Source organism: Aeromonas aquatilis, from assembly GCF_054052405.1.
On the sequence record NZ_JBSTYP010000019.1, the window covers coordinates 1 to 56155 of the forward strand.

Genomic DNA, 56155 nt, shown 5'->3' on the forward strand with positions numbered 1-56155 from the left:
ATCACCATCGGTTGAAAGAGTGGATGGAGCGTTTCCATGGCGTGGCGACGCACTACCTGAAGAATTACCTGGGTTGGCGCAGGATGCTGGAACGTTACGGGAGGGGCGTGAATATCAAAGCATGTTTGCATGAGGCGCTGGGGCACCCCATGCAACACGTAATTGGGACATAGCCATAAAAAAGGGAGCCTATAAGGCTCCCTCTCGACAAAACAAAACCGATTACTCGGCTGCAGCATCATCTTTCTTGTACTTGGCAGCAGTCTCTTTGATCAGAGCCTGCAACTCGCCAGCCTGGAACATCTCGATCATGATGTCACAGCCACCGATCAGCTCACCTTCAACCCACAGCTGGGGGAAGGTCGGCCAGTTGGCGAATTTTGGCAATTCGGCGCGGATATCCGGATTCTGCAGGATATCAACATAGGCAAACGGCTCGCCGCAGGACATCAGAGCCTGGGAGGCCTGGGCAGAGAAGCCACAGCTGGGTAGCTTGGGGGAGCCCTTCATGTAGATGATGATGGGGTTGTCAGCCAGCTGCTGCTTGATCTTTTCAATAGTTTCCATAGGTGCCTCACTAGAGCGATTTCGGCGGCCATTCTACTGCAATCTTGCCCGAGCACAAACTGACAAAGGGGTGACCCGGCTCGAATTGCGCAAAGAACCCACACAGGATTGATCGCGATCATGGCGCCAATCAAGAGTTGTTAGGCCATCTTTGATACTGCTACAATCCCTTGGCTTTGGGCTACCCAGCCCCATAATTTTAAAAACAACTCTTTTCACATATAGAAAAGAGTACGCAATGTCTTGCAACCGTCGCCTTCGCACGGTCCAGCCAATGGAGAGTAGAAAATGGCATTCGAACTTCCCGCTCTGCCCTATGCAATCAACGCTCTGGAACCGCACATCTCCCAGGAAACTCTGGAATATCACCACGGCAAGCACCACAACACCTACGTGGTCAACCTGAACAATCTGGTGCCGGGTACCGAGTTTGAAGGCAAGTCTCTGGAAGAGATCATCAAGACCTCCAACGGCGGCATCTTCAACAACGCCGCCCAGATCTGGAACCACACCTTCTACTGGCACTGCCTCTCCCCGAATGGCGGTGGCGAGCCGACTGGCGCCCTGGCTGATGCCATCAACAAGGCATTCGGCTCCTTCGCCGAGTTCAAAGATGCCTTCACCAAATCAGCCATCGGCAACTTCGGTTCCAGCTGGACTTGGCTGGTGAAGAAAGCTGACGGCACTCTGGCTATCGTCAACACCTCCAACGCTGGCTGCCCGCTGACTGAAGCCGGTACCACCCCGCTGCTGACCGTTGACCTGTGGGAGCACGCCTACTACATCGACTTCCGCAACCTGCGTCCGAAGTACATGGAAACCTTCTGGGCTCTGGTTAACTGGGAATTCGTGGCCAAGAATCTGGCTGCCTAATCAGCCTCGCTTGCCAAAACGCCCCGCACTGCGGGGCGTTTTTTTATCTCGATATGGCTGCGTAAATGAATAAGGCGCCCGCAGGCGCCTTTTACATATCGAGATAGCCCGTTTACTGGTCCAACTCGTCCATATATTCATCCAGATTGGCATCGTCGGCCTGCTCTTGCTGAGACGCTTTCAGCTCGGTCTGCTTGCCCGTCACCTTGCCCTGGTTATATTGCAGGTAGAAGTCCTTGGTCAGCGCATAAGGATCGAGGGAGTTGTCGATGATCCGCTCCTGATCGATCAGCTTGGCACGTGTGCCCAAGCCATCCAGAGCCCAGTGTGCAACCTTCATCGGGAAGGTTAACAGGGCATAGGGGAAGTAGAAGCTGTCAATCGCATCGCCAACCAGCTCACGGGTGGTGGTCGGGCCGTAAACAGGCACCATGATGTAGGCACCATTACCGATATCGGCCCTGCCCAGCACTGTGTCCATTTCCAGCTTGTTGCGCTCGAGGCCGGCATGTTTGGCCACATCGAAGATACCCAGCAGACCGACCGTGGTGTTGAGGGTAAAGCGCCCCAGGTTGGTGCCCGCCCCCTTCAAATCACCGGTGATCAGATGGTTCACCATGCTGCTTGGCTCATCAAAGTTGGCAACAAAGTTGGCAATGCCATCCTTCACCCCTACCGGAATGTAGCGGGCATAGGCATGTACCACAGGACGTGCCACATAGGGCTCCAGCACATCATAGTTGACCGCCCACATGGCCCGGTTGGCCCCCTGGAAGGGATCGCGCGGATCGGCCGCCGTACTGGTTGCACCCGGATTATTCATGCCGGGATTGAGATCCAGACTCTCTGGGCCAGGCTTGGGTGGGCCACCGGCACAGCCAGCCAGCAAGAGGGCTGCCAGTATGGCCCCTGAACGAAGATACATATGATTGTCCTGACGTTTTATTTTGATTTATCAGAAGTATAGATAACCCGGCCCCTATCCAGGGGCCGGGTTATCCAAAGGCATATTAGAGGGCGTGATCGATGCGGATGTCAATCGGAGCAGCAGGGATCTCGGCCGTCTTGACCGGCACGGATACCCCTTCGAAGGCTCCTTCCTTGTTCATCACATTGCCACCGCGCGAGAGACGTGCCTTGAACTGCAGCTCCGGATAGGCCGCCAGTTTGCTGCCTTCCATCATGGCATCGCCATCCCCGAGTGACAGGGTAACAGGCAGGGTTGGCCCTGCGATACGCTTCACGGCGATGGGCATGGGCGGCCCGTTGGGCACCACGGCAAAGACGAAGAGATGGGCATCTTCCGGCATCTGAATGCCCGCCGCCAACGTGACGTGGATGGGGAATTCCCCCTCCTTCACCGCCAGCGGTTGTCCCTCAACTGCGCCCGCTTTGGCTGCGCCTGAATTCGTCACCTCGATGCCGCGCTGCTTGAGCTGCGCGCGGGCGTACTCCATGGAGCGCTCGACCATCACGTAACGGGGAGTGCCTTTCTCCATCAGTGGCAACATCGCCTGCCAGCGAGCCAGCGCGGTCTGGAAGTCCTCTTTTTGCAGCGCCATAAAGGCATAGACGGAACGCGCTTCAATATTGTCCGGATCCTGCGCGATAGCAGCCTGCAACAGGGCATCCGCTTGCGCCTCATCCCCCGTCATCATCAGCGCCTGCGCGTAGGGTACCGCCACCAGCGATTTCTGGGGAGCCAGCGTGTAGGCCCGCTCCAGCGCCTCGCTGGCCATCTCGGGATCATTGCCATCCAGCGCCAAGCGTCCCAGCAGCAGCCAGCCGCGGTAGTCGTTCGGTTCATCCTTGAGGCGGGTACGCAGTGCCAGCGTGAAATCCAGCAGATCCTGCTCGGTCACCTGGGCATCGCGTTCCACCAGAATGCGGTTGCTCAGCTCGCCAAGACGGCTGCTGGCATCTTGCCAGCGACTCACCTCTTGCCAGGAGCCCAACTTGTAGTAGAGCCCCAGACTCACCACCAACAGCACCAGTACACCCGGGATCCAGATCAAACTCTTGCCACTGCGGGCAGTCTGCTCCACATCAGGGATATCATCCAAGAGACTTCGTTGCAGCTCGACCAGCGAGTCGGACTCCTCAGCCAGGACACCCTGCTCGCGCTCTTCGCCAATCTCCAGCAGCCGCTGGCGATAGAGCTGTTTGTTGAGCGCCGAGCGACTGATGCTCTGTTTGCCTTCACCACGCCACAGCGGCACAACGAGCGCCAGACTCACCAGCACCAGCAAGCCCGCAATCACTATCCAAAAAGCGGTCATTGTTTCTCTTCCTCTTTGAGCAGCTCGGCCAGTCGGCGCTGCTCCTCCTCGCTCAGGGCGTTATCCAGTTGTATTTTCACCGCAGGGGGCCGGCGGCTGCGCATCACGACCACGGCGCCACCGATCAGGATCACCAGCAGCGGGCCGAGCCAGAGGATCAGGGTGGAGGCCATCAGGGGCGGGTTATAGAGGATAAAGTTGCCGTAGCGGGCCACCATGTAATCCACGATCTCCTCTTTATCCTTACCCTCGCGCACCATCTGGTAGGTCTTGTCGCGCAAGTCCTTGGCCAGCCCCGCATTGGAGTCGGCGATATCCTGGTTCTGACACTTGGGGCAACGCAGCTCCTTGGTCAGTTCGCGAAAGACCTGCTCCTGATTGTCGTTGTCGAAGGTGTAGACATCGATAGCGGCCATGGCGGGTGCTTGCACTATCCATCCCAGCAACAGCAGCAGGGAAGCAATAAATACTCTCATCAAGACTCCCCTCACTTCATGGCATCAAAGATGGGTTTGAGGGTCGACGCCCAGTTCTCGGGGTTGATATCCCCCACGTGGCGATACCGGATGATCCCCTTGCTGTCGATAAAGAAGGTCTCCGGCGCGCCATATACCCCGAGATCCAGCCCCAGCATGCCGTCCGGATCATAGAGGTTGACCTGATAGGGGTTGCCCAGCTCAGCCAGCCACTTGATCGCCTTGTCGCGTTCATCCTTGTAGTTCATACCGATGATGGGAATGCCCTGCCCTGCCAGCTGTTTGAGGTAGGTGTGCTCGCCGTAGCAGGTGGGGCACCAGGTGGCCCAGACGTTGAGCAGCATGGGGCGACCGGTCAGGATACTGCGATCGTGCTGCTTTTTCAGATCGTAAATGTCCTGCAGGGTGAACACCGGCACCTCTTTGCCCACCATCACGGACTCAAGCTTGGTGGGATCGGAGTAGAGCCCTTTGAACAGGAACACAGCCCCCAGCAAAAAGACGATAAAGGGGATTAAAAACAACCAGGTCTTTTTGTTCATGCCTTGGCCTCCTCCTCACGACGGCCGAAACGGTAACGCTTGTCCAGCATCGCCAGCACGCCACCAATGGCCATAAAGACGCCGCCGAACCAGATCCAGCGCACGAACGGCTTGTAGTAGATCCGCACCGCCCAGGCACCGTTGTCGAGCTGTTCCCCCAGCGCCGCATAGAGATCACGGGTGATACCGGCATCGATGGCCGCTTCGGTCATCGGCATCCGGGTCACCTTGTACATCCGCTTCTCGGGCTTGAGCAGGGCGACCTGCTTGCCATTCTTGTGCACTTCCAGCACGCCCTTGAAGCCATCGTAGTTGGGGCCGTTCTTCTCCTTGATCCCGGCAAAGACGAACTCGTAATCGGCAAAGTGCACCCGATCACCCGCCTGCATCCGCAGATCCTTCTCGATGCTGTAATTCTGGGTGCAGGCGATACCAATGATGCTGACTGCCAGCCCCACGTGGCCGAGGATCATGGCCCAGTGGCTGTTGCCAAGCTTGCGCACACCGACTGCAAAGCTGTGCTTGTGGGTCGCTCGCGCCCAGGTCTCCTGCACGCTGGTGACGATGATCCAGGCCCCCAGACCAATCCCTACCGCCGCCCACGGTTTGAATATTTCGGCCAAGAGCAGCGGCAACAGCAAGGCAGCGGCCAGACTCAGCACCAGTGCCACAACCACCTTGCTTTTGAGTTCCCCCAGCTCCTGACGACGCCAGCGAAACAGCGGGCCAATCCCCAGCAGCAGGGCAAACGGGATGATCAGCCAGCTGTAGATGTGGTTGAAGAAGGGAGTACCGATGGAAATGCTCCCCAGCCCCAGCTCCTTGTGCACCAGCGGCAGCAAGGTACCGAGCAGCACGGTCAGCAGACCCGCCACCAGCATGATGTTGTTGCAAAGCAGCAGGGTCTCGCGGCTCCACAGCTCGTGTTTGCCGTGGCTCTTCACCTGCGAGCCTTTGAAGGCAAACAGCAGCAAGGATGAGCCGATCACCGCCAGCAGGAAGCCGAGAATAAACAGACCGCGGGTCGGGTCGGAGGCAAACGCATGGACCGACACCAGCACGCCGGAGCGCACCAGGAAGGTACCCAGCAGGCTCAACGAGAAGGCTGACAGGGCCAGCAGCACGGTCCACGCCTTGAAGGTGGCGCGCTTCTCGCTCACCGCCAGCGAGTGCAGCAGAGCGGTACCCGCCAGCCAAGGCATAAACGAGGCGTTTTCTACCGGATCCCAGAACCACCAGCCGCCCCAACCGAGCTCGTAGTAGGCCCACCAGGAGCCGAGCACGATGCCGAGGGTCAGGAATACCCAGGCAGCCATGGTCCAGGGGCGCGACCAGCGAGCCCAGGTCGCATCGAGACGGCCGGTCATCAGCGAAGCAATGGCAAAAGCAAACGCCACCGAGAAGCCCACATAACCCATGTAGAGCATCGGCGGATGGAAGATAAGACCCGGATCCTGCAGCAGTGGATTGAGGTCACGACCATCTACCGGGAAATAGGGCAAGGTGCGGGTGAAGGGATCGGAGGTGAACAGCACGAAGGCAGTGAAGCCGACCGAGATCAGCCCCAACACGCCGAGTACCCGCGCGACAGCATCGAGCGGCAGACGGCGACTGAACATGGCCACCGCCGCAGTCCAGCCCCCTAAGGTCAGAACCCACAGCAGCAGGGAGCCTTCGTGGGCGCCCCATACGGCGGAAATGCGATAGGCGAGCGGCAGCAGGCTGTTGGAGTTAGTGGCCACATACTGCACGGTGAAATCGTTATCGATAAAAGCCCAGGTCAGGCAGAGAAACGACAGTAGCAGCAGCAAGAACTGGGCATAGGCGAGCGGACGGGCCGCCGACATCATGCCAAGACGCCCCCAACTGGCGCCCAGCAGCGGGTAGCTACCCAGCAGCAGGGCGGTGGCAAAGGCCAGGATCAGCGCAAACTGACCTAATTCCGGGATCATGAAGGCATTCCTTTCAATTGAACGGTGACAACAGCCGCACCACGCACGGCAAGCAAAGCGGAAAAGGCAAACACCACAGGGATCACTGCTTGGCTCCCTTCAACTGCGCCTCGGTATACTCCGGCTTGAAGTGCATACCGTTGGTGGCATCGGCCACTTCCGGCGGCATGTAGTTCTCATCGTGCTTGGCCAGCACCTCGAACGCCTCTACGGTCGTGGCATCCTTGAGGGTGCCCTGGGCAACAATCCCCTGCCCTTCACGGAAGAGATCCGGCAGGATGCCGTCAAACTCGACCGTCACCAGATGACCGCCGTTATCCACCAGCTTGAAGGCAACCTTGAGGCTCTGGGGATCCCGCTGTACCGATCCCGGCACGACCAATCCACCGATGCGCAGGCGCTGTCCCTCTTCCGGCTTGATCTTGTCCGGCCCCTTCCCCTCCACCAGCTCGCTCGGGGTGTAGAAGAGGTCGATATTCTGACTGAGTGCGTAGAGCACCAGCCCGCTGACGGTTGCCAGACCCAGAGTAATGGCCAGAATGATGGTGAGGCGTTTTTTGCGTCTCGGGTTCATAGGGTGTTCTCCATCTGCTGGGCCGCCTTGCGACGGGCCTCACGCGCCTGTTTGCTGCGCAACTCGGCGAGCAGGCTGCGGGTTTTCATGCGGGTAGAAATGATGATGCCGACCAGACACACCAGCGTCAGGCCAAATGAGAGCCAGACATAGAAGGCGTAACCGCCCATCGCCATAAAATCACTGAAAGAGGCAAAGTGCATGCTTACTTCTCCTGCTCTGCAATCTCTTTGACCCAGGGGCGATGCCACTCCCGCATCAGGAGTTCATTACGAAAACGCATCAGGGTCAGGGCCCCGAGAAACGCGGCAAACGCCAGGATCATGATCAACAGCGGCCAGAGCATCTCGGGTGAAATGGAGGGTTTGTCAAATTTGGTGATGGTGGCCCCCTGATGCAAGGTGTTCCACCACTCCACCGAGTAGTGGATGATCGGCAGGTTGATCACCCCAACCAGAGCTAGAATGCCAGCGGCACGGCCAGCGACCACCTTGTCGCTGAAGGCGTTGTAGAGAGCAATCACGCCGAGGTAGAGAAACAGCAGGATCAGCTCAGAGGTGAGCCGCGCATCCCACACCCACCAGGTTCCCCACATGGGTTTGCCCCAGGCGGCACCGGTAAAGAGGGCAATAAAGGTAAATACGGCGCCGACCGGCGCAATGGCTGCAACCGTCATATCCGCCATCCGCAGTTGCCACACCAGGCCGATAAAGGCGGCCACCGCCATGGTGGAGTAGGCCCCCATGGAGAGAATGGCGGAAGGCACGTGGATATAGATGATCCGGAACGAATCTCCCTGCTGGTAATCTGCCGGAGCAAACGCGAGACCCCAGACAGTACCGATCACAAACGAGAGCAGACTAATCACCGCAAACCAGGGCAACAGCGTGCCTGCCAGCTGATAGGCCCGCTCCGGTTTGGCATAAGGGTGCAACCATTTCCACATAGCTCACAAAACCTTTTTGTTATTAATCGTTTGGCGAGGCCTACCATACCGACCACGGGGCAGCATCAAATACCCCGAAAGCAATAAGCGGCACTCTCCTTGATCCATCGCAACATTATTTTTTGCAAAAAGACTCCGTTCGGAGCCAAATCCGGTTCAGCTCACGGCCATCAGTTGAGGCTGACCCGCAACGCCGCCGACACAGCCAGCGGCGTCAGTGTCAAAGCCCCCACCAGCATGGCGGCCAGAATGGCAAGCTGCCCGCCATAGGGCAAGCTCATCCCCGCGGCATCGATGGCTGAGGTGGCAAAAATCAGTACCGGAATATAGAGCGGCAGGATCAGCAGACTAAGCAGCACCCCGCCTTTGCGCAATCCCACCGTCAACGCGACCCCGACCGCGCCGAGCAGGCTCAATACCGGAGTGCCCAGTGCTAGCGTCGCGACGACAGCCAGATAGGTGTTCATATCCAGCGACAGCAAAATCGCCAACAAGGGAGAGATCAGCAGCAGCGGCAAGCCGGTCAGCAGCCAGTGAGCGACTACTTTCGCCAGCGCCAGCAAGCCCAGCGGGTGCGGCATCAGCATCATCTGCTCCAGCGCGCCATCGACAAAGTCGTCGCGAAACAGCCGCTCCAACGACAACATGGCCGCCAATAGCGCCGCCACCCAGATAATCCCCGGGGCAATACGGGCCAGCAGTTTGGGCTCCGGGCCAATGCCTAACGGAAACAGGGTGATGACGATGAGGAAAAACCAGAGCGGATTGAGAATATCGGAACGCTGGCGCAGAGCCATCAGCAGTTCACGGTGAATAAGGTGCATAACAGCGCGCAACATGGCGTTACTCCTGCAATGTCGAGGCGAAGGGGGTCAACGAGATAGTCTTCAGCCGTCCCTGCATCAGGGTCAGATCCTGATGGGTGGTGAGGATCACCATGCCGCCCCGCTCGGCGTGTTCCAGAAAGAGCTGCTCGAGCACCTTGACCCCTTGCTTGTCGATGGCGGTAAAGGGCTCATCGAGGATCCAGAGTGCCGGTTTCTGTGACAGCCAGAGTCTGGCCAGGGCCACCCGGCGTTGCTGACCGGCAGAGAGTTGCCCGGTCGGGTTCTCTTCAAATCCGGCCAGCCCAACCCGGGCCAATATCTGCCACAAGTCAGTCTCTGTTTGCTGCGGGTGATGTAACTGCTGGTAGAATTTCAGGTTTTCAAAAGGGGTCAGCGCCGCTTTGACACCGGGCTGATGGCCGAGATAGAGCAGATTGGCATGATACTCATCACGACAGTGACGAATATTCTCCCCATTCCAGCACACCTCACCGGCAAACGGCTGCGACAGCCCGGTCAACAACCGCAACAGGCTTGTCTTGCCAACCCCGTTGGGCCCTTCAATTTGCACCAGATCGCCAGGCGCAACAGAGAAAGAGAGGTGTTCAAACAGAGTGCGATCTTCGCGCACGCAGCTCAGATTGTTAACTTGAAGCAGCATGGGGATTTTTTCAGAGAAAATGAAGCGGTCTGCATCTTAACACAGTATTGGAATACGTCTTTTCAAAGATGCAACAATTGAACTGACTGGCGACCGGGATCACAAAGAAAATACGGTAGAAACCGCCTGCTCAACGCAGCTGGGAGACAAGCGGCTGCACGCCATAAAATTCAGGAAGGCAATTGCCTTCCTGAATCATCAAGAGCGACCTTTTCGCAAAGATATCAAGAGCTCTGCCTCTGCCTTTGGCAACTCGCACTCACTCATGACTTCATCAAGATCGGCGCCCAGTTCGACCATCTTGGCCGCTCGGCTGTAGAGCCTGCGTTCGGGATCCTGCATGGTCAGTTCTTGCTGGCGTTCATTGACCTGCTGCATCGCCCCTTCCACCGACTGCAGACGCTGCCCCATGCCAATGGCGCCGGTATGGAGTTCCATCATCTGCTTGCGCAAGCTTTCCAACTGACCTTGCAGGGTTGCCACACTGTCCTCGGACTCCTGCTTGCTGCGCTTGCTCTTGAACCAGATATAAGAGGCAAACGCCAAGGCAATCAGGGACACCCCCAAGGCAACCATCTCGATTATCAAAACATCACCTTACTTATCAGAGGGAACCGATATCTTCCCACTCTTCATCGGAGAGCAGCTTGTTCAAGTCAACCAGGATCAGCAGTTGCCCATCGCGGTTGCTCACCCCCTGAATAAACTTGGCGCTCTCTTCAGTACCGACCGCAGGTGCCGCATCGATTTCGGAAGAGCGCAGATAAACCACTTCTGCCACGCTGTCGACCATGATGCCAATCACCTGTTTCTCGGCCTCGATGATCACGATCCGGGAGTTTTCACTCACATCACCGGAAGGCAGACCGAAACGGGAACGGGTATCGATGACAGTCACCACATTGCCACGCAGGTTGATGATCCCCAGAACGTACTCAGGCGCACCCGGCACCGGTGCAATTTCGGTGTAGCGCAACACCTCCTGAACCTGCATCACATTGATGCCGTAGGTTTCGTTTTCCAGTTGGAAGGTTACCCATTGCAGCACTTCATCTTCGGCCAGATTCTGTGCAATATTGCGCTTTTCTGTCATGTTTTTATTCCTTTTATGAAAACGTCTACTGCTAAAACTAGCAATAAAACAGCTCGATTGCAGAAGTTATCAGCGACCTTCTATGTTAACCCCACGCTCCAGCAACAGGAGCAGTTCGCGGACGTGTAACAGGGCACACATTTTTTCTTTGACCATACCAGCCAACCAGGGGCGCTTGCCCTCCTGATGGCGCCATTTCACCTGGTCACGGTGTAACAATTCAGTCCCTTTGAGATGATGGCAGGCTAATCCCCACGGCGATTCACCAAGCATAATCAGATACTTGTAATCATCGATCTCGAGATGCTGACCCGGCATGACCCACTGGGCAGTATCGACCACATTCATCTTCTGCTCGCGGGAGGTCATGATCCCCTTGTACCAACCCGGTTGGCCAAACAGGGAGGTGATCTCGCCCAGCTGATGAATACCACCCAGCTCGGTCAACGGCACCGCAAACGTCACGCCTGCGACTTCAAAGAAAAGGGCCTGAAACTCTTTACCGGTATCGATATTTTCCCAGGTAACAGGTTCACTGGCCTCTACCGGAGCAACCTCCAGCACCGTTTCGGTCAGGATAGTAGTATGGGGCTCTGCAACCTCGGGAAGCAGAACCTCCTCAGGCCATTCAGGCTCCACCGGCAGCAGTGATTCCTCTGCCACAATCTCCAGCGGAGTGGTGAGTGTTATCTCCTGGGTGAAGGCATCATTTTCGAACTGGACTTGTCCCACCTGAGCCAATAGCTCACCAAGTTGGGCAAGCCGTGGATCGCTTTCGAGGTAAGGTGCGGCGACTACCTCAGGGACGCTTTGGGGCTGACGTTGCAACTGTAAAACAGGGGCGGATTGAGCCTCTTCCACCTCATCCAGCACCAGTGGCTCATCGAGCAGCAGGGAATGGAAATAGTCATCCATCGCCCGAACTTGAATGGTATCTCTCATGCCGTCACCTCATGAACCCGTTGCCGCTCAAGGGCATCAAGATGATTGAGCAGCGTTTCATATGCATAGGTTCCACGACTCCCGGGAGAATAGATAGACGGGGGGATATGCAGCAAGCTGGCATCCCGAAACTTGGTATCAATAGGGATCACCGCATTCCACACTGAATCTCCATATTGATCCTTGATCGACTTCAAGGTCATCAGAGAGGCACGGGTGCGCTTGTCGAACATGGTCGGGATCACGGTATAACGGAACTTGTCACGCTTGGAACGCTGCATGATCTCGAATGTTTTCATCATCCGCTCCAACCCCTTGAGGGCCAGAAATTCTGTCTGGACAGGCACCAGAATGCGATCGCAGGCAGCCAGCGCGTTGACCATCATCACCCCCAGTACTGGCGGGCAATCGATCAGCACGTAATCATATTGCTCCTGAATGCGCAGCAGTGCCCGCTTCAGTACCAGTCCCATCCCCTCACGATTGCCCATCACCCGATCAAGGGTCGCCAAGGTAATAGATGCTGGCAGTAAGTTGATATTTTCGAACTTGGTCTTGAGCGTCAGTTTATTGACAAGCTCGGCTGTCGGTTTGACAGCTTGAAACAACTCATAGAGGGTTCCATCCAGGCGATCTGAATCAAAATCAAGATATGCAGTCAGCGAAGCATGGGGGTCGGTATCAATCAACAGCACCCGCTGGCCACGCTGGGCCAGGATCCCCGCAAGCGAGACCACTGTGGTGGTTTTACCCACACCACCTTTCTGGTTGGCAACCGTCCAAACAATCACTGTATCAATCCTGCCTTGTTGTTATGCGTATGCCACCACCGGGCAAGGTGATCACCTTTATCTCTCCTGCATCCACCGCCTGCTGTACAGCAGGAACCGGTTCAGCAACTACCGTCGGTGTTGCAACCACAGGTGCCGGCGGCACCCAGGCAAATTTGGAGATAGCGACCACAACCTTGCGATTCTGCAGTCTGCCCTGCTCGCTGCCGTTGTCAGCAAAAGGGGAAAACTCGCCATATGCCTCGAACGCCAGACGCTGGGGGGCGATCCCATCTGCAATCAAACCATTGAGTACCGCTTCGGCCCGAGCAGCAGAAAGCGCCCAGTTAGAACGATAAATTTCATTATTTATCTGTTGGTTATCGGTATAACCCCGAACCCTTACATAGTTATCGACCGGTTTGAGAATACTTGAAAGAGTATTAATGACCGGTGCAGCGTTTGGTCCCAAAAAGGCACTGCCGCAGCCAAACAACAAGCCGGAACTGAGTTCAACCGTCAGCCAGTTCTCATCTTGCGTCAGTTTGACGATACCGGCATCCACCAGCGAGCCCATGCTCTGTTGCAACTGCATATCGAGTTTTGCAAGTGTCGCGCCATCTTGCAGCACTGGCACACCAGAAATAGGAGCAAGTGAAGGAGAGGGGGGTGCTGGGCTTTCCAGCAACGATGGAGAGGCAGATACCGGGTTATCCAGCAGGGAATTACCCTGCCCTTCAAGCAAGCCATTGCCTCCAGACTGCATGACACTGAACGCCTGGCTCATACCATCAATCACCGCGCGATACTTGTCCTTGTTCACCAGCGCAACAGAGTAAAGCACCACGAACAAGGCAAAGATCAGCGTCATATAATCGGCATAGGAGACCAGCCAGCGGTCAAGATGCTCGCGACCCTGCAAGTGCAACCGATAGCGCTTGCGCATGGCTACTCTCCTTTCAAATAGGCCCTGAGCCGGCGTTCAACCTGCAAGCCGTTTTCACCATGGGCGATAGCCAGCAGCCCTTCAAGGGTCATCTCCTGAAAGAGTGCATAGTGATAGTGAAATGCGCGTAGCCGGTTGGCGATAGGCAGGTAGATGAGGTTGGCAAACCCCACTCCATAGATGGTTGCCACAAATGCCACTGCGATACCCGCCCCCAGCGCTGACGGGTCTTCGAGATGAAACATGGCCTGGATCAGGCCCAGCACGGCACCGATGATCCCGATGGTCGGACTGTACCCCCCCATAGCTTCAAATACCCTGGCGGCATGTTCATTACGCTCCTGCTCGATATCGATATCGGCTTCGAGCAACATGCGAATATCCTCCGTGGATACCCCATCGACAATCATGCCAAGCCCTTGACGGGTAAAGTTGTCTTCCTCCTGCTCAGCCTGATTTTCAAGAGCCAGCAGCCCTTGCTGGCGCGCAAAGACGGCCCATGACTGCAACCGTTCGGCCTGCGTCGCGAGATCCTGGCGGGGAGGGGTAAAAATCCATAACAGCTGGCGCAACGCCAGCAGGATGTACTTGGCTGGAGTCTGCAACGTGACGGCACCAACGGTACCACCCAGCACGATCAAAAAAGCGGGGCCGTCCACCAACGTCAACAGGGAGCCGCCATGCCACAGTTGGGCAATGGCAATAGCCCCCAATGCCAGGAGCAGACCGAGCAAGCCCATGATTAGCGCCCCAACTCAACCAGAATACGCTGGGCCACCTTGTCCAGAGGGAGTGATTCGCTGGCAATCCCCGCTTTGGCTACCGCTTGCGGCATACCATATACCACGCAGGAAGCCTCATCCTGAGCCCAGATGGTTGATCCCTGCTCTTTCAGCAGTCTGGCGCCATCACGGCCATCTGCGCCCATACCGGTCAGCACAATCGCCAGTACCTTGTCGGCATAGGTTTTGGCCGCAGAGGCAAAAGTGATGTCCACACAAGGCTTGTAATTGACCTTGTCGTTGCCATCCACAATGCGAATGCGGGCCCCTGTACCACGACCTTCCAGCAGCATCTGTTTGCCACCGGGAGCAAGGTAGGCATGCCCTGGTTTAAGCACATCGCCATCTTCCGCTTCCTTGACGCCAATCTGACATAACCCGTTGAGACGGGCAGCAAATGCGGCAGTAAACGTGGCTGGCATATGCTGGATAAGCAGGATTGGATGGGGAAAATCCCCCGGCAACTTGGTCAGCACATTTTGCAAAGCAACAGGTCCGCCGGTAGAAGTACCGATCGCCACCAACTGATAACTCTTGCCACTGCGCTTGAATGAGGCACTTGGCACAGTGCGTTGCAGGTCAGGCTGACGATCTGAAGATCTGGGCGCAGGGCTACCCAACGGAGCACGAGCAACCGGTTCAGGTGCTTTGGGGCGAGCAGCTGATGTCATCAGGAAGCGCTTGCGAGAGATCTCCTTTACCCGCTGTTGCAACAGTCTGACCGCTTCATCTTTGTCTCTGGCAATGTCCTCAAACTTCTTGGGCAAGAAGTCGAGGGCACCGGCGTCCAGCGCATCCAGCGTAGCCTTGGCCCCTTCATGGGTCAGGGAGGAGAACATCAGAATGGGGGTTGGGCACTTGGCCATGATCTCCCGCACCGCACTGATGCCATCCATCACGGGCATTTCGATGTCCATGGTGATCACATCAGGGCGCAGCGACATCGCCTTGTCCACCGCCTCACGTCCATTCTGGGCCGTATCAATCACCGTCAGCATGGGATCCTGATTGATGATCTCGCTCACCCGACGGCGAAAGAAGCTCGAATCGTCGACAACTAATACCTTGACTGCCATTGTTGTTTTTCTAACTCCTTGGGCCTGAGCTATTAATGTCTACGCGCATATGCTTTGAGCAGACTCGGCACATCCAAAATAAGAGCAATTCCGCCATCACTGGTAATGGTCGCACCGGCCATGCCAGGGGTGCCTTGCAGCAGGTTATCGAGTGGCTTGATCACCACCTCTTCCTGACCAATCAAGCTGTCTACCACAAACCCGATTTGCTGGGTGCCAATCTGTACGATCACCACATGTCCGGTATCCTGACGTGAACGTTTGTTGGCGCCACGAATCAACCATTTGTGCAGATAGAAGAGCGGTATCGCCTTCTCGCGCACAATGATGGTGAGCTGGCCATCAACCATGTTGGCCTTTTTCAGGTCCAGATGGAAAATCTCATTCACACAACCAAGGGGAAGTGCGAAGGTCTGCTCACCCACTTCCACCATCAGAGTCGGCAGAATGGCTAGCGTCAACGGAACCTTGATTTCGAGACGGGTACCTTTCCCCCAAGTGGAGTCGATGTGCACCGACCCATTGAGGCTGACAATGCTGGTTTTAACCACATCCATTCCGACACCACGGCCAGAGATATCGGAGATCTCGGCCTTGGTTGAAAAGCCCGGGGCAAAGATCAGGTTATAGGCATCGTTGTCGCTCATGCGAGCGGCAGTATCTGCATCCAGAACACCGCGACTGATTGCGATGGACTTGAGTCTCTCAGGATCCATCCCGGCCCCATCATCCTCGATGCAAAGCAGAATATGGTCACCTTGCTGGGAGGCGCTAAGGGTGATCGTCCCTTGCCGCGGCTTGCCCGCTTTCTCCCGCACATCCGGCATTTCAACCCCGTGATCGCATGAGTTGCGAACAAGGTGAACCAGAGGATCGGCGAGCGCCTCTACCAGGTTTTTATCCAGATCGGTCTCTTCCCCCACCATCACCAGCTCAATCTCTTTTTTGAGGGTTCTGGCAAGATCACGCACCACGCGAGGGAAACGACCAAACACTTTCTTGATGGGCTGCATGCGGGTTTTCATCACCGCACCTTGCAGGTCAGCCGTTACCACATCCAGATTGGCAACCGCCTTTGACATCTCTTCATCATTGCTGGCAATACCCAGGCTCACCAGCCGGTTACGAACCAGTACCAACTCACCTACCATGTTCATGATGACATCGAGGGTCTTGGTATCCACCCGCACCGTCGTATCGCTTTGCACGGCACTATTTTCTGCTGGCGCAGGCGCAGCCTTGGCGGCAGGCGCTGGTGCCTTGGCTGCTTCGGCAGGTTTTGCGGGGGCAGCCGGTGCTGGTTTGGCTACAGGAGTGGCCGATTTGGGCGGAGTCACCGCGGCAGGTGCGGCAGGTGCGGCAGGTGCGGCAGGTGCGGCAGGTGCGGCAGGTGCGGCAGGTGCGGCAGGTGCCAGAGTACTCTGAGGCCCTTGGCCACGACCATGCAATTCATCAAGCAGACGCTCAAACTCATCATCATCGATAAGCTCGTCCACCTCTTTTTGCACCGACTTCAAGGGGTTAACCTCTGGCGCACCCATGTGCTGGCCCTGACCATGAAGCTGATCCAGCAAGGCCTCAAACTCATCATCGGTGATATCGCCAGAGCCACCCGCTATCGGGGCTGCTGCAGCCGTCTTGGTCGGTGCCCCACCCACACCGTGGAGCTCGTCCAGCAGACGCTCGAATTCATCCGCAGAAATCTCGTCGATCGACCCACCACCATTGACAGGGGCTGGCTCACTGCTGAGGATGACAGGCTCGACAATTTCGGGGGCAACCTCGACGAGCGGCGCAACAGGTTCCGGCTCGGGGGCAGCAGCAGAGCTGGTAGCAGTACGCAACTGCTCTTGCCCTTCAGGTTTGCACAGCTCATGGAGATCATGAAGCAAATCATCTGACGCAGGGCTGGGTGCTTCGCGATTTTGAACCTGGGCGAACATGACATTGATGGCATCCAGCGCTTGCAGGATCACATCCATCAGCTCCGCAGTAACGGTTCGCTTGCCATTACGCAAGATATCGAACACGTTTTCCGCACCGTGGCATACATCAACCAGTTCACCGAGCGACAGAAAACCTGCTCCCCCCTTCACAGTATGGAAACCGCGAAAGATGGCGTTCAACAGGTTCTTGTCATCGGGCCGCTTTTCCAAGTCGACCAGTTGTTCAGACAACTGTTCCAATATTTCGGATGCTTCGACCAGAAAGTCTTGCAGTATGTCTTCATCAACTTCGAAGGCCATGCGTCACTCCATTAGAATCCCAAGCTAGACAGCAGATCGTCCACATCATCCTGACCATTGACCACATCGGCACGAGCCTCGGGGTTCATGATAGGGCCCTCTGCTTCAATCCCGTTGACAGGAATACTACGAGTTGAATGCTCAGCAGAAGCCTCACCAAACATGGTCAGCATTTCTATTAATTTTGTTTCAACTTCCTGAACAAGCTTGATGACCTTGCGGATCATCTGACCTGTCAAATCCTGAAAATCTTGTGCCATCAGGATTTCTGTCAGCAGTTGCCGTAATTTATCGGCATCAGACTCTGAAGCCTTAATAAAATCATCAAGTTGGTGACATAAGGATTTGAACTGCCCCACGCTCATGTCACGAGACATCAGGGCATTCCAGTTCGGCATCACCAACTGGATATTGTCATTCAGGCGATCCGCTATCGGCAAACTGGCTTCCACCGCATCCATTGTGCGATTGGCCGCTTTGTCGGTCATATCGATAACGTAGCTCAAGCGCTCCCGAGCATCGGGAATATCATGAGTAGCCAAATCGGGAATACGGGGGTCGAGGCGAAATTCTTGAAGTGAATCATGCAGTTGTCGGGTCAGCTGACCTACTTTTTCAAACAGATCGGCTGCGTTGGGGGCACATACTTCGGCAAGCAGTTCATCGGCCAGCTCAAATTCGCCTTGCTCCAGATGAGCAACAAGCATCCTTGCCTGGTCGAGCGAAATCATTGCTCTCGTTTTGGCCATCATCCCTGCAGCTCCTTAGCCAATTCGTTCGAAAATTTTGTCGAGTTTTTCTTTGAGCGTTGCTGCGGTGAAGGGCTTGACGATGTAACCGTTGACGCCAGCTTGGGCGGCTTCAATGATCTGCTCACGTTTGGCTTCAGCGGTTACCATCAGTACCGGCAGATGCTTGAGCTTCTCATCGACACGGATGGCTTTAAGCAGGTCAATACCTTGCATGCCAGGCATGTTCCAGTCGGTAACTACAAACTGAAAATCACCATTTTTCAGCATCGGCAGCGCTGTATTGCCGTCATCCGCCTCATGGGTGTTGTTAAATCCCAAGTCGCGCAGCAAGTTCTTGATAATCCGGCGCATCGTTGAAAAATCGTCAACAATGAGGATTTTCATGTTCTTGTCCAAAATTCCCTCCTAAATAGCCACCAGAGTGGCTCACTTACATGATGCTAAAAACGGGTTGTGTCGTGCGGATTATGCCTTAGAGTTTCATCTCAGTGTAGCCAGTACAAACACTTATAGATGCCAATCTCTCAAACGAGCACGCAATCTGTGCATTGCCTGACTGTGGATCTGGCTCACACGCGACTCGCTGACATTCAAAACCTCGCCAATTTCACGCAAATTCAGCTCTTCATCGTAGTAAAGAGAGAGAACCAAAGCTTCTCTCTCTGGTAGACGAACAATTTGCTCGGATAATTGAATCTGAAATCGCTCGGCAGCCAATTCATCGAATCCGGAGCCTGAAGGGGCATCATCGGGGTTGCCAATCACATCCTCGCTGACCCCCAGATCTTCGATGCCGATAATTTTGCCGCAGGAGACGTCTTGCAGCATCGCATGGTAATCAGCGATGGAGACCCCCATCTCGGCAGCAACCTCGGTATCTCGCGCGTCACGCCCGTGAGTCTGCTCGACATTCTCGATCGCTTCTGCAATAGCCCGACTGTTGCGATGCACAGAGCGGGGTACCCAGTCACCACGCCGGATCTCATCCAGCATGGCGCCGCGGATGCGAATCCCGGCATACGTCTCGAAGCTGGCCCCCTTGCTACCGTCAAAGTTGCGGGAGGCTTCAAGCAGCCCAATCATACCTGCCTGGATCAGGTCATCCAGCAAGACACTGCTGGGCAGGCGAGCCAACAAATGCTGGGCAATTCGCTTGACCAAGGGAGCATGACGCTCCACAAGCACATAGGAATCCTGATGACGCAAGTACGCTTGGGCTTTATTCACGGGAACCTTCCTGTGTTGTGGCCGGTTTCTGCAACAAATTTTCCAGGAAAAACTCCAGATGGCCGCCCGGCTGGTTTGGAACCGGCCAGCTCGCCGCCTTGTTGGCAAGGGCACGGAACGCCAGTGCGGCCGGCGACTTGGGAAACGCCTCGACAATCAGCTTCTGCTTGCGCACGGCGGCACGCAGATTGGTGTCATAGGGTACACAGGCGACCAGTTCCAGCGAGGTGTCGAGGAAACGATCCGTTACCCGGGTCAGTTTGGCAAAGAGCTCCTGCCCTTCGCGCAGACTGCGCACCATATTGGCCACTACCTTGAAACGAAACACACCGTGATCCTTGGAGAGGATCTTGATGAGGGCGTAGGCATCGGTGATGGAGGTCGGCTCATCGCAGACCACCACCATGATGTCTTGAGCGGCACGGGTGAAGCTCAGCACCATGTCGGAGATCCCCGCAGCCGTATCCACCAGCAGGATGTCGACCTGGGTTTTCATCTCGCTGAAGGCACGGATAAGCTCGGCATGCTGCACCGGAGAAAGCTCGACCATGGACTGGGTGCCCGAGGTCGCAGGCACGATCATCATGCCGTAAGGGCCTTCGACGATGATGTCGTCGATGGTGCATTCACCCGCCAGGACATGAGAGAGGTTGCGATGAACCCGCAGCCCCAGCATGACGTCGACGTTGGCCAGACCCAGGTCGGCATCCAGCACCATCACCCGCTTGCCTTGGGCGGCCATGGCTCCGGCCACGTTCAGGGTCACGTTGGTCTTGCCCACGCCACCTTTACCACCGGAAACGGCGATTACTTTTACTCGATTGTTTTGACGCATTTTGCGCAGACCACTCGCCTGATCCATATACATGTTACTCATAAAACTCCGAATCTTCGGCCTCGCCAAAGCCTGCGCCCCAGAAATAGGGCTCCTCTGTTTCTCGCTCCAGCGAGCCCATGGCAGCCCCAACGAGCTGCGCCGCATTGGCAACCTGAATATCTTCCGGAACCCTTTGTCCGTCAGTGATATAGCTGATGGGCAATGAATTCTGGATACACACGTTAATCACTTCGCCCAGATTCAGACTTTCATCCAATTTGGTAAGTATGCAGCCGCTTAATGGAATACGCCGGAAATGGTCCACCGCCTCCTGCATCACCCGACGCTGGGAAGTTGCCGACATCACCAGATAACTGCGGATCCGTACCTTGGCATTCTTGACCAGGGTATCGAGCTGCTCGGTCAACCGGATGTCCCGCTGACCCACCCCGGCCGTATCGATAAGTACCAGCCGACGGTGGCGGAACTGATAAAGGGCATTGGCCAGCTCTTCGGCATCACGCACCTGCCGCACCGGACACCCCATGATGCGACCATATGTCTGCAGCTGTTCATGGGCACCAATCCGGTAGTTGTCGGTGGTGATCAGCGCCACCTGCTCGGCGCCATACTTCATGGCGAAACGAGCAGCCAGCTTGGCGATGGTAGTGGTTTTGCCCACCCCGGTCGGGCCAAGCAGTGCAACCGCGCCGCCCTGACGCATGATCTCGTCCTCACTGATCTTGAGCTGGGCCGTCAGCACTTCGGCCAACTGGGCCATCGCCTGATGGATGGACATATCTTCGGGGATCAGTCCCGCCAGTTGATCGGCAAACGCATCGTCAAAGCCCAGTTTCTTGAGCTCCTTGATCAGCAGGGCCCGCATCGGTTCGCGGCGCTCCACCTCTTGCCACATCAGCCCGGAGATCTGGTGCTCCAGCAATTTGCGGATGCTGGCCATCTCCTTGCGCATCCCCTCCATCTCATGATCCCGCTGGGCAGGTTGAGGAGCACGCTGGCCGGACGCAACCCGGGCCTTGGGCTTGGCAGGTTCGGGGGCTGCGCCCCACTGCCCCTGCTCGGCCAATGTTCTGGGCGCTGCATTGGCAGCGGCCAGACCGGCCGATTGGGTATTACCCATTGGCGCCCCATTGCCCGGCTTGAGCTTCTGCTGGCGCGCCAGCAAGGCGGCCAGGGTATCGGCATAATGTTCGTTCTGCTCCTTCGCCGGCGACGGCTCGGGGCGGATCATCTGCCGTGCAGCAGACGAAATATTGACGCTCTCATCGTTCAGCTGACGGCGAACCGGCGCATCTTTGGGCCCCGGGACCTGGGATTGATAATCGACTGCGGCGACTATCTCTACCCCTCCGGTGACCTTCTTGTTGGACATGATGACGGCGTCAGGCCCGAGAGTCTCCTTGACCTCGGCCAGAGCCGTTCGCATATCCTTGGCAAAAAACCGCTTAATCTTCACCCGTCGTCTCCGCTAACTAGTTCTGCCCTACCGCACTGACGATGCGGATCTGCTTGTCGTCGGGCACTTCCTGATAAGACAGAACGCGCAATCCAGGAATGGCATTCTTGACAAATTTCGCCAGGGTATTGCGCAAGATCCCCGATGTCAGAAGCACGGCCGGTTGGCCTTCCAATTCTTGTCGTTGAGTGGCTTCCACCAGCGAACGCTGCATCCGCTCTGCCAGACCCGGTTCAATACCGGCACCATCACCGCCACCAGCCTGCAGGGATTGATGCAATATACGTTCCAATTCCGGCGCCAAGGTAATCACCGGCAGCTCGGGATCGGGGCCTGCAATCTCCTGCACAATCAGGCGACGCAGGGCAATCCGGCAAGCGGCTGTGAGCACTTCCGGATCCGGACTGCGCGGCGCGTATTCAACCAGGGTCTGCAGGATAGTGCGCATATCGCGGATTGGCACGCCTTCATTGAGCAAATTCTGCAAGACCTTCACAAGGTTACCCATGCTGATGACTTCCGGCACCAGACCTTCGACCAGCTTGCTCTGATGTTTGCCAATCATGTCGAGCAGTTGTTGTACCTCGTCATGACCCAGCAGCAGAGCCGCATGATTGGTCAGGATCTGGCTCAGATGAGTAGCCACCACCGTCGCGGTATCCACCACCGTATACCCCAGCGTCTGTGCCTGAGAGACCATCTCCTTGGCAACCCAGACTGCTTCCAGTCCGAAGGCGGGATCCCGAGTGGCTATCCCCTGGATCTGGCCGAACACCTGCCCCGGATTGATGGCCATCTCTTTATCATGGTAGACATTGGCCTCGCCGGTACTGACCCCCATCAAAGTGATGCGGTATTGGTTTGGCGCCAGATCCAGGTTGTCGCGAATGTGGACGGCCGGGACCAAAAAGCCCAGCTCTTGCGAGAGTTTCTTGCGCACCCCCTTGATCCGGTTGAGCAGTTCGCCACCCTGATTGCGATCCACCAGCGGGATCAGCTGATAACCCACTTCCAGCCCGATGATATCCACCGGCATCACATCGTCCCAGCTCAGCTCTTTCTGCTCATGGGGTTGTTCGGCAGTGGCAGGCAACAGCTCACCCTTGGCCGCTTTGGCGGCAGCCAGTTTCTCGCGGCGCAGCAACCACCAGGCGCCAGCGGCGGCGAGAGCCCCCAGACTCAGGAAGGCGAAATGCGGCATCCCCGGCACCAGTCCCATCATCAGTAGAATGCCGGCAGAGATGATCAGTGCCTTGGGATTGTCAAACAGCTGGCCCAGTACTGCGGTACCCATGTCCTGATCGGTATTCTGACGGGTCACTATGATGGCGGCGGCGATGGAGAGCAGCAGGGAGGGGATCTGCGCCACCAGACCGTCACCGATGGCCAACAGGGTATAGATCTCGGCAGATTCGCTGAAGGTCAGCTGGTGCTGCATCATCCCGATGATGAAGCCGCCGATGATGTTGATAAAGAGGATCATGATGCCCGCAATGGCATCCCCTTTGACAAACTTGGAGGCACCATCCATGGAGCCGTAGAAGTCCGCTTCCTGGGTCACATCCTGACGACGCTTCTTCGCCTCTTCCTGATTGATAAGGCCGGCGTTCAAATCGGCATCGATAGCCATCTGTTTGCCCGGCATCGCATCAAGGGTAAAACGGGCACTCACTTCCGCGATCCGCCCGGCACCCTTGGTGATCACCACAAAGTTGATGATCATCAGGATGGTAAAAACGATGATGCCGACCGCATAGTTGCCGCCGATCACCACGTTGCCGAACGCCTCGATCACATGGCCCGCAGCGGCAGTACCATTATGACCTTCCAGCAACACCACTCGGGTCGAGGCGACGTTCAACGCCAATCGCAGCAGGGTAGCGAGCAACAGTACGGTCGGGAAGGCAGCAAATTCGAGGGGACGCCGGGTATAGACGGCCACCAGCAGTATCACGATGGAGAGGGCAATGTTGAAGGAGAAGAGCACATCCAGCATCAGCGGCGGAATGGGCAACACCACCATGCCGAGCGCAGCCAATACCAGCAGAGGGGTACCAAGGCCTTTGCTCAATACTCCCCTGTACTCTTTGAACTGGCCCAATACTGCCTTGAATTCCATCGCGCTTCTCAATTTCAACCTGCTGGTGCCAGAATAAAGCAAACATCAAGCCAACAATACAAGACATTGAAATGCAATGGATTTATTTTGACTACGTCAGAACTTTGTCATTTGCGATATTCGGTCGGGATGGGGAGATCCTTGGCCAGCGGCTGGGGACGGCGCCCCTGACCACGACGGAATTTCTTGAGCTGGAAGACATAGGCGAGCACCTGGGCAACCGCAGCAAACAATCCTTCAGGTATTTCACGACCCAGCTCGGTAGAGTGGTAAATCGCCCGAGTCAGATCGGGTGAAGGCATGATGGGGATCTCGTACTCTCTGGCTATCTCCCTGATCTTCATTGCAATTTCATCGGTGCCCTTGGCCACGACCTTGGGTGCAGCACCAGGCTTGCCCGCATCATACTTGAGCGCCACCGAGTAGTGGGTCGGGTTGGTGATCACCACATCGGCCTTGGGCACATCCCCCATCATCCGGCGCATAGCCATCTGCATCTGCAGCTGGCGGATCTTACCCTTTACCTCGGGCTTGCCTTCGCTGTCCCTGAACTCGTCCTTCACCTCCTGCTTGGTCATCTTGAGCTGACGCATGTGGTTCCACTGCTGGAACGGCACGTCGATGGCAACGATGGGAAGCAGGGCGCAGCAGAGGATGATCAGCATCCAGAGAAACAGCTCCAGCGCATCGATAATGCCGCCGGGAAACCCCTCCATGGAGAGGTTGAGCAGGTGATTGAACTGGCTGGATAACATCCACCAGGCAAACAGGGTGATGAACACCACCTTGGCGATGGATTTGACCAGCTCGATCAGCGACTGCACCCCAAACATTCGCTTGAGTCCGTTCAGTGGACTCAGCTTGCTCATCTTGGGCATCATTGCTTCGGTGGAGAAGTTCATCCCCCCCATCAAGGTATTGCCAATAAAGGCAGCAATCGCCACTAGCGCAAACAAAAGCCCCAGTGGCAGCACCAGTTCCCCCAGCAGCGTTGGCACTATAGCGATCATGGCATTGGGTTCGAAAGCCTGCTCCCGCTCCAGGGTAAAGCCCATGGTGACAACCTTGACCATGGCGGCAGCCAGCGAGCCCTTGAGCATTAACAGGCCAAAGACCGCCGAGAGCAGAACGCTGGCGGTCCCCAACTCTTTTGAACGTGCAATCTGCCCTTTTTCACGGGCCTGTTGCAGTCGTTTGCCCGTGGGTTGTTCAGTACGTTCCTGGTCGGTATCAGCCATGAGCGCCCCCGAAGCACTGGGTGTTGATCAGCTCGCAACTGACCTCCTGCACCCGCTCCCACATGATGTCAAAGTGACCGAGGAACCCGCCGATAGTGAGCCAGAGGATGAGCAAGCCCGACATCATGCTGACCGCAAAGCCGATACTGAAGATGTTGAGCTGCGGCGCCGCCCGGGTCATCACACCAAAAGCAAAGTTGATCAGCAACAAGGCAATGATGGCAGAAAGCGCCATCACCAGTGAGGCCTGATACATCACACCGAGAAAACCGCTCAGAGTACGGATGGCAGGTAAAGTGAGTCCGATGTCCGACACCGGCAAGGTCTCAAAACTGAGGATCACCAACTGCAACATCACCAGATGACCATCCAGTGCCAGAAACACCAGGGTTGCCAGCATCAGATAGAACTGTCCCACCACGGGGGCCGACTGGCCGTTCATCGGATCCACCTGGGTGGCAAAGCCGAGACTGGTCTGCATAGCGATGACCTGACCGGCCATCACAAAACTCTCCATCAGAAACTGGGTCATCAGGCCAAGGGCGATGCCGATCAACAACTGCTGGCCCAATACCAGAAAGCTGGCGGCAGAGAAGAGTTCAATGGGGGGCATTTTCGGTAACAGCGGGGCAATCAGAAAAGTGATGGCAAGAGCCAGTCCCATCCGTACCCGTGCAGGGACGAGGCGGCTGCCAAAGACCGTCATCACCATCAGCAGGCTGCTCACCCGCGCCAGCGGCCAGAGGATGGAAGACAACCACTCCATGATCAGAGCGGTTGTGTAAGTCATCCCACCACCTCGGATATTTGACTGACCATCTGTACGAAGAAGTCCATCAGACTCTGCAGACCCCAGTGGGCACCAACCCCCAACGCAAACAGCGTCACAATGAGACGAGGCAGAAAGCTCAAGGTCTGTTCGTTGATGGAGGTGGCGGCCTGAAAGATTGCGACAATCAGGCCAACAATCAGGCCAGGCAAGATCACGGCACACACCATGATATTGACCAGCCAGAGCGCCTCGCGAAAGACATCGACAAAGATTTCAGGACTCATGTTCGGGCTCCTTGCGCTCGACCGGCTAACCGGCGCCCAGTCCGAAACTGTTGGCCAGCGACCCCAGGATGAGATTCCAGCCATCCACCATCACGAACAGCATCAGCTTGAAGGGCAGCGAGACAATCATCGGCGATAGCATCATCATCCCCATCGCCATCAGGATACTGGCGACCACCAGGTCGATGACAAGGAACGGCAAAAACAGCATAAAGCCAATCTGGAAGGCGGTTTTCAGCTCGCTGGTGACAAATGCCGGGATCAGCACCCGCAACGGCACATCTGCAGGTTCCTCCACCTGCACGTTGGCGATCTCCATAAAGGTATTGAGATCCTTGACCCGGGTTTGGGCCAGCATGAACTGGTGGATAGGCAACTCGGCCCGCTCAAGCGCCTCCTTGGCCTGAATGGTCTCCGCCAGATAGGGTTGCAACGCCTCATCATTGATGCGATTCAACACCGGCGACATGATGAAGAATGACATGAACAGGGCGATGCCGATCAACACCTGGTTGGAAGGACTCTGTTGCAGACCGATCGCCTGGCGCAAGATACCCAACACCACAATGATGCGGGTAAACGAGGTCATCATGATCACCATGGCCGGCAAGAAAGAGAGCGCGGTCATCAGCGCCAGCACTTGCAGGGTCAGGCTGTACTCCTGAGAGCCATCCCCCATGGTCTTGACGGTCACCGCCGACATGGCGTCCTGTGCCAGCGCAGGCCAAGAGCAAAACAGTGGTATCAGCAGGCTGACCAGCAGCCCCGTTTTCAGCCATAAGCCGTTAGCTATTTTCATGCTTGCCCATCAATTTGCCAAGCTGCTGGGAAAACGCCTGCGGCTGATTTTCATCGAGCGGCTCCTCCAGCCGGTAGAGAAAGTTGACCTGCTGCGGTGTTACGCCGACCAGCAACTGCTGTTCGCCCACCTTGACCACCATCAGCTTCTCTTTGTAACCCACGGGCAACGAAGCGATGACCCGCATCTGGCCGCCACCCATGGCGGTCGCCAGCTTGCTCTTCTTGAGCAGAAAGCCCAGCACCAAAATGAGGCCAATCACCATCAGACTGGAGAGCAACCAGGAACTCAGTGTGGGCGCAGTGGCGGATGCCGCCGTCTCGGCAAAGGCCGGAACAGGCAGCAATAACAACAGGAGGCGCATCATTTGAGCTTCTTGATCCTTTCAATCTGGCTGATGACATCGGTCAGACGAATACCGAACTTGTCGTTCACCACCACCACCTCGCCGTGGGCGATCAGGGTGCCATTGACCAATACATCCAACGGCTCGCCTGCGACCCGATCCAGCTCCACCACCGAGCCCTGGTTCAGCTGCAACAGGTTGCGAATGCTGATCTGGCTGCGGCCCACCTCCATGGCGATAGTGACCGGAATATCGAGAATGGTGTCGAGCTTGCGCCGCTCCTCGGCACTGATGGGGGCATCATCTTTCAACTCTTCCAGCGGGGCTGGCTTGGCTTCCGCCGTCACCTGCTCCTCCAGAGCCGCAGCCCAAGCATCAGCCATCAGATCCTCTTCCTCAGTTCCGCTCATCTTGTTTCCTTATGCTACTTCGTGACCGTTTACCGTAATAAACTGTCGATTATCGCTGTTGATCTTCGATACTGCGCTCGAGCTCTTCCAGCTCAGCCTCGCCATCAATTCGCACCCCGCCCCGGGTGACCAGATGCATCTCAGTCTTGACCCCATCCGGGCGCTTGAGCTTGTCGATGATCTTGAGCGCCACATTGTCCTTGGTGCGGCCCATCTTGGCGTGGAAGGTGGGCAAGTCCTCGACATAGACCAGCAAATTTTCCGGCATCTCGACAGGGATGATATCACCGGGTCGCAGCTCCATCAGTTCACGCAGGGTGAGTTCGGTCTCAAGCAGCTTGGCCCGCAGTTCCACCTTGACGTCCATGATCTCGTCACGCAGCGCCTTGCTCCAGCGCACATCGGTATCCCCTTTGTCACTCTGCACACCGGCATCCAGCAGCTCACGGATCGGCTCCAGCATGGAGTAGGGCATGGCCACGTGGAAATCGCCGCCGCCACCATCAAGCTCGATGTGGAACGAGCTGACCACGATCACTTCGGTCGGGCTGACGATGTTGGCCATCGCCGGGTTCACTTCGGAGTCGAGATATTCGAAGCCCACGTCCATCACCGGCGCCCAGGCATCCTTGTAATCCTCAAATACCAGCTTGAGCAACATCTGGATGATCCGCCGCTCGGTCGGTGTGAACTCGCGCCCTTCAATCTTGGCGTGATAGCGACCATCGCCGCCGAAGAAGTTCTCCACCAGAATGAAGACCAGCCTAGCCTCCATGGTGATGAGCGCCGTCCCCTTGAGCGGGCGAAAGCGCACCATGTTGAGACTGGTCGGCACAAACAGGGTATGAACATACTCGCCAAACTTGAGCATCTGCACGCCGTTGATGGAGACCTCGGCGGTACGGCGCATCATGTTGAACAGACTGATCCGCATATGGCGGGCGAAGCGTTCGTTCACCAGCTCCAGCGTCGGCATGCGACCACGGACGATGCGGTCCTGGGAAGAGAAATCAAACTGGGCAACACCGGGATCCCCCGCCGAGCCTATCTCCTCCTCTTCGACATCATCGACACCGTGCAAGAGGGCATCAATTTCGTCCTGACTTAACAGATCGCTCACGCTTCACCTACTGCATTACAAAGCCGGTAAACAGCACTTGTTCGATAACGGGGGAAGAGACCAAGTCCTTGAGCACTCGACGGCACTCTTCCAGTGAATCCTTGCGCAGCTTCTCCTTGCCTTCGAAGGTCATCAGCTGTTCGGCACTGGCTGCACTGAAAACCCGCAGCAAGGTGCCTTCAATCAGGGGAATATTCTGTTTGGCCAGCGTTTCGTCGGCAGTACCGCGCACCATCAGCTGGATCTTGATCTGCACCAGTCGATCTCGCTGGGCCCCCGCGACGTTGAAGACAAAGGGGCGCGGCATACCGACATAGAGGGAAGGTTTAGGCGCTTCCTCCTTGGGTGTGGCCTCGGCACCTTCCGCCGCTTCAGCGGGCGGTTTATCGGAGCCGGAGAGCATCAGGAAGGCGCCAGCACCGCCACCGCCCAGCAAAATAACCGCCAGGGCAATGATAATGATCAGCTTCTTTTTCTTGCCCGCGGCCGGGTCTTTTAGCGTCAACTCGTTATCGTCAGCCATCCCTTGTCCACCCTAGTCTCAAACTTGTTCGATATCATAAACTTACTCGGGATTGCATCAAGCATAGAAATCAATTCCGGAACCGTTTGTCGATTCCACCAGCAAACCGAGGTTGGCAGTGGTGGGTTCCCCCTCAACCAGCCCGTTACCGGCATGTGACTGACCGCCACTCTGACCCTGCTGCCCCTGCCCGCTAAAGGTAGGCTGGCCCTGTTGTTGCTGTTGCTGCGACTGCTGTTGCACCTGCGTCTGACCAAGCTGGATCCCCTGTCCTGCCAGCATGTCACGCAGCCGGGGCATCGCCTGCTCCAGCATCTCACGGGTCTGTCCATGTTGTACCACGAAATGGACGTTGGCCTGACTATCGGCCCCGATCTGGATCTGGATCTTCATCTTGCCAAGGCCAAGGGGGTCGAGCTGAATTTCCGCCTGTTGCAGTTTTTCGGCCAGCATCACGTTGACCTTCTGATGCAACTCGGCAGGCGCCTCCTGACTGGCCAGTTTCAAATGGGGTAAATTCTGCGGTTCACGGCGCAGCGTGGCCTCGGCGGTAGGCGCCCGGCTTTCAGCCACCTGTGGCTGGGGCTGGCTGTTCTGGCCATGCTGGGCGGTCTGGCTCTGGCTGCTCTCGCTACTCGATGTCGTAGCGACAAGACTCTTCTCCGCCTCACCGGCCTTCGGTTTTACCTCCAGCTGCACCGCTTTGCGCACCTCGTCGGTGCCCGTCACTTCCATCTGCTTGATGCCGGCTGAAATGGTCGACAGCGGTGCTTGCGGCCCCTGAGATTCGGCCTGTGCCAACACCTGTTCTGGCGCCACCATCACGGGCGCAACGGCGCCATCGTTCTGGGCCGCAACATTTGGCGTCACGCTGCTCTGGGCAGCGGTACTTTGCGCTGTCGTCACTTGCATCGCCCCTTGATTGGCGGATGCAGCAGTGCCTGTCTGCTGGCTTCCCTCAGCGGCACTCTTCTCAACCCCCTTGCCAGTGGCACCATTGTCTGCTGCGGTGGTTGAGGTTGTGGCGACACCAGCATCAGGTTGCTTGAGCCCCTCGTGGAATGCCTTGAGCGCGGCGCCCTGAATCGTGGCTTGCGCAGTTTGCCCCTTGCCGGCCACTGTGCTGTTAGCTACGGGGTCAGATTTGCTGTCCCCCCCCTCTTTCGCCGCGAGCGACTCAGCGGGTTTGGTGGTACTGGTCGACTCATCGACCGGCAGCACCTTAGCCAGCTGGGCCATCCGCTCTGCCCCCGTGAGGGGCTTGGAGTGCTTGCCATCTGCCCCGAGGGTTTCGCCCTTGGCAGGGGCTTTCTCCCCGGACTGCCCATCCGCAGTGGTCGCGACCTTCTCTCCCTCATCGGAGGGCACATCGGAGGAAAGAACGGCGGAAGAAGCGTCACTCTGCGCCACCACTCGCGCCGCTGAGGACGATACCGTGGTTTCAAGAGTCGATTGGGCGGTCGTCGCCAGCGGCGCTTGCGCCCCGGTCTGACCTGCAAGTTGTTGGGCAATCCTGGCAGCGGCTGGGGTCTGCTCGCTTTCATCAAGCGCAATCCCCTCCTGCTCTCCCTCTTGCGGCAACGGATTGCCGTCTACCGCAGTGGCGCACTGTTGGGCCGCCACCACCAACTGGGGAGTCACTAGCGAGGTATCGAGCTTTAGGGAGTCTTGCAGACGGAGCAGAAAGTCGGTGGCAGGGACTTCCTCCACCTTGTTGTCGGCGTCAGGATCCTGCTCCTTGCCAGTCTCCTCTTTGGGAGAGGCGCTCTCGGTCGCCAAAGATTTGGCTGATCGGACATGGTTACCGCCCTGAGTGGCCTCGGCGGCGCCCTGTTCGCTGTTCCGGGCCTTGGCAATCAGGGTGGCGAAATCACCCTTGCTGTCGCTGCTGGTTCCCCCATCGATACTTTTGCTCTCGACGGAACCGCTCAGAGGCGCTTTGTCCAACCCGTTGGCCGGAGCCGAAGGCGTTTGTGTCAACAGTGTCTGCATCATGATGGGATCCCTGAATTCTGGTGGCCCCCCAAGAGATGGCCGCCGACAATGTCCATATCAAAGCAAGTTACAGGCCAGATTGATGAAAGCGTCGCAACATGGCGTACTCATCCAGCATCTTCTGCTCCTGACGCTGGGCTTTCTGCTGCTCGCGGCTCGCCTGCTTCTCCAGCAACAGCTCTACCGCCTTGCGCCGCTGCTGGGCTGCCAGCCACTCTTCACGACGCAGATCGAGTGCCTGACGCACCTGCAACACCCCTTCGTATTGTTGGGTCGCCGCCTGTTCAAGCTTGTTGATAAAGGCGTGATACTGGCTGTTTTGCTGGGGGGAAATCCCCTGCAGGCCGCGATCTGTCCACTGCTGGTGATAGATCTGGCGGTACTGGTTGAGGGCATTTTGCTGATCCATGAACAACTTGAGATCCTGCTGCGCCTTCGCCAGCGCCAGCGCACACTGCTGCTCCGCCTCCACCAACCGATCGGCCAACAGTACCAATCCTTTACTCATCGTCGACCTCTCTGTTTCCGACCATCATCAACGCATCAGTGGCATGGCCACCATCTGCAAGGCTTGCAGGCCATCATCGTAGGGAATGACCTCGCGCATCCCTTGCTGCAAGAATTGATCCAGATAGGGTTTTTGGATGATGGCGCGATCGATACGCGGATCAGCCCCCTGGCTGTAGGCGCCGATGGTAATGAGATCCCGGTTCTGCTGGTAGAGGGAGTAAAACTGCTTGAGGGTGCGTGCCAGCCCCATATGTTCAGGCGAGGTCACCATGGGCATGACCCGGCTGATAGATTTCTCGATATCGATGGCCGGATAGTGGCCCGCATCAGCCAGCTCGCGGGACAACACTATGTGGCCATCGAGGATCGCCCGCGCCGCATCGGCGATGGGGTCCTGCAGGTCATCCCCCTCGGTCAGTACGGTGAAGAAGGCGGTGATGGAGCCTTGGCCATCACTGCCGTTGCCCGCCCGCTCCACCAGCGCCGGTAATTTGGCAAATACCGAGGGCGGATAGCCCTTGGTCGCCGGTGGCTCGCCCACCGCCAGCGCGATTTCACGCTGTGCCTGGGCATAACGGGTCAGCGAATCCATCAAGAGCAGCACGTTGAGCCCTTGATCGCGGAAATACTCTGCAATAGCCAGTGCGGTTTCACACCCCTTGAGACGCATCAGCGGTGAGGCATCGGCGGGAGCCGCCACCACCACAGAACGGGCACGCCCCTCCTCGCCCAGGATCTCCTCGATGAACTCCTTCACCTCGCGCCCCCGTTCGCCGATAAGCCCTACCACGACCACATCGGCTACCGAGCCGCGGGTCATCATGCCAAGCAGCACCGATTTACCGACGCCTGAGCCGGCAAACAGCCCCATCCGCTGACCCTGCCCGACCGTCAGCACCGCATTGATGGCACGCACCCCGACATCCATCGGCTGATGAATGGGGCGACGCGCAAGCGGATTGATGCGGTGCTGGGCAAACTGCACCGTTTGGGAGGAGAGAATGGGACCGAGGCCATCCAGCGGCTGACCGATACCGTCGATCACCCGACCAAGCAGATTCATGCCGACCGGAATACCGTGCTCTTCGGTGATAGGCACCACTCGGGCTCCGGGGATCACCCCCTTGAGCTGCTCGCTCGGCATCAGATAGAGGCGATCGCCGGAAAAACCGACCACTTCAGCCTCCAGCGTGCCATCAAGGGTATCGATACGGCAGAGTGCGCCGATGGCGGCACGACAGCCGATGGCTTCGAGTGTCAGCCCCACCACCCGGGTCAACTTACCGGCAACCGGCGGTTTGGGGGCGCAGTCGCGTACCTTGTACCCTTGCAACCGGTTCAGTAGCGAGCGGCTCATCTGGCCTCCTGGAAGCTAAAAAGTGCAGCCGGACGACAAGGTCCGGCATCGGTTATGGGCGTGGATCCGGCGAAGCCGGTTTCTGCGACGCATTGTCCCGCAAGAAGTTGCGCAGCAACTGATCGATGCGCCCGGAGAGGGTCAAATCGATGCTGGAGAGCTCGGTGGCAAGTTGCAGATCGCCGGGAGAGAGGGTGGGATCGCTCTGCAATCGCCAGTGGCGCTTGGCGCACTCTTCAGCGCCAAATGCCTGCTCGATTCGCGCGATATCGTCGGGGTGCAGCATCAGAGTCACCCCCTGTTCGGCGGCAGGCAGAAAGGCCAGCCCCTCTTTAAGCGCCTCCAGCAGAGTGCGGGGAGAGGTCTCCGCTTCATGACGAATCAGCGCTCTGGCCAGTTGCATCACCAGCGAGACCAGCTCCTGCTCCACCGCCTGATCCAGCTCGTTAAGCGGATTGGCAAGGCGGGCGGCGAGCCCCTGCCAGTGGGCGATCTCCTGCTCCACCAGCTCGCGGCCCATCGCCAGCCCCTCCTCGCGCCCCTGTTCGAGACCGGCAGAGTGGCCCTGTTGCAACCCTTCCAGTTTGCCCTCTTCCATTCCCTTGGCATAACCGGATTCGCGCCCCTCTGCCATCCCCTCTTCCCAGGCGGCCTGACGGATCGCTTCAAGCTCTTCGGCGGTGATGCTGGGGGTCGGCTCCTGTTCGGGCTCCGGCTCCACCACCTCCTCTTCCTGCTGATACCAGTCAGGGGCAAGGCCGAGGGCATTGGTGGGCGCTCCCGCCTCTACCTCGACCTCCATCTCGGGCCAGCCCCAGGTCTCAACCCGGGCATCATCACCCTCGGGGCGCACATAACCACGCAGTTTGTTGTTCATGCTTTGCGCGGCTCCTCACCACTGCCTGATGCGGGCTTGGCATCGCAACTCTGTTTATGGGCCATGACTTAGAGGAACTCCTCGCCGCCACCTGCACCCAGCATAATTTCGCCGGCATCCGCCAGACGACGGGCGATGGAGAGGATCTCTTTCTGGGCCGCTTCCACTTCGGAGACCCGGATCGGCCCCATGGCCTCCAGATCGTCCGCCAGCATTTCCGCCGCCCGTTTGGACATGTTCTTGAAGATCTTCTCGCGCATCTGATCGTCGGAGCCCTTGAGGGCGCGTTGCAGCAGATCCCCCGGCACTTCCCGCAGCATGGTCTGGATGCCGCGATCGTCCACATCGATGAGGTTTTCGAACACGAACATCAAATCCTGGATCTGCTGGCTCATCTCTTCATCCGACTCGCGGATGGAGTCCATCAGCTGGCCTTCGATATTGGTATCCAGATAGTTCATGATGTTGGCGGCAGCCTTCAGGCCACCCATCTTGGCTGCCTGGGCACCGGCCGCACCGGCGAACTGTTTCTCCATGATATCGTTCAACTCTTGCAGTGCCGCCGGTTGTACCTCTTCAAGGTTGGCGATACGCATCACCAGATCGAGGCGCACCTGCTCCGGGAACTGGCTCAGGATCTCGGCGGATTGCTCCGGCTCCAGATAGGAGAGCACGATAGTCTGGATCTGCGGGTGTTCGTTCTGGATGATGCTGGCCACCTGACGGGCATCCATCCACTTGAGCGAATCGAGGCCGCGGGCGCCGGAACCGAGAATGATCTGATCCACCAGATTGCTCGCCTTGTCCTCGCCAAGGGCCGCCACCAACGCCTTGCGCACGAAGTCTTCGCTGCCGATACCGATGTTGGTGTACTTCTGGATATCGTCGATGAATTGACGGTGCACCGCCGCCACCCGATCGTGACTGAAGTCAGACATGGAAGCCATCGACATACCGAGCCGCTGCACCTGCTTGGGCTCGAGATGACGGAAGATCTGGGCGGCATCCTCTTCATTGAGGCTGAGCATCAACACCGCAGCCATCTCCATCCCCGACATCTGGTCGAGGATCTGGCGCTGACTGTCGGTGATGTCATTGCCGGTGACTTGACTCTTCTTTTCTTCAGGCATCTTTGTTCGTTACCCATTCTTTAATGACCTGAGCGGCCAGATCCGGCTCGTTCGCTACCAGCGCACGTACCGCCTTGAGCAAGTCTTCGTCACGGTGCAGATCCGGCAGTTTCAGCTGGCCATCACGTACACCAAACACCTGATCGCTCTCGACTTGTGCTGACAGCAGGCTCAACTCGTCGTCGCCACCCAGTACGGTGTGGTTGTCGAAGTCCAGCTCCCCTTCCGGTTTGGCATCCGGGTAGAGCAGTCGCTTGAGCATGGGACGGATCACGGTCACGATCAACACGATAATCACCAGCACCGAGGCGGCGATGCGCACCGCACGCCAGAACCAGGGCTGATCGTAGAGCGGCACCTCGGCCACGGTATCCAGCTCTGGACGATTGAACGGAATCGCGACCACCTCAAGGGTATCACCACGGGTCACATCAAAGCCAAGGCCACCGCTCAGCAAACGGCGCAATGTATCGAGTTCTGCCTGGGTGCGCGCCTCACGGGTCACGGCCCCATCTGCGCCGGGCACCGCCTTGTAATCCACGGCAACCGATACGGTCATACGGCGAATGCCACCCATCTGACGACGGGTGTGGCTAACTGTGGTATCCAGCTCGAAGTTTCGGGTCGCCTCTTTGCGGGAGCGACCAGCAGCAACTGTGGTGGTACCATCAGCAGCAGTGGTCGTGACCTGCTCGGGAATAGTGGAGGCAGCTGGAGGCTGATTGGAGAGGGAACCGGGCACGCCACCATTACTACCGCTGGCGCTGTTCTCTTCCATGGTCATTTCGGAGCGCACTGCAGGCAGATCCGGGTTGTAAGTCTTGCGGGTCTGCTCCTGCTGGGAGAAGTCGAGAGAGAGATCCACTTCCGCCGTATAGTTGTCGGCCCCCAGCACCGGGATCAGGATGGCGTCAATTTTTTGTTTGTACTCCAGCTCCTGCTTCTGCTGCATGGCAAACTCTTTGCGAGTCTGGGCAGAGAGTGGATCTTGCGAGCCGGAGTTGAGCAGGCGGCCATTCTGGTCGGTGACGGTGACACGAGTCGGTTCGAGGCCGTGTACCGCAGAGGCAACCATATCGACGATGGAGTCCACCTCCCCCTGCCCCAGCGCCGCCCCTTTCAGGTTGAGCACCACGGTGGCACTGGGTTTGCGTTCGTTGCGGGCAAACACGTTGTCTTTCGGGATAGCCAGCAGCACCTGGGCCTTGGCCACATTCTGGAACTGCTCGATGGCGCTCGCCAGCTGGCGCTCGCGGCTCAGCTTCAGACGTTCGCTCTCCATCCGCTGGCTGACGCCGAAACTGGAATCTTTGAGCAGGATATCTTCACCACCGATGTTGCTATCGGTGGCATTGGCAAGACCGGCACGGGTCAGGGCCAACTGGATAGTGGGGTAGCTTTCGGCGTTGACCAGCACGCTCTTGCCATCCACCTCATAGGGGATCTTCTGCTGATCGAGGAAATCGAGAGTCTTCACCAGCTCCTGGGTGGTGTAGGTGCCGAGGGGACGCATGTCCGGCTCCTTGCCCCACAGCAGGATAAACACCGCAATGGCCAGACAGATGGCAAGCCCCAGGATCAGAGTTATTTGCCGCAGCACATCGGTGTTGGACAGGAAGCCCAGCGCCGAACTCTTCTGCTCATTTTCATCGAGGGCGGCGGTGCCCTCATCGTTTATCAGCAGATCGCCGTTTTGGTCAGTAGCCACGATTTATGTCCTTATTGCTGACATGTTCATGATGTTCAGTCGTCATGGTTTATTGGCGTCGCTTATACCGGCATGTTCATGATGGTCTTGTAGGCATCGACCATCTTGTTGCGCACCTGTACCGTGGCTTCAAAGGCGATGGAGGATTTTTGGCCCGCGATCATCACCTCGGCCAGATCCACCGACTTGTCACCCATATCGAAACGGGTACGCAGATCATTGGCGGCCCCTTGCAGCTCGTTGACGTTGCCAAGCGCCTGTTGCAGCAGCTGACCAAAATCGGAGGTTACCTGACGACCGGGTTGTGCCAGCGGCGTTGCGCCTGCTTCGATCTTGAGCGCCTGCATCTCTTGCATCAGGCTGCTTGCACTAATTTCCATTTTTCATCCCCAGACAAATCATTGACGCTGGCATGCAACAAGCAATTAGAGTGCCAATGCGTTAAAAGCGCGATGCGGATGAGTGGCCAGACCAGGCTGGACGAGTTCGACAACGGCAGGTGGCTCTGATTAAATCCGACTCTGACGCCCACTTTTGCTGGCTGGCAAGGAGTCCGCTCTGGATTATCGCAAACCCGTGCTCAAGGCGATGGACTACATCAGCCAACATCTGGATGACAATCCGGGCCTGGATGAGGTCGCAGCAGCGGCAGCCATCTCCACCTTCCACTTCCACCGTATTTTCAAGACGATGGTCGGCGAAACCATTGCCGGATTTACCCGGCGCCTGCGTATGGAACGCGCTGCCCGTCGCTTGCTCGCCTCCCCCCAGAGTGACATCACCCCCCTCGCACTGGCCGCCGGGTTCTCCAGCTCGCAGAATTTCGCCAAGGCCTTTCGCCTGCACTTCGCCATGAGCCCCTCGGAATACCGCCAGCAGCAGGGGGGAAACTGGAAAAGCAAGATTGGAAACGATCCCTTCCCTTTGACACCTATGATGGCCTGGTCATGCACCCGGTCACCGAACACCCGGGTCTGTTGCAGGGGGCTAGCGTCAGGCAGATGCCCGCCCGGCGCGTGGCGTACATGCGCCGCCTGGGCCCCTATGGCAAAGAGACCTGCGAGCAAGCTCATCGGGATTTGCTCGCGCTGTTCGCCTCAGACGAGGCGATGACACCGGCGGGTACCCTGAGTCTCTATTGGGATATCCCCGATATCACCGATGAGACCCGTTGCCGTACTGACGTCTGCATCGAGCTGGGGCCAGAGATCCCCGCTGGGCGCCAGTTAACCACCCAGACCATCGCCGCGGGCCCCTATGCGGTTTGTCAGTTTATCGCTCGCGGCGATCAACTGGTCGCTTGCTGGGAAACGGCGTTTCGCTGGGTAGTGGGTCAAGGGCTGAACTGCGACGATCGCCCGTGTTACGAGCAATACCACGCAGGCACGGACCCCGACCGGGAGCATTACGTGTTTGATATCTGTATCCCGCTGATCAACCGATAAGCCGATACCTCATTTCCATTTACCCACTTCGGTGCCTTCGGGCACCGAAGCGACGGAGTCATGCCCATGAATATCAAAACGCTGTTTCTCGCCAGCCTGATGGTGACGCTTCCCGCTGCCGCCAATGCCCAGTCACAGAGCCAGACGCTGATCTTTGGCGGCACCATCTACAGTGGTGATCCGGCGAACCCTCACCCGGAAGCGGTCGGCATTGAAGGTAAAAAGATAGTGGCAGTCGGCAGCTATCAGGAGGTCAGCGCCCGCCTCGGCAACCATGCCAAGCGTCTTGATCTGAAAGGAAAGTACCTGATGCCGGGGCTCATCGACAGCCATGTTCATGCGGCATTTGCCGGTTTTCAGGGGATGACGGTTAACTTTCCTGACGCCATGAGTGAGGTTGAGCAGGTGCAGCTATTTCTGACCCGCAGCAAGGATGATCCCCGCCTGACACTGGGCGATGTAGAGCTATACAGCAATGTCTCCCTCGACTACTGGCATCAGCTTCCCCTGCTCGATCAGGTGTTCAATGGCCCGCAATACCGGCAGATCCCGGTGGTGCTTGCCGGTTCGGATGCCCACACCGGTTGGGCCAATCAGGCCATGCTGCGCAAGGCTGGCATTGATGCCGGCTCCCTTGACGGTCGTTATGCTCCGCTGAAAGGCAATTTTGGCCTCACCCCATCCGGCAAGCTCAATGGCTTTGCCTCGGAAGGCGGCTGGGATGCCATCCTCAAGGCGCTGCCCCCCGTCAGCGACGAGACGATTGCCAGTGCCATCATGACTGCCGCCAAACAACTCAATCAGGTGGGCATTACCGCCTGGATGGACCCTATCAGCAACATTCGCCCCCTCGCCCCCATCTTCAACGCCGAGCCGGATCGCCGCGATACCTGCCTGCTGCCGGCGTACAGCATGCTCTCCCGGGAAGGCAAGCTGACCGGACATGTATCCGCACTGGCACTGGTGGGGATACATGCCTCACCCACCATCATTGATGACGTATTAGCGCTGCAACAGCAGTTTCAAGATGCCCCGGACGTGAAACTGGTGGGGTCAAGATCCTGCAAGATGGTGTCATCGAGTATCCATCCCAGACCGCCAAGTTGAGCGAGCCCTACCTCAACCGTCCCGGTTACAGCGGCAAGGACGATTTGGACAAGCAGCGTTTCAACGAGCTGATCCGCACCGCGGATGCCCATCAACTTATCGCTCACTTTCATGCCATCGGCGATCGGGCCGTCCGTGAATCCCTCGATGCCATCGCCTATGCCCGGGCCCACAATCAGGATCACCGCCTGCTGCACAGCATCACCCATCTGGAGGTGGTGAGCCCGGCCAGTATTGCCCGCTTCAAACCGCTCAATGTGGCCGCATCGATGCAACTCTTGTGGGCCGGGAAAAACGTGGCGACCACCCTGCTGCTTGAAGGAAAAGTGCCCCCGGCACTGCTAGCCCGCCTCTATCCGGCAGGCAGCTTGCTGCAAAGCGGCGCCATTATCGCCGGTGCCAGTGACTGGCCGGTCTCCAGCCCCAACCCTTTCCTCGCCATGTATACCGCGATCACTCGTCAAGGGGAGCTTGGCTTGCAGCCCCCCGCCAGCGAGCAGATCAGCCGTCAGGCCATCTTGCAGGCCTATACCCTCAACGCCGCCAAGGTAATTGGACGGGAGAAAGAGATTGGCTCCATCAGCGCGGGCAAGAGTGCTGACCTGATCTTGCTGGATCGCAATCTGGAACAGGTAGCAAGCGAAGAGCTCAAGGAGACCAAGGTGCTCTGGACCATGTTCAAGGGCAAGCAGGTCTATTCAGCCCACTGACACCGAGAGAACAAACAGGCCCGCACTGCGGGCCTGTTGGCAAGATCACGACAAGCGCATGGCGTGCAGTGAGCAACCGATAACGGCGGGATTAGCGGCTCGTTTCAGTCAAGTCCTTGTCAATCCAGTACTTGGAGCCGGAGATATTGGCATCGAGCAGCAACCCCTTCTCGCCAATCTGGTAGATGGCCATGCCGCCGTTGTATTTGGCGGTAAGCTCGGCGCTCTCCTTGCCGGCCACCACGCCCACTTCGGAGGTGGCCTCCCACCCCTGGGTCACGAAGGCATCGAATCTGGCCTTGTCTTCAAACAGGATCACCTGCTGATAGAACTTGCCGCCAATCCCGGCCGCCAGACCCGCACCAAACATCTTCATATAGGTGTGCTTGCCGGTTTTGCGATTGACTGCCACCCCGGCCCCCTGATTGGTATGCAGCATCAGGGAGAACTTGCGCGAATCGAACACTGCATAGCCATAAGCCTTGTCAAACAACAACTTGGCTGATGGCTGCTCATTGAACAACCGGATCAGCGCAGTGTCGGCCATGGTATTGAGCGCGATCCTCGCCTCTTTCGCCGTCTTGGGGTTGAGCATCTCGTTGAGCTCCTTGTCGGCTGCCTTCAGCCACTCCTTGCCGGTCGCGATGCTCTTGTCGGTCCAGACCCCGGCGGTATTGAAGGCATCCTCTCCCCAGGCCGAGATGGAAGCCCAGCTCTTCTTGGAGAAATCGCTGACATCCTGCCACACCTCCTTGCTGGTCTCGCTAACTGCCGCTCCCAGATCGGACGCTGCGGCCTTTAGCTTGGCCCAGTCGGCATAACAGGGTGAGAAGGCCAGACTCAGTGACAAGGCCAGCAACCAGTTACGCTTGTTCATTTTTTCACTCCCGTATTGTCGAGTGTCTGGGTTACCTGAGACGATCACCTACAACAGGCTACCCGCTGAAAATCACTCCCGCATTATCGGAAGGGGAATCCGGTTAAGCAATCATTGAGTCCTGTTTATACCGCCACAGCCCGACTGCGGTTAACAAAAAGGCTGCTCATCAAAGAGGAGCAGCCTTGTTAAGCACAGTAAAACTGGACTGGCTTATTCGACCATCATCACCTTGCAGGTGTTGGTACTACCCACGGTTTCCATCTTGTCACCGTGAGTCAGCAGCACCATGTCACCGCTCTGCAACAGCCCCTTATCCTTGAGCACAGCCAGCGCGTCGCGGCACACTTCGTAGACCGGTTTGGTCTCGTCACCATCAAACATCACCGGAGTGACGCCACGGTAGAGGTTGGTCCAGGCCAGGGTCTTGTTGTGGGGAGACATGGCGAAGATCGGCAGACCGGAGCTGATACGGGACATCAGCAACGGCGTGGTGCCGGACTCGGTCAGTGCCACGATCGCCTTGACCCCTTCCAGGTGGTTGGCCGCATACATGGTGGACATGGCTACAGCTTCTTCAACGGAAGTGAAGGTGTAGCTCATGCGGTGGTTGGAGACATTCAGGCTCGGGTGCTTCTCGGCACCGACACAGACGCTCGCCATGGAGGTCACAGTCTCGATGGGGAACTGACCGGCAGCAGTCTCGGCAGAAAGCATCACCGCATCGGTACCATCCAGCACGGCGTTGGCCACGTCCATGACCTCTGCACGAGTCGGCAGCGGCGCATTGATCATCGACTCCATCATCTGGGTGGCGGTGATCACCACACGGTTCAGACGACGGGAGTGGCGGATCAGCTTCTTCTGTACGCCAACCAGCTCGGGGTCACCGATCTCGACCCCCAGATCGCCACGGGCGACCATCACAGCATCGGAACCGAGGATGATGTCTTCCATCGCCTCATCGGTGGCGACGGTTTCGGCGCGCTCAACCTTGGCCACGATCTTGGCATTGGAACCGGCTTCGCGGGCCAGCTCACGGGCGTAGCGCAGATCATCGCCACAGCGCGGGAAGGAGACAGCCAGATAGTCCACATTCATGCGGGCAGCGGTCTTGATGTCTTCCTTGTCTTTCTCGGTCAGGGCCGGAGCTGAGAGACCGCCCCCTTTCTTGTTGATGCCCTTGTTGTTGGAGAGCGGCCCGGCCACGGTCACCGTAGTGTGAATGCGGGTGCCTTCAACCTGCTCGACCTTCAGTTGCACACGGCCATCGTCCAGCAGCAGGATGTCGCCCTGAACCACATCGTCTGGCAGGCTCTTGTAGTCGATACCGACCTGCTCCTGACACCCTTCACCCTTGCCGAGTGCCGCGTCGAGAATGAACTTGTCACCGATGGCCAGATAGATTTTGCCATCCTTGAAAGTGGAAACACGGATTTTCGGGCCTTGCAGATCACCCATGATGGCGACGTGACGACCGAGCTTGGCAGCAATGTCACGCACCTGATTGGCGCGCAGGATATGGTCTTCAGCAGTGCCGTGAGAGAAGTTCATCCGCACCATGTCGGCCCCGGCGCGGATGATCCCTTCGAGGATCCCTTCGCGGTCGGTAGCCGGACCGAGTGTGGTTACAATCTTTGTACGTCTAGGCATGAAAGACTCCAATATGAAGTTGATATGACTTGAGATTCTGCCCCATCAAGCCCATGGCTCGATGCACCCGTTTGCAAACCATCTGGGTGGTTTTTGTTATTAAATTACAATACTACACCAAGGCGGATGGCATAGACAGTCGGGGGCCAAAGCCCCCGACGGTTCAGGAAGAGTGCGGGGTTTCGAAGCGGGATTCGCGCAATCCCTCTTTAACCTTCTTAAGGTTTTCGCGAAATTTCATCCCCCGGCGCAGGGTAAAACCGGTCGCCAGCACATCCACCAGCGCCAGCTGGGCAATGCGGGATGCCATCGGCATATAGACATCGGTATCTTCCGGCACATCCATGGAGAGCACCAGATTGCACTCGCGGGCCAGCGGAGAGTCTTTGGCAGTCATACCGATGACGGTAGCGTCGTTCTCACGGGCCAGCGCTGCAATTTCCACCAGCGCCTTGGTGCGACCGGTATGGGAGATCAGCACTACCACATCCCCTTCGCTGCTGTTGATGCAGCTCATCCGCATCATGACGATATCTTCAAAGCTCACTACCGGGATGTTGAAGCGGAAGAATTTGTTCTGGGCATCGCGGGCAACGGCGGAGGAGGCGCCCAGGCCGAAGAAGCTGATCTTCTTGGACTGGGTCAGGATATCGACGCAGCGGTTGATGGCGGAAATATCCAGGCTGTTTTTGGCGGCATCCAGACAGGCCATGGTGGATTCGAAGATCTTGGCGGTGTAGGTATCCGGCCCGTCTTCCGCTTCCACATGACGATTTACGTAAGGAGTGCCGTTGGCCAGGCTCTGGGCCAGATGGAGTTTGAAATCGGGAAAGCCCTTAGTATCGAGACGGCGGCAAAAGCGGTTGACGGTCGGTTCACTGACATCGGCCATCTTGGCCAGAGCGGCGATGCTGGAGTGGATGGCGGTCTGGGGCGACGCCAGGATCACCTCGGCAACCTTGCGTTCTGATTTACTGAAACTTTCCAAGTTGTTCGTAATTTTATCAAGGGTATTCATCATCACCACCAGGCGTTTTTGTAATTTAGCTTCAGTGTCTTTGCACTCAATCTACGGCTAAGCAGGTTTCCATTCAAGCTAAGGACTATACAAGACAAGCGGTTATCGCAACTAACGCCTGCCATACAAAGTATGACTCATCTCTAATTATTTCGTACTTTTCGTTACAAAACGTCACCTTGCCATGAAAGCGCTTACAAATGTTGCAAAGCAACAACATTGTGAGCAGGCGCACATTTGTATCGATCCGGTGGGTGAGCGGGGCCCGGCTCGGATAGAATGGGCTGTCATAATCCAACAATAATCTCGGGACACCAGAGTCGTCCCCATCCTGTAACGAAGGAGTTGTTATGCAGCATACCCATGCGCTGGTCGGCGATGTCGGCGGCACCAATGCGCGGCTGGCCCTGTGTGAGCTGGCCACCGGTACTATCTCTCAGGCAAAAACCTACTCAGGTCTTGCCCATCCCAGCCTTGAAGCCGTGGTACGCCTCTATCTGGAGGAACACAAGGTTCCGGTGGCTGAAGCCTGCATCGCCATCGCCTGCCCCATCAATGGTGACTGGGTCGCCATGACCAACCACAGCTGGGAGTTCTCCATCAACGAGATGCAGCGCAATCTCGGGCTGGCTCGCCTGCAGGTGATCAACGACTTCACCGCCGTCTCGATGGCGGTGCCGGTACTGGCTGAATCGGATCGCATCCAGCTGGGCGGCGCGGCGCCGGTGGCTGACAAACCCATCGCCATCTATGGCGCGGGCACCGGCCTTGGGGTCGCGCACCTGGTCAAGGCGGGCGAACAGTGGCTGAGTCTGCCGGGTGAAGGGGGTCATGTGGATTTTGCCGCCAACACCGAAGAGGAAGATGCGGTGCTGCAGGTGATGCGGGGTGAATTGGGCCATGTCTCGGCCGAGCGTTTCCTCTCCGGCCCGGGTCTGGTCAATCTCTATCGCGGGCTGGTGAAATCCGATGGCCGTGAGCCAGAGCCGTTTGCCCCCAAAGACATTACCGAGCGCGCACTGGCCGGGGAGTGCCTCGATTGCCGTCGCACCCTGAGCCTGTTCTGCATGCTGATGGGCCGCTTTGCCGGCAATCTGGCCCTCAATATGGGTACCTTTGGCGGCGTCTATATCGCAGGTGGCATAGTGCCGCGCTTCCAGGAGTTCTTTACCGGTTCCGGTTTCCGGGTCGCCTTTGAAGACAAGGGGCGCTTCAAATCCTACCTCAAGGAGATCCCGGTGTTTCTGATCACCCATGAAGGGCCGGGGCTGCTCGGTGCGGGCGCTTACTTGCGCCAGTCGATGGGGATCACTATCTGATTGAAGAGGGGAACGAGGCGGGATCATCCATGGTTCAGCCTCGATTCAGTGTGAATGGCATAAAGTAGCCGCACGTAACCAAGAGGGTTGTGCTTCACAAGGAGTGGAAAGCGACTCTCATCCGCTGGATACGTTTGTCACCTGACAAGCCTGAACTGTTTCAACCGGCCTTTTGGCCGGTTTTTTTTTATGTCTGACATCCGGGATTACTGGGCCAGCGCCTTCAACTGCGCCTTATCGGGCGGATTGTTCCAGTCGATAGGGCCGTGGGTAAAACGGTACTGCAGCCGTGGCAGGCTGGTCTCCAGCCACTCTTCCCGAAAATAGGCATAACCCTGATCCCAATCCGGATCATTGGCCCAACCGCTCTGCAGGAAGTAGAGGCGCGTACCCTGCCCTTCCGGCACAAAACGCAGGCACACCTGGGTTTTCTGCTGGCGGATATGAGGCAGGCTGGGTGGAAAATTCCAGCTGAAACTGAGCAGGTCATAGGGCATGACGGCCATGACCCGGCACCCTTCGCTGCCACGCTCCCCCAAGGGAGCATGAGGCCTGAAGTAGATCTCGAAAGGGCCATTCGGTTCGGCCACCATCAAACATTCGGGAGCCAGAAAGCTGCGCAGACCGCTTTCTGTGGTCCAGGCGTGCCAGACATCGTCTATGTGCGCCGGAACAAAAATGTTGCCTTCAATCAGTTTATTGTCCATAAATCAGCGATCCTCAAGCCATCCATACAGGGGACTCCGGTAGTATAGCCCCATGGCAAATACAATGGACAGAGCTTAATCACACCCTTGTCATTTGCATCAATTAACCTGCCGCTGTGCAGCTGCCTCAATGAACATTGGCTCGGGAGGCCATCATGATCCGGCTCATGGAAGAACACGACATTCCCCAACTGGCCCGGCTGTTTTTAAAGAGCCGCCGCCACACCTTTCACTGGGTCGATCCCGCCAGCTTCCAGCTCGAGGATTTCGAGGAGCAGACCAGAGGTGAACAGGTGTGGGTTGCCGAACAGGGGGGTAATATCTGCGGGTTTATCGCCATCTGGCAGCCCGATCACTTCGTCCATCATCTCTATGTCTCAAGCGACTGGCACGGTCAGGGGATAGGGCGCGCCCTGCTGGAGCGGGGCCTCGCTGATTCGCCGCGCGGCTCGCTCAAGGTGGCGACCCGCAATACGGCAGCATTAGCCTTCTACCATCGGCTGGGCTGGCAAAACAGTGACGAGACCGGCCACTGCGAGGTCACCGGCCCCTGGTGCAAGTTGCTTAGAAACTAGCGGGACGCCCGGCACCTGCGCTTTGCGGCTGAACAGGTACCAGCGGTGCCGGGGGGAAGAACCAGCGGTAGAGATCGAACCAGCCATCTCGCTGGGCAATCACGACCTCATGCACCGGATCGCGCTGGAAGATCGCCACCTTGTTTTCAGTCAGCGGCACCCAGGCATAGTTGACCAGCGCATATTGCGACTGGATCAGGTTGTACTCATTGAGATAGGAGTCATCGTTACCCGACTCGTGCAGCTGGGTACGACTGTCGATGAGGTAAACAAGCTGGTTGAAGAAGGTAAATTGAAAACCGGTCACCCGCCACTTCTCTCTGGTCGCCTCCTCCTCTTCAATCACGGTGATTTTGCCCCAGCGACACACCCCGTAATAGTTGACCCCGTTGGCCGACATCTTCAGCTCGTAATGACAACCCAAGCTGTTGATAAACATCCCGACCACAAACAGCAACACGACAAGCAGTGGCAACAGCAGCAAGGTATTTTTCAGCGTTCGTTTCATCAGAGATCCCTTACAGCGTTTTTTCTAGCTCTTTATAGGAAAGCACGCGAACCTTGTGGCCGGAGATCAGCACCAGCGATGCCGGTTTAACTGGCGGCACGTCGCTCCGAGCCTCCATCTGGCAGACGACGCCGGTCGGAGCGTCGGCACACTGCACATGGAGCCACTCGAAATGGAGATAACTGGCGGCAAACAACGCCAGCACAGCCAGTACCAGATTGAGGTAAACCAGACTCCTGACCAGGAGCGGCCGCCCGATACCGCTGAAGCAGGCGAGTTTGACACGCTCACCAAAGGAGCGGGCTACGCCAGATGCAGGCTCTGTGGTGACCTCATTCCCTGACAATGGTGGTGTTGACGCTGACTGCGCAGCCACAGCAGGCGCGGGTTCGCTCATCGGCTCGGGCAAGGGCTCACTCTCTGTTGGCAGTGCCTTGCCGTAATAGCTCTTAATCTTGCAGTTCAGATGCAGAGAGTACCCTTTTTTCGGGGTACTTCTGATATCCAGCGTCTGGGGGGATGAGGCGAAGTGGCGACGAATATTGGCGATGGCCACGTTCAGTGAGTTGGGGCTGATGGGGCGACCCAACCAGCCGATTTCGAGCAACAGATCCTTGTCGCACACCTCGTCATGGTGATCGAGCAGATAGCTGAAAATGAGGCTCTCGGCCGATGACAGGCGCACCACCCTGGCGCTTTGCACGTTGTCCTTGTCGGTACAGAAGATCAGATCTCGCCTTTTGACATCAAAGAGATAATCACCGAAGTGATAGGCTGATATGTTATTGCCTGGTGTAACCCCCGTCATACCAACCACCTGTTATTTGCATTCATCATGAAGAAGCTGGGATTCCACGCCCGATAAGGCCAGATGGCGGCTCAGGACGAGCTGTCATCGCGCGAAATTCTAATGGGTCGGGATCAGCGGCACAATAGATGCGAACAGGCATAAACGGGGAAAATGAATATATGCGTCCAGCGCTGTCGGAGTGAGTGCTGGGCTGCGCATGGCAAAAATTGCTACTGGACAGGGCGCCGGCCTGCCCCGCAAGATGCTCCGGCATCCCAGCAGGGCGAGGTTGATTCACTAGACCCGAAACTGCTTGAGCAAAGTATCGAGCTGGGCCGACAGCTGCCGCAGATCGCTGCTGGCCTCGGCAACCTGTGCCACTCTGGCGGCACTCTCGCTGTTGAGGGTCGCAATCCGGTTGACGCTGTGACTCACCGCCTCCGCCACCGAGTGCTGCTCCTCCGATGCCTGGGCGATATACATGTTCATCTCGCGGATCAGGCTTACCTGATTTTTGATCTTCTCCACCGAAGCCTGTACATCTGCCGCCTCGGCACCGGCCCGGGAGGCCTGCTCCTGGCTCTGCTGCATCCCGGACCCGACATTCTGGGTCGCTTGCTGCAACCGCTTGATACTGGCACTGATCTCCTCCGTCGACTGACGGGTACGCCCCGACAAGGTGCGTACCTCATCCGCCACCACCGCAAAACCGCGCCCCTGATCACCCGCCAGCGCCGCCTCGATGGCGGCATTGAGAGCAAGCAAATTGGTCTGCTCGGCGATACCATTGATCACTTCTATGATTGTGCCGATGCTGCTGCTCTCGGTCGAGAGGGTACGCATCAGGATGGCAACTCGCTCCACCTCCCCCACCAGTTGATGAATCGCCTCATTGGCATGACCTGCCAGATGGTAACCCTGCTCCACATAGTGATTGGCCTCATCGGTGGCACCAGAGGTTTTCACCGCGTTGCCAGCCACCTCCTGCACCGCCTGACTCATTTCGGTAATGGCGGTGGCGACCTGATCCAATTCGGACTGCTGGGCGTCACTGCCAATACGGGTATCTGCCGAGAGGGTGTCGCAGCGCTCGGCATTTTGCAGCACCCCGGCGGAAAGGGTATTAATCTCCGCCACCATATCCTGCAACTTGGCAATAAAGTGGTTGATGTTGGTGGCCAGCGTCCCCATCTCATCCTGACGGTTGATCTTGAGTCGCTGGGTCAGATCCCCCTCCCCTCTGGCAAGATCAAACACCGCTTGATTCATCTGATGAAGTGGCCTCAGCACATTGCGGTGAATCAGCGCCATCAGCAACGCGATGATGCAGAGATCGAGCACCAGGATCTGCCAGACGGTGGTGAGCAACTGCTGGCGCAAGTGGGCCTGAATGGCGGCATCACTGGTTTGTACCAGCAATCGGGCCACTGTGTTTTTCTGGCCGCTGTCGTCATAGACCAGATCATATCCTCCATAGGCTGCGATGTCGGCAGGCATGGCCGTCACGGGGGCAATGGCGCCTGCCGTGTCACGGGCAAACCCGGCCACCAGCTTCTCCTTGTTGACCACCAGCAAAGCACTCAGGATATCGGCCGCCAGCTCGGACTTGAGCGATGCCTCGATAAAAGCTGACTCATAATTCCACAGCGGGCCGGGCAGAGAGAGCTGCAGCCGGCCGATGGCCTGTTCGACCAGCGCACTCTGTTTGCTGTAGCTCTCCGCTCTGGCGGTGTTGTAGTTGTAGCCGCCAAACAACACCAGTAGCAGACTCACCGACAGGGAGGTCAACACGGCAATCCTGAACGTCAGACTTTTCCAATCCATGGCTTCCTCCCGGTTTTCACGGCAGCCGGCGCAGTGCCATTGACTGGCACTTGTTACGAGTACTGTTACTGGTACTTGGCGTTGATCTTGTCGATGGTGCCATCCGCCTTCATGGCGACCAGGATCTCGTTGAGCCTGGTGATGAGCTCATCGGGCGTGTCCTTGTTAAACGCCAAGCTCATCTGGGTTTCCTTGAACACGAAGACCGGCTTGGGTGCGACCACTTTCTCCTTGCTGGCTAGATAGGGCGCCAGATACTGGCCGGTTGCCCAAAGATCGATGCGACCGGCCTCCAGTTTTTTCACGTTGGCGGTATCGTTGGCAGCCAGCTGCAACTTGGCAAATCCCTGAGCCTTGAGATATTCGGCGGCCGCATCGCCGTTATAGCCCCCCACCGAATACTGCTTGGCATCTTCCAGCGACTTGACCGTGATATTGGCGGTCGAGCTGGAGAAGAAGACCCAGTTGTTATTGACCAGCGGCCCCACCCATTTGAACAGCGCCTCACGCTCCGGGGTACGAGTCGTGGAGTAGAGTGCGGTGTTGGGAGTACCGAGGGTATCTTCGTACGCCCGTTTCCAGGGCATCAGGGTCAGCTGGTATTCAACCCCGGCACGCTTGAACAGCTCTTCGACCACCTCGGTCGACAGCCCGACAATCTTGCCCCCCTCTCCCTGCATGTTGAATGGCGGGTAATCCTCGGTCATCACATTCAGTGGCGCAGCCTGAACAGCGCTTATCGCCATCATCGAAGAGACTGAAAAAATTGCACTTTTCCACAGCAGTTGATAGTTCATTGCAACCTCGCTTTGCTTGCCATTCATCCCTGAACATCCGCCATTATCGATGGCGGTGCACGTCTGACCCACTGGGGTCATGCCGGCTTTCACGGCTCGCCGCCCACCCATGTGTAGCAGCAAACAGATCCGGATTTTGCCTGTGCGCAACGAAACGCAACCGGCGAGGGAGGCTCACAACAAATCGAGGTGGAAACATGCCAGGACAGCATAAGGGGAGTGCGGAGTGGGGCGGATAAGCCTCTGCCATACAACAGCGCCGTGACGGAGAAAAAGCGCATCGTGTTATGACAGGGGTCTGGGAGAGAAATGATTGAAAACGCCAACATCCATTTTCCCATACTGCTCGAGGAGACCTCAGAGCCAAGCCTGTCCTTTAGCTAAGGTCACGAAAAGAGATACGTCAAATGAGAATGCTAACCCCCTCATCTGCTTCCAGATTAGATTCCAGATGAGCTCCGTCGAACCGAAAAGTGGCGCTAGATACTCGAAAAACAGAAGGCCACCGCGAGGTGGCCTTCTCCAAATCAACGATGAACGTCTGGTGGAACTCAATCCTTGGCCGCGTCCATTACACCCTCTTCGGAGTGCGCAGGCAGGATCAGGTTGAGCAGGATGGCGGCAACAGAGGCCAGGCCAACACCGGCCAGCGCGAAGTCGCCAATCTTCATCTCCAGCGCACCGACACCGACGGTCAGAGTCACGGCGACGATGGCGATATTCCGTGACAGCCCCAGATCCACCTTGGATTCCACTAGGGTCTTGAGACCGATGGCAGCGATGGATCCGAACAGCAACAGCATGATACCGCCCATCACCGGCATCGGGATGGAGGTGAGCAGCGCATTGAACTTGCCGAAGAAGGCCAGAATGATGGCAAACACGGCAGCCCAGGTCATGGTGATCGGGTTGAAGTTGCGGGTGAGCATCACGGCCCCAGTCACTTCGGCGTAGGTGGTCACGGGTGGGCCACCGATGAAACCGGCGAAGCATACGCCAATACCGTCACCGGCCAGAGTACGGTGCAGGCCCGGGTTCTTGGTGTAATCCTGTCCGGTTACCCCACCAATCGCCAGCACGCCACCGATATGTTCGATACAGGGGGCGATGGCGACCGGCAGCATAAACAGGGCGGCAGCCCAGTTGATCTCCGGGGTTTCGAAGTGGGGTAGCGCCAGCCAAGGGGCGTTCACCATGCCATCGAAACTCACCTGGCCCATGAAGACCGCCGAGACATAACCGGCGATGACGCCGCACAGGATGGGGATCAGCTTGACCCATCCCTTGCAGAACACCGCAGCAATCAGGGTCACCGCCAGCGAGATACCGGCCAGCGTCAGTGCAGTCCCCGCAGGTACTACCTGCTCACCACCGGCACGGCCCATCGCCATGTTGCAAGCAACCTGCGCCACGGAGAGGCCGATCACCATGATCACCGGGCCAATCACCACAGGGGGCAGCAATTTGTGGACAAAGCCCATCCCTTTTGCCCGGATCAGCGCAGCCAGAATGAAATACATGAAACCGGCGGCAAACAGGCCAAACATGGTGGATGGCAATCCCCAGGTCTGGGTGGCGTAGATGATGGGGGCGATGAAGGCAAAGCTGGAGCCGAGGAAAATCGGGACCTGGCGGCGGGTGCAGAGCTGGAACAACAGGGTGCCCACACCGGCGCCAAGCAGGGCCATGGAGGGGTTCAATCCGGTGAGCAGCGGCACCAGAACCATGGCACCGAAGGCAACAAACAGGATTTGCAGCCCGGCGACACTTTGCTTGACTAAGGAAAACATGGATGTCCTTAATTTTTTGATAACTGATGGGGATATTTATCACTTTTCAGTTATCACAAGACTTTTTCAAGGCACGAAATGAACACAAATGCGTCACTTGTTACCTTTTACTGCTTGGGAAGGGCATGAAACTGGCTTTTTAGGCGGGATTCGTTGCTACAAGCATCGAGTATGCGATTTTACGCATTATTGTGACGAACGCCAATCGTTTTTCAATCATGTTTATTGTGTTCATGGTCAGAAATGCCGCCATCAGAGGACGATCTATAATGGATCCCGTGAACCAAGATGGACAAGGAGTCCCCATGTCACAGCCCCCATTCAAAGCCAGCCAGCGAAGACTACTGATCGGCTCGGCTATCGCACTCGCCCTGTTTGCGAACCCGTTCAGTTATGATTTCACCCACAATGAGTGGCAAATGAATCAGGCCTATGCCAAGTCCTGCTTTATCGCCGGTACTCGCATCACGATGGCCGATGGTTCCACCCGCCCCATAGAGACGCTCCGGGCCGGTGAACGGGTGCTGGATCAGCACGGCGGCAGTAACCGGATCATGGCGGTCGAACGGGTCATACTGGGCCAGCGCAGACTCTACGGGATCAATGATCTGCCCCCGTTCTTTACCGCAGAGCACCCTCTGCTGACCACGCGGGGCTGGGCAGCCATCTCACCGGCCATGACCCGAACCGAAAACCCGCAACTGGTGGTGCTGCCGCTATTTACCGGCATGCAGATAATGTGTCGCCCGGCACCTGTCATGGTGACGGGCAATCTGGCCCTACAACCCCAGCCGGAATTACTGCTGGTTGAGTCACTCTGCTGGATAGAGGCGCCTCCCACTACCGCACTCTTCAATCTGCTGCTCGATGGCAGCCACAGCTACATCGCCAATGAGCTGATCGTTCACAACAAAGATGGCGATGGTGGCAGTGGTGGTGGTGACAGCGACGGAGGCGGTGGCAGCGACAGCGGCGGTGGCAGCAACAGCGGCGGTGGCAGCAACAGCGGCGGTGGCAGCAACAGCGGCGGTGGCAGCAACAGCGGCGGTGGCAGCAACAGCGGCGGTGGCAGCAGCAGCGGCGGTGGCAGCAACAGCGGCGGTGGCAGTGATAACGAGAGCAGCAGCCACGATAATCAGGGTCAGGGCGAGCATGCCGGCGGAGAGCAGCATGGTGGAGGTGAACGGCATGCTGGTGGAGAAAAACATGCAGGGGGAGAACGCCATGGTGGTGGCCGCGGATTTGGCAATGGCGTTGATGACAACGGTGTGGATGCCATCGATGCCAACGGCAACAAGCTCAGAGGTGACGGCACCATCGATGACAACGGCGTGGATGCCGTCGATGCCAATGGCAACAAGCTCAGAGGTGACGGCACCATCGATGACAACGGTGTGGATGCCGTCGATGCCAATGGCAACAAGCTCAGAGGTGACGGCACAGTCGATGACAACGGTGTGGATGCCGTCGATGCCAACGGCAACAAACTCAGGGGCGATGGCTCGGTCGATGACAACGGTGTGGATACTGTCGATGCCAACGGCAACAAACTAAGAGGTGATGGCACGGTCGATGATCGCCAGCAAGTGCTTACTGATGAGCAGGAGCGGGCGCTGCTCAACAACGGTTTTCGCCAACAGGGGCAACCATAATGCGATATCTGTTACCACTCCTCCTGCTCGGCCTCGCTGGCTGCGCCACGGTCGACACTCCGCCGCTTTACCATCAAATGGATAAGGCAGATGTTCAACTGGCCAATCAGGCCCTTGCCAAGGCACTGGAAACCCGCACCAAAGGGCAGAGCCTCACCTGGTTCAATCCGGCTAATCGTCACTCGGGTAGCGTCACCCCGCTACGCACCTTCCGCCATACCAGCGGGGAGTGGTGTCGCGACTATCGCGAGCAACTCTATATCGGCAAGGCCAGCCAGCAGTGGCAAGATACCGCCTGCCGCAATCAGCAAGGGCGCTGGCGGCCATTGCGAACTTAGTGAATGCCACGGGGGATAAACGAAAGGGGGTAGCAGCGCTACCCCCTTGTCATCTTTACCGACCCGTTATCCGAGCAGTGAATACGCGGTTATACCCGACGATAAGGCAGATAAACCGGCTCCCACATGTGGTTGAGGATATGCTGCTGCAGATCCTGCCCGATCAGCGGGTGGGAGGGATCCCGGCGCACGATATCCTTGAGCACGGCGGTCGCCACATGCACCGAGATGCTGCGCAGCTCGCGAATGCGGGGATAAACGGCCCCTTTAGCCAGATCCACCTCACTCACGCACTCGGCCAGCGCAAAGGCGGCAGTAGTGAAGACATCGGGTGTTATCTCGCGGATCTGGCTGACGATGGCCGCCAGACCCACTCCAGGGAAGATAAAGACGTTGTTGCCCTGCCCGACCCTGAACTCCTGCCCCTCGTAGCTCACATCCTTGAACGGACTGCCGGTTGCAACGATGGCTTTGCCCTTGCTCCAGCGGTAGATATCTTCCGGCAGCGCTTCACAGTTGGCGGTGGGGTTGGAGAGCGGGAATACCATGGGGCGCTCGCAATGCTGCAGCATCAACTGGATGTGCTCTTCCTGGAAGGCCCCGCCCGAGCCACTGGTACCCAGCAACACGGTAATGGGCACATGACGCAGCACATCGGCCAAATTGGCCTTGCCGGGCACCTCGGTATCCCAACCCGCCAACAACAGCCCTGGTTTGGCGTAGCGACGCTTGTACTCGTCGAGCCCGTCCCGGTTGTCGCACACCAGCCCCTGGGTATCCAGAATGTAGATGCGATCACGGGCCGCCTGCGGATCCATCCCCTCACGGATCATCCCCGCGCAGATCTGATCCGCAACGCCAACCCCGCCAGCGCCGGCACCATAGACCAAATAGTTCTGCTGGCCCAGGGTCTCCCCCTTGACCTTGACTGCACCGATAATACCGGCCAGCACCACGGCACCGGTGCCCTGAATATCATCGTTGAATGACGGCAGTGCCTGCTGGTAACGGGCCAGATTGTTGAAGGCATTGGATTTGCTGAAGTCTTCCCACTGCAGCACCGCATTGGGGAAGTGACGCTTGACCCCCTGCACGAACTTGTCGATGAACTCCTCATACTCCTTGCCACGGATCCGCTTGTGGGGGCGGCCCAGGTACATGGGATCATCCAGCAATTTCTGGTTGTCGGTGCCGACATCCAGCGCGATAGGCATGCAGCAGGCGGGGTGAATACCGGCACCCAGGGTATAGAGCGCCAGCTTGCCGATGGGGATCCCCATGCCGCCAACGCCCTGATCGCCGATCCCCAGAATGCCCTGGCTGTCGGTGACGACTATGATGCGGATCGATTTGGCATCGAAGTGACGGGCCTGACTGCCCATGTCATCCACGTTGTCCGGGGTGATGTAGAGGCCGCGCGGCTTCTGGAAGCGGTGGCTGAACTCCTGACACGCCTTGCCGACGGTCGGGGTGTAGATATAGGGGGTCATCTCCTCCACATGGCGAGACAACAGGGCATAGAAGAGGGTCTCGTTGCGATCCTGCAGGGCTCGCAGGTTCTGGTACTTCTCGATATCGCTGCAAGCGCTCTTGAACCCCTCATACACTCGCTCGAGCTGGGCTTCAAACGTTTGCACCTGAGGCGGCAGCAAACCATCGAGATCAAAATCGGCCCGCTCCTGTTCGGTAAAGGCTGTGCCCTTGTTGAGGTATCGATTGTTAAGCAGATCAGTGCCGGTCAGTGCAACGGGGCGAAAATCCTGTCCCTGTGCATCTTTCCACAGCAGATATTGTCCGGTAGCCATAGTCATTCTCTTTGATTTACGTGAAATTGCCGTTCGGCAGGAGAGCAAGACTCATAATGAAATCAATCATATGACGTTTACTCGATCGGTTTTGTGAGCTTGGGCATACCCTGCGGCCAAAATAGGCGCCCGGCGACCCCGGCGCGACAAATTTCCACGGCAAGGAATGAGACTCATGTTAGCATTGCGGGCAACCCAGCCCCTTTCACCGCATCACAGCCGGGAGT

Annotated in this window: 55 protein-coding genes and 4 pseudogenes; 9 read left to right on the forward strand and 50 right to left on the reverse strand. The window is 57.4% G+C overall.

Going from position 1 to position 56155, the window contains the following annotated elements; all coding sequences use genetic code 11:
• Positions 1–173 (forward strand): annotated as a pseudogene (locus tag ACW5W8_RS09285) (IS1595 family transposase); the annotation flags it as partial.
• A 49-nt stretch (positions 174–222) separates the two neighbouring features.
• Here the strand turns inward: ACW5W8_RS09285 and ACW5W8_RS09290 are convergent.
• Entirely contained in the window at positions 223–567 is a 345-nt protein-coding gene (locus ACW5W8_RS09290; RefSeq protein WP_005353650.1) for a Grx4 family monothiol glutaredoxin, read from the reverse strand.
• A gap of 288 nt (positions 568–855) precedes the next feature.
• Between ACW5W8_RS09290 and sodB the strand changes: the two genes are divergently transcribed.
• Positions 856–1440, forward strand: a complete 585-nt coding sequence (gene sodB / locus ACW5W8_RS09295; RefSeq protein ID WP_069555634.1) for a superoxide dismutase [Fe] — start codon at positions 856–858, stop codon at positions 1438–1440.
• Positions 1441–1552: 112 nt separating this feature from the next.
• Here sodB and ACW5W8_RS09300 read toward each other — a convergent pair whose 3' ends face one another.
• The 39 genes from ACW5W8_RS09300 to fliE form a co-directional block, all read right to left on the reverse strand.
• Positions 1553–2365, reverse strand: coding sequence for an MlaA family lipoprotein (locus ACW5W8_RS09300; RefSeq protein ID WP_005334673.1), 813 nt, complete (start codon positions 2363–2365; stop codon positions 1553–1555).
• A gap of 85 nt (positions 2366–2450) precedes the next feature.
• Complete coding sequence (gene ccmI / locus ACW5W8_RS09305) at positions 2451–3719, reverse strand: c-type cytochrome biogenesis protein CcmI (protein WP_019444735.1); 1269 nt, start codon at positions 3717–3719, stop codon at positions 2451–2453.
• Positions 3716–4195, reverse strand: a complete 480-nt coding sequence (locus ACW5W8_RS09310; protein ID WP_335839347.1) for a cytochrome c-type biogenesis protein — start codon at positions 4193–4195, stop codon at positions 3716–3718. The genes ccmI and ACW5W8_RS09310 overlap by 4 nt, the downstream gene beginning before the upstream one ends.
• An 11-nt stretch (positions 4196–4206) precedes the next feature.
• Positions 4207–4737: a DsbE family thiol:disulfide interchange protein gene (locus tag ACW5W8_RS09315; RefSeq protein WP_064335794.1), complete on the reverse strand. Its 531-nt coding sequence runs from the start codon at positions 4735–4737 to the stop codon at positions 4207–4209.
• Positions 4734–6689 carry a heme lyase CcmF/NrfE family subunit gene (locus ACW5W8_RS09320; RefSeq protein ID WP_498627502.1) on the reverse strand — a complete coding sequence of 652 codons (1956 nt, stop codon included), beginning with the start codon at positions 6687–6689 and terminating at the stop codon, positions 4734–4736. The genes ACW5W8_RS09315 and ACW5W8_RS09320 overlap by 4 nt, the downstream gene beginning before the upstream one ends.
• A gap of 82 nt (positions 6690–6771) precedes the next feature.
• Positions 6772–7263, reverse strand: coding sequence for a cytochrome c maturation protein CcmE (gene ccmE, locus ACW5W8_RS09325; RefSeq protein WP_103251229.1), 492 nt, complete (start codon positions 7261–7263; stop codon positions 6772–6774).
• Positions 7260–7466, reverse strand: a complete 207-nt coding sequence (ccmD, locus tag ACW5W8_RS09330) for a heme exporter protein CcmD (protein WP_005353657.1) — start codon at positions 7464–7466, stop codon at positions 7260–7262. Before ccmD ends, ccmE begins: the two co-directional genes overlap by 4 nt.
• A gap of 2 nt (positions 7467–7468) precedes the next feature.
• Positions 7469–8209 (reverse strand): heme ABC transporter permease, encoded by a 741-nt coding sequence (locus ACW5W8_RS09335; RefSeq protein ID WP_005334687.1) that lies wholly within the window; start codon positions 8207–8209, stop codon positions 7469–7471.
• 170 nt (positions 8210–8379) lie between these two features.
• Positions 8380–9048 carry a heme exporter protein CcmB gene (gene ccmB, locus ACW5W8_RS09340; RefSeq protein WP_103251228.1) on the reverse strand — a complete coding sequence of 223 codons (669 nt, stop codon included), beginning with the start codon at positions 9046–9048 and terminating at the stop codon, positions 8380–8382.
• Between the two features lie 4 nt (positions 9049–9052).
• Positions 9053–9697, reverse strand: coding sequence for a cytochrome c biogenesis heme-transporting ATPase CcmA (gene ccmA / locus ACW5W8_RS09345; RefSeq protein ID WP_113740466.1), 645 nt, complete (start codon positions 9695–9697; stop codon positions 9053–9055).
• 198 nt (positions 9698–9895) lie between these two features.
• Positions 9896–10273 (reverse strand): DUF2802 domain-containing protein, encoded by a 378-nt coding sequence (locus ACW5W8_RS09350; protein WP_043821339.1) that lies wholly within the window; start codon positions 10271–10273, stop codon positions 9896–9898.
• A 28-nt stretch (positions 10274–10301) separates the two neighbouring features.
• Positions 10302–10790, reverse strand: coding sequence for a chemotaxis protein CheW (locus ACW5W8_RS09355; RefSeq protein WP_005298836.1), 489 nt, complete (start codon positions 10788–10790; stop codon positions 10302–10304).
• Positions 10791–10859: 69 nt separating this feature from the next.
• Complete coding sequence (locus ACW5W8_RS09360; RefSeq protein WP_498627504.1) at positions 10860–11732, reverse strand: chemotaxis protein CheW; 873 nt, start codon at positions 11730–11732, stop codon at positions 10860–10862.
• Positions 11729–12523 (reverse strand): ParA family protein, encoded by a 795-nt coding sequence (locus tag ACW5W8_RS09365; RefSeq protein WP_005353663.1) that lies wholly within the window; start codon positions 12521–12523, stop codon positions 11729–11731. The genes ACW5W8_RS09360 and ACW5W8_RS09365 overlap by 4 nt, the downstream gene beginning before the upstream one ends.
• Before the next feature lie 4 nt (positions 12524–12527).
• Positions 12528–13448: a flagellar motor protein MotB gene (locus tag ACW5W8_RS09370; protein ID WP_498627506.1), complete on the reverse strand. Its 921-nt coding sequence runs from the start codon at positions 13446–13448 to the stop codon at positions 12528–12530.
• 2 nt (positions 13449–13450) lie between these two features.
• Positions 13451–14188, reverse strand: coding sequence for a flagellar motor protein (locus tag ACW5W8_RS09375; RefSeq protein ID WP_005343988.1), 738 nt, complete (start codon positions 14186–14188; stop codon positions 13451–13453).
• A 2-nt stretch (positions 14189–14190) separates the two neighbouring features.
• Positions 14191–15306, reverse strand: coding sequence for a protein-glutamate methylesterase/protein-glutamine glutaminase (locus ACW5W8_RS09380; protein WP_498627507.1), 1116 nt, complete (start codon positions 15304–15306; stop codon positions 14191–14193).
• A 32-nt stretch (positions 15307–15338) separates the two neighbouring features.
• A complete protein-coding gene (locus tag ACW5W8_RS09385; protein WP_498627509.1) occupies positions 15339–17552 on the reverse strand; it encodes a chemotaxis protein CheA in 2214 nt (737 codons plus the stop codon).
• 11 nt (positions 17553–17563) lie between these two features.
• Positions 17564–18304, reverse strand: a complete 741-nt coding sequence (locus tag ACW5W8_RS09390) for a protein phosphatase CheZ (RefSeq protein ID WP_005353668.1) — start codon at positions 18302–18304, stop codon at positions 17564–17566.
• A 12-nt stretch (positions 18305–18316) separates the two neighbouring features.
• The gene (gene cheY / locus ACW5W8_RS09395; RefSeq protein ID WP_005334709.1) at positions 18317–18688 is read right to left on the reverse strand and encodes a chemotaxis response regulator CheY; all 372 of its coding nucleotides are present in this window, start codon (positions 18686–18688) and stop codon (positions 18317–18319) included.
• A gap of 123 nt (positions 18689–18811) precedes the next feature.
• Positions 18812–19531: an RNA polymerase sigma factor FliA gene (locus ACW5W8_RS09400; RefSeq protein WP_498627511.1), complete on the reverse strand. Its 720-nt coding sequence runs from the start codon at positions 19529–19531 to the stop codon at positions 18812–18814.
• Positions 19524–20399, reverse strand: a complete 876-nt coding sequence (locus tag ACW5W8_RS09405; protein WP_013723550.1) for a MinD/ParA family protein — start codon at positions 20397–20399, stop codon at positions 19524–19526. The genes ACW5W8_RS09400 and ACW5W8_RS09405 overlap by 8 nt, the downstream gene beginning before the upstream one ends.
• Position 20400: 1 nt before the next feature.
• Positions 20401–21825, reverse strand: coding sequence for a flagellar biosynthesis GTPase FlhF (gene flhF, locus ACW5W8_RS09410; protein ID WP_498627513.1), 1425 nt, complete (start codon positions 21823–21825; stop codon positions 20401–20403).
• A 16-nt stretch (positions 21826–21841) separates the two neighbouring features.
• A complete protein-coding gene (gene flhA / locus ACW5W8_RS09415) occupies positions 21842–23944 on the reverse strand; it encodes a flagellar biosynthesis protein FlhA (protein WP_498627514.1) in 2103 nt (700 codons plus the stop codon).
• A 107-nt stretch (positions 23945–24051) separates the two neighbouring features.
• Positions 24052–25182: a flagellar biosynthesis protein FlhB gene (flhB, locus tag ACW5W8_RS09420; RefSeq protein WP_498627516.1), complete on the reverse strand. Its 1131-nt coding sequence runs from the start codon at positions 25180–25182 to the stop codon at positions 24052–24054.
• Positions 25175–25972 carry a flagellar biosynthetic protein FliR gene (gene fliR / locus ACW5W8_RS09425; protein WP_431361734.1) on the reverse strand — a complete coding sequence of 266 codons (798 nt, stop codon included), beginning with the start codon at positions 25970–25972 and terminating at the stop codon, positions 25175–25177. The genes flhB and fliR overlap by 8 nt, the downstream gene beginning before the upstream one ends.
• Positions 25969–26238: a flagellar biosynthesis protein FliQ gene (gene fliQ / locus ACW5W8_RS09430; RefSeq protein WP_498627518.1), complete on the reverse strand. Its 270-nt coding sequence runs from the start codon at positions 26236–26238 to the stop codon at positions 25969–25971. The genes fliR and fliQ overlap by 4 nt, the downstream gene beginning before the upstream one ends.
• Positions 26239–26263: 25 nt before the next feature.
• Positions 26264–27037 (reverse strand): flagellar type III secretion system pore protein FliP, encoded by a 774-nt coding sequence (fliP, locus tag ACW5W8_RS09435; protein ID WP_498627520.1) that lies wholly within the window; start codon positions 27035–27037, stop codon positions 26264–26266.
• A complete protein-coding gene (gene fliO, locus ACW5W8_RS09440) occupies positions 27024–27404 on the reverse strand; it encodes a flagellar biosynthetic protein FliO (RefSeq protein ID WP_498627522.1) in 381 nt (126 codons plus the stop codon). The genes fliP and fliO overlap by 14 nt, the downstream gene beginning before the upstream one ends.
• Positions 27401–27793 carry a flagellar motor switch protein FliN gene (gene fliN, locus ACW5W8_RS09445; protein WP_005298791.1) on the reverse strand — a complete coding sequence of 131 codons (393 nt, stop codon included), beginning with the start codon at positions 27791–27793 and terminating at the stop codon, positions 27401–27403. Before fliN ends, fliO begins: the two co-directional genes overlap by 4 nt.
• Positions 27794–27842: 49 nt before the next feature.
• Complete coding sequence (fliM, locus tag ACW5W8_RS09450) at positions 27843–28913, reverse strand: flagellar motor switch protein FliM (protein WP_431361738.1); 1071 nt, start codon at positions 28911–28913, stop codon at positions 27843–27845.
• A 7-nt stretch (positions 28914–28920) separates the two neighbouring features.
• On the reverse strand, positions 28921–29436 hold the full coding sequence (fliL, locus tag ACW5W8_RS09455) for a flagellar basal body-associated protein FliL (protein WP_043822474.1): 516 nt from the start codon (positions 29434–29436) through the stop codon (positions 28921–28923).
• Between the two features lie 57 nt (positions 29437–29493).
• Positions 29494–31431 (reverse strand): flagellar hook-length control protein FliK, encoded by a 1938-nt coding sequence (locus ACW5W8_RS09460; protein ID WP_498627525.1) that lies wholly within the window; start codon positions 31429–31431, stop codon positions 29494–29496.
• 67 nt (positions 31432–31498) lie between these two features.
• Positions 31499–31939: a flagellar export protein FliJ gene (gene fliJ / locus ACW5W8_RS09465; RefSeq protein WP_498627527.1), complete on the reverse strand. Its 441-nt coding sequence runs from the start codon at positions 31937–31939 to the stop codon at positions 31499–31501.
• A gap of 27 nt (positions 31940–31966) precedes the next feature.
• Positions 31967–33298 (reverse strand): flagellar protein export ATPase FliI, encoded by a 1332-nt coding sequence (gene fliI / locus ACW5W8_RS09470; RefSeq protein ID WP_498627529.1) that lies wholly within the window; start codon positions 33296–33298, stop codon positions 31967–31969.
• A gap of 52 nt (positions 33299–33350) precedes the next feature.
• Positions 33351–34175: a flagellar assembly protein FliH gene (gene fliH / locus ACW5W8_RS09475; RefSeq protein ID WP_498627531.1), complete on the reverse strand. Its 825-nt coding sequence runs from the start codon at positions 34173–34175 to the stop codon at positions 33351–33353.
• 68 nt (positions 34176–34243) lie between these two features.
• Positions 34244–35305, reverse strand: a complete 1062-nt coding sequence (fliG, locus tag ACW5W8_RS09480) for a flagellar motor switch protein FliG (RefSeq protein ID WP_005334749.1) — start codon at positions 35303–35305, stop codon at positions 34244–34246.
• Positions 35298–37013: a flagellar basal-body MS-ring/collar protein FliF gene (gene fliF / locus ACW5W8_RS09485; protein WP_498627532.1), complete on the reverse strand. Its 1716-nt coding sequence runs from the start codon at positions 37011–37013 to the stop codon at positions 35298–35300. Before fliF ends, fliG begins: the two co-directional genes overlap by 8 nt.
• Before the next feature lie 62 nt (positions 37014–37075).
• The gene (gene fliE, locus ACW5W8_RS09490; protein ID WP_005362062.1) at positions 37076–37393 is read right to left on the reverse strand and encodes a flagellar hook-basal body complex protein FliE; all 318 of its coding nucleotides are present in this window, start codon (positions 37391–37393) and stop codon (positions 37076–37078) included.
• A 310-nt stretch (positions 37394–37703) separates the two neighbouring features.
• Between fliE and ACW5W8_RS09495 the strand changes: the two are divergent.
• The 3 genes and pseudogenes from ACW5W8_RS09495 to ACW5W8_RS09505 form a co-directional block, all read left to right on the forward strand.
• A pseudogene (locus ACW5W8_RS09495) lies at positions 37704–37832 on the forward strand (helix-turn-helix transcriptional regulator); the annotation flags it as partial.
• A 128-nt stretch (positions 37833–37960) separates the two neighbouring features.
• Positions 37961–38458: an AraC family transcriptional regulator gene (locus ACW5W8_RS09500; protein ID WP_498627534.1), complete on the forward strand. Its 498-nt coding sequence runs from the start codon at positions 37961–37963 to the stop codon at positions 38456–38458.
• A 66-nt stretch (positions 38459–38524) separates the two neighbouring features.
• Positions 38525–40275: pseudogene (locus tag ACW5W8_RS09505) on the forward strand (amidohydrolase).
• Positions 40276–40366: 91 nt separating this feature from the next.
• Here the strand turns inward: ACW5W8_RS09505 and befA are convergent.
• From befA to ACW5W8_RS09520, 3 genes are all read right to left on the reverse strand, one after another.
• Positions 40367–41152 (reverse strand): beta cell expansion factor BefA, encoded by a 786-nt coding sequence (gene befA / locus ACW5W8_RS09510; RefSeq protein ID WP_005353696.1) that lies wholly within the window; start codon positions 41150–41152, stop codon positions 40367–40369.
• 213 nt (positions 41153–41365) lie between these two features.
• Positions 41366–42805, reverse strand: coding sequence for a pyruvate kinase (gene pyk, locus ACW5W8_RS09515; RefSeq protein ID WP_005353698.1), 1440 nt, complete (start codon positions 42803–42805; stop codon positions 41366–41368).
• 163 nt (positions 42806–42968) lie between these two features.
• The gene (locus ACW5W8_RS09520) at positions 42969–43823 is read right to left on the reverse strand and encodes a MurR/RpiR family transcriptional regulator (RefSeq protein ID WP_167335576.1); all 855 of its coding nucleotides are present in this window, start codon (positions 43821–43823) and stop codon (positions 42969–42971) included.
• Positions 43824–44170: 347 nt separating this feature from the next.
• Here ACW5W8_RS09520 and glk point away from each other — a divergent pair.
• Positions 44171–45142: pseudogene (glk, locus tag ACW5W8_RS09525) on the forward strand (glucokinase); the annotation flags it as partial.
• Positions 45143–45348: 206 nt separating this feature from the next.
• Here glk and ACW5W8_RS09530 read toward each other — a convergent pair.
• Positions 45349–45849, reverse strand: coding sequence for an SRPBCC family protein (locus tag ACW5W8_RS09530; protein WP_498627538.1), 501 nt, complete (start codon positions 45847–45849; stop codon positions 45349–45351).
• 155 nt (positions 45850–46004) lie between these two features.
• On the opposite strand from ACW5W8_RS09530, the gene ACW5W8_RS09535 reads away from it, so the two are divergent.
• On the forward strand, positions 46005–46424 hold the full coding sequence (locus tag ACW5W8_RS09535; RefSeq protein ID WP_498627540.1) for a GNAT family N-acetyltransferase: 420 nt from the start codon (positions 46005–46007) through the stop codon (positions 46422–46424).
• On the opposite strand, the gene ACW5W8_RS09540 is transcribed toward ACW5W8_RS09535, so the two are convergent.
• The 5 genes from ACW5W8_RS09540 to ACW5W8_RS09560 all read right to left on the reverse strand — a co-directional run bounded on the left by ACW5W8_RS09540 (position 46414) and on the right by ACW5W8_RS09560 (position 52133).
• The gene (locus tag ACW5W8_RS09540) at positions 46414–46932 is read right to left on the reverse strand and encodes a hypothetical protein (RefSeq protein ID WP_498627541.1); all 519 of its coding nucleotides are present in this window, start codon (positions 46930–46932) and stop codon (positions 46414–46416) included. The genes ACW5W8_RS09535 and ACW5W8_RS09540 overlap by 11 nt on opposite strands.
• Positions 46933–46942: 10 nt before the next feature.
• Positions 46943–47740, reverse strand: coding sequence for a winged helix-turn-helix domain-containing protein (locus ACW5W8_RS09545; protein ID WP_498627543.1), 798 nt, complete (start codon positions 47738–47740; stop codon positions 46943–46945).
• 279 nt (positions 47741–48019) lie between these two features.
• Positions 48020–49546, reverse strand: a complete 1527-nt coding sequence (locus ACW5W8_RS09550; protein WP_498627544.1) for a methyl-accepting chemotaxis protein — start codon at positions 49544–49546, stop codon at positions 48020–48022.
• Between the two features lie 65 nt (positions 49547–49611).
• The gene (locus tag ACW5W8_RS09555) at positions 49612–50343 is read right to left on the reverse strand and encodes a substrate-binding periplasmic protein (protein WP_498627546.1); all 732 of its coding nucleotides are present in this window, start codon (positions 50341–50343) and stop codon (positions 49612–49614) included.
• Between the two features lie 551 nt (positions 50344–50894).
• Complete coding sequence (locus ACW5W8_RS09560; protein ID WP_498627548.1) at positions 50895–52133, reverse strand: uracil-xanthine permease family protein; 1239 nt, start codon at positions 52131–52133, stop codon at positions 50895–50897.
• Positions 52134–52438: 305 nt separating this feature from the next.
• On the opposite strand from ACW5W8_RS09560, the gene ACW5W8_RS09565 reads away from it, so the two are divergent.
• Both ACW5W8_RS09565 and ACW5W8_RS09570 read left to right on the forward strand, forming a co-directional pair.
• Positions 52439–53785: a Hint domain-containing protein gene (locus ACW5W8_RS09565; protein WP_498627550.1), complete on the forward strand. Its 1347-nt coding sequence runs from the start codon at positions 52439–52441 to the stop codon at positions 53783–53785.
• On the forward strand, positions 53782–54123 hold the full coding sequence (locus ACW5W8_RS09570; RefSeq protein ID WP_064335766.1) for an RT0821/Lpp0805 family surface protein: 342 nt from the start codon (positions 53782–53784) through the stop codon (positions 54121–54123). Before ACW5W8_RS09565 ends, ACW5W8_RS09570 begins: the two co-directional genes overlap by 4 nt.
• An 89-nt stretch (positions 54124–54212) precedes the next feature.
• On the opposite strand, the gene ACW5W8_RS09575 is transcribed toward ACW5W8_RS09570, so the two are convergent.
• On the reverse strand, positions 54213–55928 hold the full coding sequence (locus ACW5W8_RS09575) for an NAD-dependent malic enzyme (RefSeq protein ID WP_064339679.1): 1716 nt from the start codon (positions 55926–55928) through the stop codon (positions 54213–54215).
• Positions 55929–56155: the final 227 nt, after the last annotated feature.

What these genes read in the sequence shown, in the direction of transcription:
- befA (WP_005353696.1), bottom strand. Translation starts at nt 41,152, where the DNA reads ATGAACAAGCGTAACTGGTTGCTGGCCTTGTCACTGAGTCTGGCCTTC.
- ACW5W8_RS09550 (WP_498627544.1), bottom strand. Translation starts at nt 49,546, where the DNA reads ATGGATTGGAAAAGTCTGACGTTCAGGATTGCCGTGTTGACCTCCCTG.
- fliN (WP_005298791.1), bottom strand. Translation starts at nt 27,793, where the DNA reads ATGAGCGGAACTGAGGAAGAGGATCTGATGGCTGATGCTTGGGCTGCG.
- ACW5W8_RS09405 (WP_013723550.1), bottom strand. Translation starts at nt 20,399, where the DNA reads ATGTATATGGATCAGGCGAGTGGTCTGCGCAAAATGCGTCAAAACAAT.
- ACW5W8_RS09370 (WP_498627506.1), bottom strand. Translation starts at nt 13,448, where the DNA reads ATGCGCAAGCGCTATCGGTTGCACTTGCAGGGTCGCGAGCATCTTGAC.
- ACW5W8_RS09530 (WP_498627538.1), bottom strand. Translation starts at nt 45,849, where the DNA reads ATGGACAATAAACTGATTGAAGGCAACATTTTTGTTCCGGCGCACATA.
- ACW5W8_RS09565 (WP_498627550.1), top strand. Translation starts at nt 52,439, where the DNA reads ATGTCACAGCCCCCATTCAAAGCCAGCCAGCGAAGACTACTGATCGGC.
- fliJ (WP_498627527.1), bottom strand. Translation starts at nt 31,939, where the DNA reads ATGAGTAAAGGATTGGTACTGTTGGCCGATCGGTTGGTGGAGGCGGAG.
- fliP (WP_498627520.1), bottom strand. Translation starts at nt 27,037, where the DNA reads ATGAAAATAGCTAACGGCTTATGGCTGAAAACGGGGCTGCTGGTCAGC.
- ACW5W8_RS09460 (WP_498627525.1), bottom strand. Translation starts at nt 31,431, where the DNA reads ATGATGCAGACACTGTTGACACAAACGCCTTCGGCTCCGGCCAACGGG.
- ACW5W8_RS09535 (WP_498627540.1), top strand. Translation starts at nt 46,005, where the DNA reads ATGATCCGGCTCATGGAAGAACACGACATTCCCCAACTGGCCCGGCTG.
- ACW5W8_RS09375 (WP_005343988.1), bottom strand. Translation starts at nt 14,188, where the DNA reads ATGGGCTTGCTCGGTCTGCTCCTGGCATTGGGGGCTATTGCCATTGCC.
- ACW5W8_RS09350 (WP_043821339.1), bottom strand. Translation starts at nt 10,273, where the DNA reads ATGGTTGCCTTGGGGGTGTCCCTGATTGCCTTGGCGTTTGCCTCTTAT.
- ACW5W8_RS09360 (WP_498627504.1), bottom strand. Translation starts at nt 11,732, where the DNA reads ATGAGAGATACCATTCAAGTTCGGGCGATGGATGACTATTTCCATTCC.
- ccmE (WP_103251229.1), bottom strand. Translation starts at nt 7,263, where the DNA reads ATGAACCCGAGACGCAAAAAACGCCTCACCATCATTCTGGCCATTACT.
- fliE (WP_005362062.1), bottom strand. Translation starts at nt 37,393, where the DNA reads ATGGAAATTAGTGCAAGCAGCCTGATGCAAGAGATGCAGGCGCTCAAG.
- ACW5W8_RS09310 (WP_335839347.1), bottom strand. Translation starts at nt 4,195, where the DNA reads ATGAGAGTATTTATTGCTTCCCTGCTGCTGTTGCTGGGATGGATAGTG.
- fliR (WP_431361734.1), bottom strand. Translation starts at nt 25,972, where the DNA reads ATGACTTACACAACCGCTCTGATCATGGAGTGGTTGTCTTCCATCCTC.
- ACW5W8_RS09560 (WP_498627548.1), bottom strand. Translation starts at nt 52,133, where the DNA reads ATGTTTTCCTTAGTCAAGCAAAGTGTCGCCGGGCTGCAAATCCTGTTT.
- fliO (WP_498627522.1), bottom strand. Translation starts at nt 27,404, where the DNA reads ATGATGCGCCTCCTGTTGTTATTGCTGCCTGTTCCGGCCTTTGCCGAG.
- ACW5W8_RS09380 (WP_498627507.1), bottom strand. Translation starts at nt 15,306, where the DNA reads ATGGCAGTCAAGGTATTAGTTGTCGACGATTCGAGCTTCTTTCGCCGT.
- ccmA (WP_113740466.1), bottom strand. Translation starts at nt 9,697, where the DNA reads ATGCTGCTTCAAGTTAACAATCTGAGCTGCGTGCGCGAAGATCGCACT.
- ACW5W8_RS09320 (WP_498627502.1), bottom strand. Translation starts at nt 6,689, where the DNA reads ATGATCCCGGAATTAGGTCAGTTTGCGCTGATCCTGGCCTTTGCCACC.
- ACW5W8_RS09290 (WP_005353650.1), bottom strand. Translation starts at nt 567, where the DNA reads ATGGAAACTATTGAAAAGATCAAGCAGCAGCTGGCTGACAACCCCATC.
- ccmB (WP_103251228.1), bottom strand. Translation starts at nt 9,048, where the DNA reads ATGTTGCGCGCTGTTATGCACCTTATTCACCGTGAACTGCTGATGGCT.
- sodB (WP_069555634.1), top strand. Translation starts at nt 856, where the DNA reads ATGGCATTCGAACTTCCCGCTCTGCCCTATGCAATCAACGCTCTGGAA.
- fliG (WP_005334749.1), bottom strand. Translation starts at nt 35,305, where the DNA reads ATGCCTGAAGAAAAGAAGAGTCAAGTCACCGGCAATGACATCACCGAC.
- ACW5W8_RS09500 (WP_498627534.1), top strand. Translation starts at nt 37,961, where the DNA reads ATGCACCCGGTCACCGAACACCCGGGTCTGTTGCAGGGGGCTAGCGTC.
- ACW5W8_RS09385 (WP_498627509.1), bottom strand. Translation starts at nt 17,552, where the DNA reads ATGGCCTTCGAAGTTGATGAAGACATACTGCAAGACTTTCTGGTCGAA.
- ACW5W8_RS09520 (WP_167335576.1), bottom strand. Translation starts at nt 43,823, where the DNA reads ATGAATACCCTTGATAAAATTACGAACAACTTGGAAAGTTTCAGTAAA.
- ccmD (WP_005353657.1), bottom strand. Translation starts at nt 7,466, where the DNA reads ATGCACTTTGCCTCTTTCAGTGATTTTATGGCGATGGGCGGTTACGCC.
- pyk (WP_005353698.1), bottom strand. Translation starts at nt 42,805, where the DNA reads ATGCCTAGACGTACAAAGATTGTAACCACACTCGGTCCGGCTACCGAC.
- ACW5W8_RS09540 (WP_498627541.1), bottom strand. Translation starts at nt 46,932, where the DNA reads ATGAAACGAACGCTGAAAAATACCTTGCTGCTGTTGCCACTGCTTGTC.
- fliQ (WP_498627518.1), bottom strand. Translation starts at nt 26,238, where the DNA reads ATGAGTCCTGAAATCTTTGTCGATGTCTTTCGCGAGGCGCTCTGGCTG.
- flhB (WP_498627516.1), bottom strand. Translation starts at nt 25,182, where the DNA reads ATGGCTGATACCGACCAGGAACGTACTGAACAACCCACGGGCAAACGA.
- fliH (WP_498627531.1), bottom strand. Translation starts at nt 34,175, where the DNA reads ATGAACAACAAACTGCGTGGTTATGTGCGCCCCGAGGGTGATGATGCC.
- fliL (WP_043822474.1), bottom strand. Translation starts at nt 29,436, where the DNA reads ATGGCTGACGATAACGAGTTGACGCTAAAAGACCCGGCCGCGGGCAAG.
- cheY (WP_005334709.1), bottom strand. Translation starts at nt 18,688, where the DNA reads ATGAAAATCCTCATTGTTGACGATTTTTCAACGATGCGCCGGATTATC.
- ACW5W8_RS09315 (WP_064335794.1), bottom strand. Translation starts at nt 4,737, where the DNA reads ATGAACAAAAAGACCTGGTTGTTTTTAATCCCCTTTATCGTCTTTTTG.
- flhA (WP_498627514.1), bottom strand. Translation starts at nt 23,944, where the DNA reads ATGGAATTCAAGGCAGTATTGGGCCAGTTCAAAGAGTACAGGGGAGTA.
- fliI (WP_498627529.1), bottom strand. Translation starts at nt 33,298, where the DNA reads ATGAGCCGCTCGCTACTGAACCGGTTGCAAGGGTACAAGGTACGCGAC.
- ccmI (WP_019444735.1), bottom strand. Translation starts at nt 3,719, where the DNA reads ATGACCGCTTTTTGGATAGTGATTGCGGGCTTGCTGGTGCTGGTGAGT.
- ACW5W8_RS09390 (WP_005353668.1), bottom strand. Translation starts at nt 18,304, where the DNA reads ATGATGGCCAAAACGAGAGCAATGATTTCGCTCGACCAGGCAAGGATG.
- ACW5W8_RS09555 (WP_498627546.1), bottom strand. Translation starts at nt 50,343, where the DNA reads ATGAACTATCAACTGCTGTGGAAAAGTGCAATTTTTTCAGTCTCTTCG.
- ACW5W8_RS09335 (WP_005334687.1), bottom strand. Translation starts at nt 8,209, where the DNA reads ATGTGGAAATGGTTGCACCCTTATGCCAAACCGGAGCGGGCCTATCAG.
- ACW5W8_RS09575 (WP_064339679.1), bottom strand. Translation starts at nt 55,928, where the DNA reads ATGGCTACCGGACAATATCTGCTGTGGAAAGATGCACAGGGACAGGAT.
- ACW5W8_RS09355 (WP_005298836.1), bottom strand. Translation starts at nt 10,790, where the DNA reads ATGACAGAAAAGCGCAATATTGCACAGAATCTGGCCGAAGATGAAGTG.
- ACW5W8_RS09300 (WP_005334673.1), bottom strand. Translation starts at nt 2,365, where the DNA reads ATGTATCTTCGTTCAGGGGCCATACTGGCAGCCCTCTTGCTGGCTGGC.
- ACW5W8_RS09545 (WP_498627543.1), bottom strand. Translation starts at nt 47,740, where the DNA reads ATGACGGGGGTTACACCAGGCAATAACATATCAGCCTATCACTTCGGT.